This is a genomic window from Salmonella sp. NW722 (assembly GCF_051702785.1).
GTDB lineage: Bacteria > Pseudomonadota > Gammaproteobacteria > Enterobacterales > Enterobacteriaceae > Salmonella > Salmonella enterica.
Window position 1 is genome coordinate 115,344 of sequence record NZ_JAMMIN010000008.1, and the last position, 57,671, is coordinate 173,014.

At 50.9% G+C, this 57,671-nt stretch carries 43 protein-coding genes and 1 pseudogene (2 of these 44 cut by a window edge); 11 read left to right on the forward strand and 33 right to left on the reverse strand.

Annotated elements, in window-relative coordinates:
• From siiE to ssb1, 6 genes are all read right to left on the reverse strand, one after another.
• Positions 1-12,363: the 5' portion of a non-fimbrial adhesin SiiE gene (siiE, locus tag NA330_RS19065; RefSeq protein WP_198884809.1), read on the reverse strand. The gene continues 4,320 nt to the left of window position 1, outside the view; the window shows 12,363 of its 16,683 coding nt (coding positions 1-12,363); it begins with the start codon at positions 12,361-12,363; the stop codon falls past the left edge of the window.
• A gap of 16 nt (positions 12,364-12,379) precedes the next feature.
• Positions 12,380-13,657 (reverse strand): SPI-4 type I secretion system protein SiiD, encoded by a 1,278-nt coding sequence (siiD, locus tag NA330_RS19070; RefSeq protein WP_001081933.1) that lies wholly within the window; start codon positions 13,655-13,657, stop codon positions 12,380-12,382.
• Positions 13,654-14,973 (reverse strand): SPI-4 type I secretion system protein SiiC, encoded by a 1,320-nt coding sequence (siiC, locus tag NA330_RS19075; RefSeq protein WP_001670706.1) that lies wholly within the window; start codon positions 14,971-14,973, stop codon positions 13,654-13,656. Before siiC ends, siiD begins: the two co-directional genes overlap by 4 nt.
• Positions 14,963-16,351, reverse strand: a complete 1,389-nt coding sequence (locus tag NA330_RS19080; protein ID WP_023242457.1) for a MotA/TolQ/ExbB proton channel family protein — start codon at positions 16,349-16,351, stop codon at positions 14,963-14,965. The genes siiC and NA330_RS19080 overlap by 11 nt, the downstream gene beginning before the upstream one ends.
• Positions 16,348-16,980, reverse strand: a complete 633-nt coding sequence (siiA, locus tag NA330_RS19085) for an SPI-4 type I secretion system auxiliary protein SiiA (RefSeq protein ID WP_000389243.1) — start codon at positions 16,978-16,980, stop codon at positions 16,348-16,350. The genes NA330_RS19080 and siiA overlap by 4 nt, the downstream gene beginning before the upstream one ends.
• A 1,038-nt stretch (positions 16,981-18,018) precedes the next feature.
• Positions 18,019-18,549 (reverse strand): single-stranded DNA-binding protein SSB1, encoded by a 531-nt coding sequence (gene ssb1, locus NA330_RS19090; RefSeq protein ID WP_000168322.1) that lies wholly within the window; start codon positions 18,547-18,549, stop codon positions 18,019-18,021.
• Between the two features lie 247 nt (positions 18,550-18,796).
• Between ssb1 and uvrA the strand changes: the two genes are divergently transcribed.
• The 3 genes from uvrA to NA330_RS19105 all read left to right on the forward strand — a co-directional run bounded on the left by uvrA (position 18,797) and on the right by NA330_RS19105 (position 22,534).
• On the forward strand, positions 18,797-21,622 hold the full coding sequence (uvrA, locus tag NA330_RS19095; RefSeq protein ID WP_000357725.1) for an excinuclease ABC subunit UvrA: 2,826 nt from the start codon (positions 18,797-18,799) through the stop codon (positions 21,620-21,622).
• A gap of 131 nt (positions 21,623-21,753) precedes the next feature.
• Positions 21,754-22,209, forward strand: coding sequence for a hypothetical protein (locus NA330_RS19100; protein ID WP_072103195.1), 456 nt, complete (start codon positions 21,754-21,756; stop codon positions 22,207-22,209).
• Entirely contained in the window at positions 22,196-22,534 is a 339-nt protein-coding gene (locus tag NA330_RS19105; RefSeq protein WP_000146590.1) for a hypothetical protein, read from the forward strand. The genes NA330_RS19100 and NA330_RS19105 overlap by 14 nt, the downstream gene beginning before the upstream one ends.
• Here the strand turns inward: NA330_RS19105 and NA330_RS19110 are convergent, their stop codons facing one another.
• From NA330_RS19110 to dnaB, 6 genes are all read right to left on the reverse strand, one after another.
• Positions 22,535-22,891, reverse strand: coding sequence for an MmcQ/YjbR family DNA-binding protein (locus NA330_RS19110; RefSeq protein ID WP_000155665.1), 357 nt, complete (start codon positions 22,889-22,891; stop codon positions 22,535-22,537).
• 2 nt (positions 22,892-22,893) lie between these two features.
• On the reverse strand, positions 22,894-23,310 hold the full coding sequence (locus tag NA330_RS19115) for a secondary thiamine-phosphate synthase enzyme YjbQ (protein ID WP_000270392.1): 417 nt from the start codon (positions 23,308-23,310) through the stop codon (positions 22,894-22,896).
• 128 nt (positions 23,311-23,438) lie between these two features.
• Positions 23,439-24,152 carry an acid phosphatase AphA gene (gene aphA / locus NA330_RS19120; protein ID WP_000724435.1) on the reverse strand — a complete coding sequence of 238 codons (714 nt, stop codon included), beginning with the start codon at positions 24,150-24,152 and terminating at the stop codon, positions 23,439-23,441.
• Positions 24,153-24,338: 186 nt separating this feature from the next.
• A complete protein-coding gene (gene tyrB / locus NA330_RS19125) occupies positions 24,339-25,532 on the reverse strand; it encodes an aromatic amino acid transaminase (protein WP_023242459.1) in 1,194 nt (397 codons plus the stop codon).
• 185 nt (positions 25,533-25,717) lie between these two features.
• Complete coding sequence (gene alr, locus NA330_RS19130; protein WP_023242460.1) at positions 25,718-26,797, reverse strand: alanine racemase; 1,080 nt, start codon at positions 26,795-26,797, stop codon at positions 25,718-25,720.
• Positions 26,798-26,828: 31 nt separating this feature from the next.
• Positions 26,829-28,244, reverse strand: coding sequence for a replicative DNA helicase (gene dnaB / locus NA330_RS19135; RefSeq protein ID WP_000918353.1), 1,416 nt, complete (start codon positions 28,242-28,244; stop codon positions 26,829-26,831).
• A gap of 64 nt (positions 28,245-28,308) precedes the next feature.
• Here dnaB and NA330_RS19140 point away from each other — a divergent pair, with 64 nt between their 5' ends.
• Entirely contained in the window at positions 28,309-29,292 is a 984-nt protein-coding gene (locus tag NA330_RS19140; RefSeq protein WP_000235550.1) for a quinone oxidoreductase, read from the forward strand.
• Positions 29,293-29,466: 174 nt separating this feature from the next.
• On the opposite strand, the gene pspG is transcribed toward NA330_RS19140, so the two are convergent.
• From pspG to NA330_RS19155, 3 genes are all read right to left on the reverse strand, one after another.
• A complete protein-coding gene (pspG, locus tag NA330_RS19145) occupies positions 29,467-29,709 on the reverse strand; it encodes an envelope stress response protein PspG (RefSeq protein WP_000891414.1) in 243 nt (80 codons plus the stop codon).
• A gap of 167 nt (positions 29,710-29,876) precedes the next feature.
• Positions 29,877-30,875: a tRNA dihydrouridine(20/20a) synthase DusA gene (gene dusA, locus NA330_RS19150; RefSeq protein ID WP_001182233.1), complete on the reverse strand. Its 999-nt coding sequence runs from the start codon at positions 30,873-30,875 to the stop codon at positions 29,877-29,879.
• An 87-nt stretch (positions 30,876-30,962) separates the two neighbouring features.
• On the reverse strand, positions 30,963-32,273 hold the full coding sequence (locus NA330_RS19155) for a conjugal transfer protein TraF (protein ID WP_023242461.1): 1,311 nt from the start codon (positions 32,271-32,273) through the stop codon (positions 30,963-30,965).
• Between the two features lie 246 nt (positions 32,274-32,519).
• On the opposite strand from NA330_RS19155, the gene zur reads away from it, so the two are divergent.
• Positions 32,520-33,035, forward strand: a complete 516-nt coding sequence (zur, locus tag NA330_RS19160; protein WP_000416271.1) for a zinc uptake transcriptional repressor Zur — start codon at positions 32,520-32,522, stop codon at positions 33,033-33,035.
• 98 nt (positions 33,036-33,133) lie between these two features.
• Here the strand turns inward: zur and NA330_RS19165 are convergent, their stop codons facing one another.
• The 5 genes from NA330_RS19165 to NA330_RS19185 form a co-directional block, all read right to left on the reverse strand.
• Positions 33,134-33,343 carry a CsbD family protein gene (locus NA330_RS19165; protein ID WP_001030592.1) on the reverse strand — a complete coding sequence of 70 codons (210 nt, stop codon included), beginning with the start codon at positions 33,341-33,343 and terminating at the stop codon, positions 33,134-33,136.
• A 21-nt stretch (positions 33,344-33,364) separates the two neighbouring features.
• Positions 33,365-33,478, reverse strand: a complete 114-nt coding sequence (locus tag NA330_RS19170) for a hypothetical protein (protein ID WP_001575282.1) — start codon at positions 33,476-33,478, stop codon at positions 33,365-33,367.
• Positions 33,475-34,800 carry an MATE family efflux transporter DinF gene (gene dinF, locus NA330_RS19175; protein WP_001128113.1) on the reverse strand — a complete coding sequence of 442 codons (1,326 nt, stop codon included), beginning with the start codon at positions 34,798-34,800 and terminating at the stop codon, positions 33,475-33,477. The genes NA330_RS19170 and dinF overlap by 4 nt, the downstream gene beginning before the upstream one ends.
• A gap of 178 nt (positions 34,801-34,978) precedes the next feature.
• Complete coding sequence (gene lexA, locus NA330_RS19180) at positions 34,979-35,587, reverse strand: transcriptional repressor LexA (protein WP_000646079.1); 609 nt, start codon at positions 35,585-35,587, stop codon at positions 34,979-34,981.
• 108 nt (positions 35,588-35,695) lie between these two features.
• On the reverse strand, positions 35,696-36,064 hold the full coding sequence (locus tag NA330_RS19185) for a diacylglycerol kinase (protein WP_000002902.1): 369 nt from the start codon (positions 36,062-36,064) through the stop codon (positions 35,696-35,698).
• A gap of 170 nt (positions 36,065-36,234) precedes the next feature.
• On the opposite strand from NA330_RS19185, the gene plsB reads away from it, so the two are divergent.
• On the forward strand, positions 36,235-38,655 hold the full coding sequence (gene plsB, locus NA330_RS19190; RefSeq protein ID WP_000017360.1) for a glycerol-3-phosphate 1-O-acyltransferase PlsB: 2,421 nt from the start codon (positions 36,235-36,237) through the stop codon (positions 38,653-38,655).
• A 98-nt stretch (positions 38,656-38,753) separates the two neighbouring features.
• On the opposite strand, the gene ubiA is transcribed toward plsB, so the two are convergent.
• The 5 genes from ubiA to malK all read right to left on the reverse strand — a co-directional run bounded on the left by ubiA (position 38,754) and on the right by malK (position 43,955).
• The gene (gene ubiA / locus NA330_RS19195) at positions 38,754-39,626 is read right to left on the reverse strand and encodes a 4-hydroxybenzoate octaprenyltransferase (protein WP_000455249.1); all 873 of its coding nucleotides are present in this window, start codon (positions 39,624-39,626) and stop codon (positions 38,754-38,756) included.
• Positions 39,627-39,639: 13 nt separating this feature from the next.
• Positions 39,640-40,137 carry a chorismate lyase gene (ubiC, locus tag NA330_RS19200; protein WP_000019219.1) on the reverse strand — a complete coding sequence of 166 codons (498 nt, stop codon included), beginning with the start codon at positions 40,135-40,137 and terminating at the stop codon, positions 39,640-39,642.
• A 180-nt stretch (positions 40,138-40,317) separates the two neighbouring features.
• Complete coding sequence (gene malM, locus NA330_RS19205; protein ID WP_000782497.1) at positions 40,318-41,235, reverse strand: maltose operon protein MalM; 918 nt, start codon at positions 41,233-41,235, stop codon at positions 40,318-40,320.
• A 163-nt stretch (positions 41,236-41,398) separates the two neighbouring features.
• Positions 41,399-42,757, reverse strand: a complete 1,359-nt coding sequence (locus NA330_RS19210) for a maltoporin (RefSeq protein WP_000973644.1) — start codon at positions 42,755-42,757, stop codon at positions 41,399-41,401.
• A gap of 88 nt (positions 42,758-42,845) precedes the next feature.
• Positions 42,846-43,955, reverse strand: coding sequence for a maltose/maltodextrin ABC transporter ATP-binding protein MalK (gene malK, locus NA330_RS19215; protein WP_000179176.1), 1,110 nt, complete (start codon positions 43,953-43,955; stop codon positions 42,846-42,848).
• Positions 43,956-44,316: 361 nt separating this feature from the next.
• On the opposite strand from malK, the gene malE reads away from it, so the two are divergent.
• Positions 44,317-45,507: a maltose/maltodextrin ABC transporter substrate-binding protein MalE gene (malE, locus tag NA330_RS19220; protein ID WP_000695415.1), complete on the forward strand. Its 1,191-nt coding sequence runs from the start codon at positions 44,317-44,319 to the stop codon at positions 45,505-45,507.
• Here malE and NA330_RS19225 read toward each other — a convergent pair.
• Positions 45,456-45,596 (reverse strand): annotated as a pseudogene (locus NA330_RS19225) (hypothetical protein); the annotation flags it as partial. The gene malE and the pseudogene NA330_RS19225 overlap by 52 nt on opposite strands.
• Before the next feature lie 42 nt (positions 45,597-45,638).
• Between NA330_RS19225 and malF the strand changes: the two are divergent.
• Complete coding sequence (gene malF / locus NA330_RS19230; protein WP_000382565.1) at positions 45,639-47,183, forward strand: maltose ABC transporter permease MalF; 1,545 nt, start codon at positions 45,639-45,641, stop codon at positions 47,181-47,183.
• Positions 47,184-47,197: 14 nt separating this feature from the next.
• Positions 47,198-48,088 carry a maltose ABC transporter permease MalG gene (malG, locus tag NA330_RS19235; RefSeq protein ID WP_001252081.1) on the forward strand — a complete coding sequence of 297 codons (891 nt, stop codon included), beginning with the start codon at positions 47,198-47,200 and terminating at the stop codon, positions 48,086-48,088.
• A 165-nt stretch (positions 48,089-48,253) separates the two neighbouring features.
• Here the strand turns inward: malG and psiE are convergent, their stop codons facing one another.
• The 6 genes from psiE to pgi all read right to left on the reverse strand — a co-directional run bounded on the left by psiE (position 48,254) and on the right by pgi (position 54,675).
• A complete protein-coding gene (gene psiE, locus NA330_RS19240) occupies positions 48,254-48,664 on the reverse strand; it encodes a phosphate-starvation-inducible protein PsiE (RefSeq protein ID WP_000982752.1) in 411 nt (136 codons plus the stop codon).
• A gap of 142 nt (positions 48,665-48,806) precedes the next feature.
• Positions 48,807-50,903 carry a YjbH domain-containing protein gene (locus NA330_RS19245; protein WP_023242462.1) on the reverse strand — a complete coding sequence of 699 codons (2,097 nt, stop codon included), beginning with the start codon at positions 50,901-50,903 and terminating at the stop codon, positions 48,807-48,809.
• A complete protein-coding gene (locus NA330_RS19250) occupies positions 50,903-51,640 on the reverse strand; it encodes a capsule biosynthesis GfcC family protein (protein WP_023242463.1) in 738 nt (245 codons plus the stop codon). Before NA330_RS19250 ends, NA330_RS19245 begins: the two co-directional genes overlap by 1 nt.
• Positions 51,637-52,275, reverse strand: coding sequence for a YjbF family lipoprotein (locus tag NA330_RS19255; RefSeq protein ID WP_001651226.1), 639 nt, complete (start codon positions 52,273-52,275; stop codon positions 51,637-51,639). Before NA330_RS19255 ends, NA330_RS19250 begins: the two co-directional genes overlap by 4 nt.
• A 63-nt stretch (positions 52,276-52,338) precedes the next feature.
• Positions 52,339-52,581, reverse strand: a complete 243-nt coding sequence (yjbE, locus tag NA330_RS19260; RefSeq protein ID WP_001541297.1) for an exopolysaccharide production protein YjbE — start codon at positions 52,579-52,581, stop codon at positions 52,339-52,341.
• 444 nt (positions 52,582-53,025) lie between these two features.
• Positions 53,026-54,675, reverse strand: coding sequence for a glucose-6-phosphate isomerase (pgi, locus tag NA330_RS19265; RefSeq protein ID WP_000790027.1), 1,650 nt, complete (start codon positions 54,673-54,675; stop codon positions 53,026-53,028).
• Positions 54,676-55,019: 344 nt separating this feature from the next.
• Between pgi and lysC the strand changes: the two genes are divergently transcribed.
• Positions 55,020-56,369 carry a lysine-sensitive aspartokinase 3 gene (gene lysC, locus NA330_RS19270; RefSeq protein WP_000136394.1) on the forward strand — a complete coding sequence of 450 codons (1,350 nt, stop codon included), beginning with the start codon at positions 55,020-55,022 and terminating at the stop codon, positions 56,367-56,369.
• Between the two features lie 130 nt (positions 56,370-56,499).
• Here the strand turns inward: lysC and NA330_RS19275 are convergent, their stop codons facing one another.
• Complete coding sequence (locus NA330_RS19275; RefSeq protein ID WP_000615248.1) at positions 56,500-56,847, reverse strand: Mor transcription activator family protein; 348 nt, start codon at positions 56,845-56,847, stop codon at positions 56,500-56,502.
• Between the two features lie 576 nt (positions 56,848-57,423).
• On the opposite strand from NA330_RS19275, the gene NA330_RS19280 reads away from it, so the two are divergent.
• On the forward strand, positions 57,424-57,671 hold the 5' portion of the coding sequence (locus tag NA330_RS19280) for a putative holin (RefSeq protein WP_001226439.1). The gene runs 40 nt beyond the window's last position; only the first 248 of its 288 coding nucleotides appear in the window; its start codon is at positions 57,424-57,426; its stop codon lies off the right edge, out of view.

The following is a 57,671-nucleotide window of genomic DNA, read 5'->3' on the forward strand; positions in this document are numbered from 1 at the left end:
TGGATCCGAAAGGCGAATGGTAGGATCGATCGTAACCGTATCGATAGTGAATCTTTCCTGCGTTTGCGCAGTATTTCCCGCGACATCTGTTGCGACGACGTTGATGGTATACATGCCATCCGGCAGTATATTCGGCGTCACACTCCAGTTGCCATCGGCGCCAACCGTAATCGTGTGTTTTAGAACCTCCCGACCTGACTTATCGTCAACAATGGTAATCACCAGTTTCGCATTAGGCTCCGCAGTACCTTCGAATTTGGGATTTTGCTTATTCGTAAGGTTATCGCTATTGGAGCTGCCGGTATCAGATGCTGGCTCCATTCTGACACTGACGCTTGTCGTGGTATCAATGGTAAAGGGCAGCTTAGTTTCAGAAGTATTTCCGGCAATATCTCTGAAGACAACAACGGCTTCGTATACGCCATCGTTTAACGCAACGGGAACCTGAAATTCCCAGAGGTTATTGCCATTTGCCGTAACCGGATAAGAAACGCCGTTAATTCTGATTACCACAGTATCAATATCGGCGGGTACATTGCCAATAACGAAACGTGGTTTAGTGACACTCGTAATATTATCAACAGCGCTTTCGCCAGTATCATCCGCATCCAGCAAATCAATACTGGGATCAGAAACAATAGTGTCTATTGTGAATGATACCTCTTTGCTAATTTTATTACCTGCGATATCTTCAGCCACTATTTCTATTTTGTAATTTCCATCCACTAACGGTGTATCAGGGGTAAACAGCCATTTATTACCTGCTCCCTGAGTCAGTGTGCTGGATTTCCCGTTTAAAATTACCGTCACGCTCTGCAGCGGTTCTCTGGCTGAAATTTCAAAACGTGGAGAGGTAGTATTCGTAATACCATCCGTAGAATCCTTTCCGGCGTCGTTCAGCATCACGACGCTCAGGCCATCAACCTGCGTATCCACGGTGAAGCCCAGCGTGGAATTTGCCGTATTCCCTGCCCGATCCGTCGCCTGGACATGCAGAGTATAATGACCATCAGACAATGCGCTACCTGCAGTAAATTGCCACTGCCCGGCCGCATTTTTACTGATGGGCGTCCAGTTTACGCCATCGAAAGAAACCAGCACCGATGTCACATCATCAGGCGTTGCAATTTCAAAAGAGGGACGGGTAGCATTGGTGACATTATCGTGATCGTTGACGCCGCTATCTGTTGTTAACGTAACACTGTCAATCTGAACCTGCGTGTCGATTTCAATCTTCAGTTCGGCCGATGTTTTGGTATTACCAGCAATATCCGTTACGGTAACAGAGATCGTATGCTGACCGTCAGACAGTGGTTGATCCGGCGTAAAGGTTAAATTCCCCCCTGTGTTTTCAATGGTGTAATCCCGACCATCAATATGAACCACAATGTGTGATACATCATTATCGACATTACCGATAATAAACACCGGTTTGTTAATCCTGGTAAGATTATCATTAGTATCATCACCAGTATCATGGGTGGGATCGAGTACAATTGTCGGCTCTCGCAGAGTCGTATCAATCGTAAACTGCAGCGTTTCTTGCGCAACGTTGCCGGCGATATCAGTCACATCAACCAAGAGAGTGTGTTGCCCATCAGGTAATGCCGAACCGACATTAAATATCCAGCGGCCATCCCCTCCTTTTGTGAGTTCAATCCAATTAGCGGCGTTATCGATTTTAACGCGCACATGGGTAATATCATCAGCGGTAACAATACTAAACTGCGGCTTGTCGACTTTGGTAATGTTATCTACATCGCTATCACCGCTATCTGTAACCAACGTGACGCTTTCAATTTCAGCCGTCGTATCTATCACAACAGGTAATGGTTTCGATGTCGCGGTATTTCCGGCCTTATCTTCAACCGTAACGGTAATATTATAAGAACCATCCGGAATGGCATTGCCTGGTGTAAATTGCCAACCAGCCCCAACCTTAGTCGCGTTATAATCATGACCATCAATCGTCACCACGACTTTGATAACATCGGGGTCAACATTACCAATCGTAAAGGTGGGTCGTGAAATATTAGTGATATTATCGGCGGTATTCGCTCCGGTATCTTGTCCTGCGTCTAAAGCAATAGTCGGAACCTGTATATTAGTATCGATATTAAATACTAAATCTTTATTCGCAATATTACCGGCCTCATCAGTGGCCTCTACGCGAAGGGTATGAGTACCGTCACCCAACGTGTTCGGACTTTCAAAAATCCACTGTCCGTCGGCATTTTTGCGTATCACATTCCAGTTAGCGCCACCATCCAGGGTTACGCGTACCTGGATGACATCACCGGGAACGTCAATTCTGAATGACGGTTTGGCAACATTCGTTAATTGATCATTCTGCACGCCAGTATCATTAAGCAATACGATATTGTTAATGGTTGTCGTGGTATCAATACGCACCTCTAACGGCGCAGACTCTTTTACATTCCCCGCCAGATCTTCCACCACAACGGCTAACTGATATGAGCCATCAGCCCAGCTCGCAGAAGGCGTAAAGCGCCATTGACCATTGGTGAATACCGCCGCTTCCTCGTGCGTTTTACCGTTGTAAGTTACTTTGACCATCACGCGCGTAACGTCAGAATCAACCTGGCGTATGTCGAACACAGGCCGATCGTGATTGGTGAGGCGATCGCCAACAGTACCGCTATCTTCGCCAGCTGCCAGTTCAATCACCGGCGTAGTCAACGTACCGTCTATCGTCACCTTTAAAGGCGCGGATGTTTGCTGGTTGCCTGCCACATCTGTTACCGTCACGGTGAATGTGTAGCTACCGTCCGCCAAAGCAGCATCCGGTCGATAGCGCCAGCCGTCGGCTGATTCGGTGAGTACCACCGTTTTAAACGTGCCGTTATGCTCAATACTCAATTCCACGTGTCGAACATCTTTATCGATACTCCCCAACACAAATACTGGTTGAGTGACGCTGGTCAGATTATCGTTCTTATTCTGTCCGGTATCCTGATCGGGCGCTAGCTCAATGGTTGGCGTTAACAACGTGATGTCGATAGTGAAATTGAGCGTCTCTGTCATCTTATTACCCGCACCGTCAGTCACTTCCACGGTCAGGGTATGCTGTCCCTCTGGCATATCCGTCGGCCAGGTGTAATCCCAAATGCCAGCCGTCGAACTCTTGATTGCAGTAACCCAGGTCGTGCCGCCGTCAATACTCAGAAGAACCTTTTCCACATCATCCGGTACCGAGATCTGGAACTGCGGACGCACATGTTTTGTCACATTATCGCCAGGGACGCCGCTATCGTTGACTAATTCAATATGATCAATGGCTATTTGCGTATCCACTGTCACCGTCAGCGGCGTAGACGGACGCGTATTTCCCGCCCGATCCTCCACTGTCACCGTCAGCGTATAATCACCGTCGCCCCACGGCGCTGGCGGTGTAAAGCTCCAGCCTCCAGCCCCCTGTGTCGCGGTAAACGAGGTTGTCGTTCCATTATGCGTGACGCTGACTGTAACGTTGATAACATCCGAATCGATATTCTGCAGAATAAAGGTCGGTCGGGTGCGATTGGTCATATCATCGCCAGGCGTACCGGTATCATCCGTGCTATCCAGCGCAATGGTCGGCGTCGACAACCGGGTGTCGATGAAAAATTCAAGCGTTTGCGTCGCCGTATTGCCCGCTCTGTCGGTGACCATGACGGTAAGGGTGTGTTTTCCATCGCCCATATCCGTTGGCCAGGTATAGCCCCAGACGCCTTCGATACCCTGCGCCGCGCTCACCCAGTTTGCGCCCCCATCAATGCTCAGTTGCACAGAATTCACATCCGCCGGCACCGTGATCTCAAACTGCGGACGGGTGCTGTTAGTTAGATTGTCATCAGGCACGCCATGATCATTGACCAATGTAATATCGGTAATGCTGGTTTGCGTATCTACCGTCACTATCAGCGGCGTGGACTGGCGGACATTCCCCGCGTTATCCTGGACTTCTACCGTTAGCGTATAGCTACCGTCCGCCCAGTCAGCATCTGGCGTAAAGCGCCACTGACCGCCGACCTGGGTCAGTTTCACTTCCTGGCTATTGCTGCCCTGCGTGATCCGCAAAATGACCGAGTGCGCATCGGCGTCAATATTGCCAATGGTAAAGCCTGGTGTTTTGACGCTCGTAATATGATCGCCAATGGCGCCTGTATCGTCCCTGCTATCCATAGTGATGGTAGGCGTTGACAGCCGGGTATCAATGGTAAAATCGAGCGTCTGCGTCGTCTTATTTCCCGCCTTATCGGTCGCTTCTACCGTCAGGGTATGTAGCCCGTCGGTCACATCTTTCGGCCAGGTGTAATCCCAGATCCCTGCCGTGCCCTGTGTTGCACGAACCCACGTATTACCGCCGTCGATACTCAGACGTACCTCGTTGACATCCCCTGGCACCGTGACGCGGAAGTGTGGACGAACGTCATTGGTCAGGTTGTCGCCGGGAATACCGTTATCATTAACCAGTTCAATAACATCAATGGTGATTTGGGTATCAACCGTGACCGTCAGCGGCGCTGAGTATTTTACGTTCCCCGCATCATCCTCCACCCTCACCGTCAGCGTATAGTCGCCATCTGCCCATGTGCCGGTCGGTGTCACGCTCCAGATGCCGGTCGCGCCTTTGGTGGCCGTCAGCACCTCTTTCGTGCCGCCATGCTGTACCTCAACCGTGACATACCGTGCGTCCGCGTCAATATTGCCCAGTATAAACGTCGGCTTATTCACATTGGTCAGGTTATCGCCTTTTGTTCCGCTGTCGTCCGTGCTGTCCAGAGCGATAGTCGGCTCTGACAGTAGGGTGTCGATGTTGAACTCCAGGTTCTGTGTTGCCTTGTTTCCCGCCGCGTCGGTCGCTTCCACCGTCAGAGTGTGAGAACCGTTAGCCACATCGGTCAGCCAAGTGTAATCCCAGACGCCCGACGTCGAGCTCTGTGTGGCGTTAAACCACGTTTTGCCGCCGTCAATGCTCAGGCGCACCACGTTGACATCCGTCGGTACCGTCACCTGGAACTGCGGGCGCACGTTGTTGGTCTGGTTGTCATTGGGGATACCACTGTCGTTAACCAGTTCAATATTGTCGATGCCGATTTGGGTATCGACAGTTACCTTCAGCGATGCAGAATGGCTGGTGTTCCCCGCTTTATCTTCGACTGACACACTCAGGGTATAATCGCCCGCCCCCCATGATGTCGGCGGCGTAAAGGTCCATCCGCCTGCGTCTTTAGTCGCGTCAAATGTGGTGACGCCGCCGCCATGCTCCACGCTGACCGTAACGCGAACGGCATCATCATCAATATGTTGCAGGTTAAATGTCGGCTGGGTGCGATTGGTCATGTTATCGCCCTGGACACCGGTATCGTCCGCACTATCCAGTACGATAACCGGCGTCGACAGCGTGGTATCAATAGTGAAGTCGAGCGTCCTGGTCACCGTATTGCCTGCGTTATCAGTCGCTTTCACCGTTAACGTGTAGTCATCATCTGCCAATGTCTTTGGCCAGGTATAATTCCAGACGCCCGACTTCGAGCTTTGCATCGCCTTAACCCAGGTTACACCGCCGTCAATGCTCAGACTGACTTCGTTGACATCCCCTGGCACCGTGATGCGGAAATGTGGATTGGCGTCGTTAGTTAGATTGTCGCCCTTAGTACCGCTGTCATTAACCAGTTCAATATCATCAATGGTGATTTGGGTATCGACCGTAATCGTCAGCGGCGCTGAGTATTTTACGTTACCCGCATCATCCTCCACCCTCACCGTCAGCGTATGACTGCCATCCGCCCACATACCGGTCGGTGTCACGCTCCAGATGCCGGTCGCGCCTTTGGTGGCCGTCAGCACCTCTTTCGTGCCGCCATGCTGTACCTCAACCGTGACATACCGTGCGTCCGCGTCAATATTGCCCAGTATAAACGTCGGCTTATTCACATTGGTCAGGTTATCGCCTTTTGTTCCGCTGTCGTCCGTGCTGTCCAGAGCGATAGTCGGCTCTGACAGTAGGGTGTCGATGTTGAACTCCAGGTTCTGTGTTGCCTTGTTTCCCGCCGCGTCGGTCGCTTCCACCGTCAGAGTGTGAGAACCGTTAGCCACATCGGTCAGCCAAGTGTAATCCCAGACGCCCGACGTCGAGCTCTGTGTGGCGTTAAACCACGTTTTGCCGCCGTCAATGCTCAGGCGCACCACGTTGACATCCGTCGGTACCGTCACCTGGAACTGCGGACGCACGTTATTAGTCAGATTATCGTTGGGAATACCGCTGTCATTGACCAGTTCAATATGGTCAATGGCGATTTGCGTATCGATGGTGACCGTCAACGGCGCTGAGTGGCGAATATTACCCGCCTCATCTTTCACCGTTACCGTCAGCGTATAGTCGCCATCAGTCCACGCGCTGCCGGGTACAAAACGCCACTGCCCGCCGATCTGCGTCAGCTCCACCTCCTCGCTGTGACCATCGCGCATCACCTGCACGACGACCTGAGTCACGTCAGAATCAATACCGCCGAGAATAAAACCCGGCGTTTTAACGTTAGTCTTATTATCGTTGGCGGTGCCGCTATCATCTGCGCTGTCCAGCGTGATGGTCGGTGTCGACAATGTGGTATCAATGGTAAAATTGAGCGTTTCCGTCGCAGTGTTGCCTGCAACATCGGTTGCTTTCACTGTCAGGGTATACGTATTTTCGACCAGTTCTGTCGGCCATATATACTCCCAAACGCCGTCAGACGTCAGCGTTGCGTTAACCCAGTTGATGCCGCCATCAAGACTCAGTTGCACAGAGTTCACGTCCGTCGGTACCGTAATATGAAACTGTGGACGTGCTTCATTGGTCAGGTTATCCCCAACAATACCCGTGTCATTAAGAAGTTCAATGCGATCAATAGACGTTTGCGTATCGATAGTCACCGTCAGCGGCGCAGAATAATTTGTATTACCCGCCTTATCTTCTACCTTTACCGTCAGCGTATAGTCGCCATCGGTCCAGGCTGCGCCCGGCGTAAAGCGCCACACACCGCCGTTCTTAATCAACTCTATCTGTTGGTTCTTACCATCATGCGCCACCGTCACCACCACTTTGGTCACGTCGGCGTCGATATTACCGAGGGTAAAGCCTGGCATCTTAACGTTGGTGATGTTATCGCCAGCGGCGCTATCATCCGCACTGTCCAGGGTAATCGTCGGTTCTGACAGCAGGGTATCGATGATGAAGTCCAGTTTCTGCGTCGTTTTGTTTCCCGCCTTGTCGGACGCTTCCACCATCAGGGTGTGAGGGCCGTTAGCCACATTCGTCAGCCAGGTGTAATCCCAGACGCCCGACGTCCCGCTCTGCGTGGCGTCAAACCACGTTTTGCCGCCATCAATGCTCAGTCTTACACCGTTAACATCCGCCGGTACTGTCACCTGAAAGTGCGGGCGCGCTTCATTGGTCAGATTATCGTCGGGGATACCGCTGTCGTTAACCAGTTCAATACGGTCAATGGCGATGTGCGTGTCCACTGTCACCGTCAACGGCGCGGACTGCTTCACATTTCCGGCCCTATCTTCTACCTTCACCGTCAGGATATAGTCGCCGTCCGCCCAGTCGCTGGTCGGCGCAAAGCGCCACTGTCCGCCGGTCTGAACCAGTGGCACCTCCTGTTTAATGCCATTGTGCATTACCTCCACTGTTACCCGGCTGACATCGGTATCAATATTGTTGAGGGTAAAGCCCGGCGTTTTAACATTAGTGATATTATCGCCCGCGATGCCGCTGTCATCTGCGCTGTCCAGCGAGAGGGTCGGCACAGACAGAGTGGTATCGATGGTGAAATCGAGCGTCTGTGTTGTCTTATTTCCCGCCTCATCGGTCGCTTCTACCGTCAGGGTATAGCCTCCGTCGGCCACATCATCCGGCCAGATATAATCCCAAACCCCGGCTGCCTTCAGCGCCGCTGTTACCCACGTCTTGCCGCCGTCAATGCTCAGGCGTACCTCGTTAACATCCGTCGGTACCGTCACCTGGAAGTGCGGACGCACATTATTAGTCAGATTATCGTCGGGAATACCGCTGTCATTGACCAGTTCAATGTTATTAATGGCGATTTGCGTGTCCACCGTCACCGTCAGCGATGCAGAATGGCTGGTGTTCCCCGCTTTATCTTCGACTGACACACTCAGGGTATAATCCCCATCCGCCCATAATGCCGGCGGCGTAAAGGTCCATCCGCCTGTGCCTTTCGTGGCGTCAAATGTGGTGGTGACGCCGCCATGCTCCACGCTGACCGTAACGCGAACGGCATCATCATCAATATGCTGCAGGGCAAATGTCGGCTGGGTGCGATTCGTCATGTTATCGCCCTGGACACCGGTATCGTCCGCGCTATTCAGTACGATGACCGGCACTGACAGCGTGGTATCCACCGCGAAATCGATGGTCTTCGTCACGGTATTGCCTGCTTTATCAGTCGCCTCCACCGTTAGCGTGTATTGACCATCTGCCAGGTCTGTCGGCCAGATATACTCCCAGCTTCCTGCCACGCCCGGAGTTGCCTGAACCCACGAATTACCACCGTCAATGCTCAGACGGACTTCATTGACATCCGTAGGTACCGTCACACGAAAGTGGGGACGGTCGTCGTTGGTCATATTATCGCCTTTCACGCCGCTATCGTTGACCAGTTCCACCCCATCAATGGCGATTTGGGTATCGATAACGACCGTCAGCGGCGCTGAATAGTTGGTATTTCCTGCCTTATCTTCTACTTTCACCGTTAACGTGTAGCTGCCATCCGCCCACGTATTCCCTGGTGTAAATAACCAACTACCATTGAGGTGAGAAAGTTCGATCTCTTCGCTCACGCCATTGTGCATCACCTGTACGACGACCCGATGCGCATCGGCATCAACACCGGAAATAGCAAAACCTGGCTTATTGATGTTGGTCAGGTTATCGCCTGTCACCCCCGTATCATCCTTAGAAAGCAGGGAAATCACCGGCGTTGATACTGTGGTATCGATAGTAAAATCGAATACCGCGCTGTTCGCTTTATTACCCGCAATGTCCTCAACCTTGACATAAACCTGATGCAAGCCTTCCGTTAAATCTGAAGTAAAGGTATAGGCCCATGAACCATCAGGTTGTTGCGTGGCAACACCGATCTGCGTATCAGACGCGGCATCCCATACCTGAACACTGATAATGTCCGGATCAATATCTTTTAGGTGCAAGGTAGGTTTAACGATATTCGTTAAATTATCATCTGCAATTCCCGAATCTGAATCCGGGCTCAATGAAACTATCGGTATTGAAATAGCAGTATCGACGCTAATTAAGAAAGGATCCGAATGAGCAATGTTGCCAGCGATATCTTCAACTGAAGCGGTTATTCTATGATCGCCATCAACCAAACCTTGATCGGCTTTCAGGGTATACTCCCATCTGCCATCTTTATTTGTTCTGACCTCAGCGATCAGTGCGCCATCAACATAGAGTTTAACCGTTGAATAGGGTGCAGCGGTCCCTGTCAGTGCAGGATTCTTTTCATTAATAATATGGTCTGTATTATCAACCCCCGTATCGTTGACCAACTCTATTGTTGGTTTTTGCGTTTGCGTTACGATTTGGAAATTATACGCTGATGAGGAGGCAGTATTACCGGCAATATCTTCTACCTTTACCGTTACGTCATGCGAGCCATCGGATAACGCTGTGGTAAATTGAAAATTCCATACACCATCATCGCCAGCAATAGCCTCGCCACTTAACACACCGTCAACATAGATGGAAACCTTAGCATTAGCTTCAGCCATCCCGGTAAACAACGGCGTATTAATTTTAGTAATCATATCGCCTTTAACGCCAGAGTCAGCGCTATCATGCAACATAACAGTAGGGATCGGCGTAAAGCTATCAATGGTAAGCTGATAATCTACAGATGACGTTCTTCCTAAAGGATCGATGGATTCAACCGTAATCTTATAAACATTGTCAGACAGATTTCGGGAAATATCAAAATTCCAGTTACCGTCTGCATCCGCAGTCGTCACGCCTATCGTTTTACCATCGATAAGGATATTTACGGTAGCAAACCTATCCGCTGTTCCCAGTAATGTCAGAGCATTATGTTTATTGGTAATCCAGTCGCCTTTTGCACCGGAATCATCACTGGCATCGAGTTCCGCTTTTGGAGGTACAACTTCAGTTTGAATAGTAAAAGAATATTTAACAGTAGAGGATTTATTGCCAGCGGCATCCTGAGAAATGATTTCAATATCATAGGCGCCCTGAAGAAATTTATTACTAAACTGATAATTCCAGGTCCCGTTTGAATCAACCTCAATGCTGTCATATAATTTACCATCTCGCATCAATAAGATGGTAGACTTTGGCTCTGCCGTACCGACTAAAGCCGGTAAATCATTCCCTGATAAAATTATACCATTCGGCAAAACAACATAATCTTCCAAAGAAACTGTCGGAGGTACAGGGGCAACAGTATCAATAACGTAACTAAAGGAAAAATCCTTTTTGTTGCCAGCGACATCTTCAACAGTGAACGTAAGATTGTTAATCCCTTCCACTGAGTCTGAAGTGAAATTGAACGTCCATTCACCCTGGTCATTCGCTTTAAAAACAACCTCTTCGCCGGTCTCACTATTTATGACACTGATAATAGCATTTGGCTCAGTTTTACCTGTAAAGGTTGGGCGAGTATTGTTAGTAACGTTATCTCCGACAATACCGCTATCATCAGTCGTTTCAATCTCAGCGCTGAAATAGCTGATACGTGTATCAATAGTAAAAGGCAGATTTGCCGTCGCAGAGGTATGCCCGGCAATATCAGTAGCTGTTGCTGTTATATTGTATTCGCCATCCTTGAGCGGCGTAGTAAGCGTATAGCTCCATGTCCCATCTTTAGCAACAATGACCTCACCAAGATGTTTAAGCCCAAGATAAATAGAGACTGTAGAACCGGGTTCCGCCACACCAATAAATGTTGGCAGGGTGCTATTAGTAATGTTGTCATTTTTAATGCCGGAATCACTACTATCATCCAGCTCAATCGTCGGCTTTTCCGGAGGAATGGTGTCGGTTATGATACTATCCGTCGTTTCGTTTTTATTACCTGCTTTATCTACAGCAACGACTTTTATACTATTTTCGCCCTCAGATAATTCATTATCCTTAAATTCATAACTCCAGTTTCCATCTTTATCGACATCAACGCTGGCAACCAGTTTATTATCTACATAAATGTCAACCTTAGCATTCTCTTCCGCCGTACCAACAATTGAAGGCGTCAAGGTCGGCGTTAAGCCCTTATGACCGGACACACTACTTTCAGGCGAAAGTTCAAATGTTGGCTTATCGGTAACGGAATCGATAGTAATGACAAGTTTGGCGCTACCGCTTCCATCAGCAGTCTTGGCCTCTGCCTCCAGATTGTATGTTCCATCAGTCAATGTTTCAGGCGCAGTGAAGGTGAAGTTACCCAAACTATCCGCTACAGCCTGACCGACAGCAATACCATTAATTTTAATAATGACCGTGGCATTGGGGGCAGTGCTACCTACAAACTGAGGTTTGGTAAAATTAGTTATACTATCATCTTTGCTACCGCTGTTACTTTCGGCCGCAAGCGCTAATGTGACTTTAAGCGGCTCTTTAACAGACTCGGCATCGAGCTTATTTTCCTCATTTTTACTGCTATTACTTTTGCCAGTGCTGGTATTTTTATTAATAGGTTGAGGAAGAACTTTTTCAGCATCGTTCTGTTTAGAAGCCTGCGTTGCTTTAGCCTGTGTATTTTGCTGGGAAGCATCGCTTTGCTGAGCCAGATTGTCTTTTGCTACATTGTCAGCCAAAAATTCCTGCAGCATTTCTTCCATTTGCTTTGACGAGTTCTGTACTTCAAACGCTTCATTGAGCGCTTTTTCTGCAGCCTCCTTAGCTTTCTCTGCTTCTTCCTTCGCCTTATCAGCTTCTTTCTTTGCGTTTTCAGCATCGTCAAGCTGCTTTTTTAATTCCTCTTCTTCCTTCTTATTTCGTCGTTTGCCATTACCTTTCTTTTCTACCTGAGCAGAATCAACCAATGAGCTGTCAATTCTCTCTAGTTGAATATCTTTTAAATCTACGCTGCCCAGAATTTTAGCGCCAGTAATAGTCTTATCTTTAAATTTAACAGCGAGGTTATTGCCTTTGATACTTGAATAAAGAGCGCCATTGACAATGATCACTGAACCACGCGGCGTGGTAATGTTCATGTCTGGCCCGGAAAGAGAAACTTTTGCGCCTTTGGCATTACCCAAAGAAGATAAATCAATTACAGAATTTTGATCGGCAAAAAACTTTTGTATGCTTTTATTTCCCATAATATTATATTCACTCTCAAGGTGTATCTAATCGTTTAGTATTAACTGGTTCTGAAAAGGCTTTGTCCACGCCTTTCATCAAAGGAGATAACAGGTATTCCATAATGCTGTGTTTTCCGGTAATTACACTGGCGTCAACAGTCATACCTGGTTTTAACCACCGTAAATCATCTTCATTAACATCGAATGCAATAATTACTTTATAATAACGCTGAATTGTTCCTCCGGTATTTTCCTCATAGGAATCAGGACTAATATTATCGATAGTCGCATTATACGATTTTATCTTTGGTTGGATAATTGACTGCACATCCAGTTTAACGGCTTCATCTACATATATTTGGTCACGGTATTTGGGTAATATTTTCACATCGGCCAGCATAGTCCTTACTTTTGGTTTTATTTCAAAAAGTAAGTCCGCCGCCTGAATCACACCACCATGAGTAGTGGCACTTTTATTGATTTTATAAATTACACCGTCAACCGGTGAATAGATATCCTCCTCATTTATCTGCTTCTCTATTACTTTTAATGTAGAGTTAACAACCTCAAGCTCCTGAAGATTTTTAGATATTATTTTAGATAAAGATAAGCGCAATTCATTATTAAGCGCCTCAATATCATTAACAACCAGCTCAATATCATCTTTTTTTAAAGTGATGCTACTTTCAATATCATTAATTTCAGACTTAACTTTTATATACGCCTGTTTCTTGTTAAGAAAATTGGTATATGGGCTAATTCCTTTTTTTACCAGTGGAGAAAGAATATTTATTTCTTCGGCAAGCAATGCAAGTTCTTTTTCTTTCGAACTCAGCTTCTCTTGTAATCCGCTAATCTCAGAATCAAGAGAGGTTTTTTTTAAGTCTTTAGCTCTTATCTGACTATGCACTAATTCAATATTCGCTTTTACCTCTTTATTGCTTAAAGAACGGGTGCCATCCAGGGTAATCAATCCACTCTCATTTTCTTTATCAAGAATGAAAGATATTTCGTTAACATCTTTATCCAGATACCCTTTTTGAGTTCTATACCTTTGATATTCTTTTTGCAGATCAAGGTTAACGACCTTTGCAAGGAGTTCTCCTTTTTTTACAGTATCACCCTCGGCCACATAAATATCTTGTATCGTCCCTCCTTTAGAAAGAGATATTAACTGAGCATTATCTTTAGTGGTGATAACGCCCTGACCATGAACCACTGAATTAATTTCTATAAAGTAGGTAAGGATAATAATTAAGATCGTCAAAGAAATAATTATCATCATGAGATGATCGCTTTGTCTTCTATTCATTTCATTACATTTAACTCACTTTCAGTATTTCCTTTTAAATAATCCATTAAATGAAAAATCAATGAGAGTTGCTGTAACTTTAAAATATACAGGCTATATTTGCTGTCGATCATGCTTACATATGCCTGAAATGCTTCATTACGGCTTGAAATTAAATCAAGCAAACTTTTTTGCCCTAACTGAAACTCCTGCTCATATAATTCAGTAAGCTGTAACGCGTTTGTATGTGAACGTTCCGCCACTGAGTAAGTCTCTTTTGCAGCGGCGTATCTTGAAAGTTGTGAATCAATGTTATAACGCGTTTTAATCAAAAAATCGTCAATTTGCAGCTTAGCCTGCGAGTAACTTGCCACCATTTTTCTTTCCTGGGCTGAATTTCTGAACCCATTAAAAATGTTGAAACTGACATTGATACCTGTTTTAAATTCATCTTCATAATCACTTTTTTTGGCACTACCGCTTGGATTATTCTGTACATAGCTGGACACGAGATCTACAGTCGGAAAATAGGATGATTTTGCGGCATTAATATCTTCGGTCGCGGCTTTTCGGGTATTGACAAGCATCTTATAGTCATCGTTGTATTTCATCACCATGTCCATAAGTTTTTCAGGACTTTCGACAAAGATATATTTTTTGAAGAGGTTGAATTTTTCATCGCTTTGAATCTGATCTGGTGACAAATTCAGACCAGTCATATTCTGCATTTTATACATTTCATCATCCAACATCGACTGATACATAATGCTTCTGGTATTTAATGCATCGATAGATACTTGTACTTTACGCATATCAGATTGCATAGCTACACCGGAAGATACCAGCAGCGAAAAAGTTTCCAGCATCTTTTTATAAAACTCTTTCTCCAGATTTACGCCATCAATCATTTCACGATATTTACTGATGTTGTAATAGGTTGTCACAACCTCCTGAGACACTATATTCTTTGTTTTTTCATAGTCAGTTTTACTATTATCTCTTTCATATTCAGATTTCCTGATATTAGCCCCCCTCACTCCAAAATCCGTTATTCGGTATGATAAGGACACCTTATTTTCAACGTTTCTCTCGGTACCTGACGACTCCTTCCTGTTATTATTAAGGCCAGATGTTAGATCCAGGGTAGGATAAAGTGCTGCCCGTGAAAGATCTAAGTCACTGTTTTTCTTTTCAGTCTCATAATATGAAACAGCAACAGAGGGCTGATGCGTTAATGCGGCATTAACTAAATCTCTTAGAGGAATGACCGGAAGCTCGCTGGCGTATGTACTTTGTGTAATAAAAGCAGTCGTCAGAAAAAACATCTTAATCTTCATTTTTTTCCTCCTTGTTTAACAAACGTTGCTTTACTATTTCCTGATGCATAGATGTTATTTTTTCCATTAATGGCATATAGGTATCACGGTAGCTAACCATTTCAGCACTAATCTCTTTAGTATTGGTAATAATCTTTTTATCAGTAGCCGATAGATCGGATAGCGCTAAATGAACATTGTTCATATCCTCATCCATTTCTTTTCTCAGCCCATCGAGAGTATGAGAAATATCGGCACTGCCAGCGGCAATATCGTTTATGGTCTTACCATGTGAAAGAGATTCCTGATAACATTTATCAACTGATGTCATTATTGAATCATTCTTTTTATCTATAATATTTTGTATTGTACTCATTGCCTCCAGTCGTGCATTATTATCAGCAAGCAGGATATTACCTTCAGATAAACGAGAGGTAATTGTTATTACACCGTCAGATAATTTTTTGAGATTTTCGTTACTGCTTACCAGATAACCATCAATCAGCGTAGAAAGTTGTTCCAGTTTTGCTGAGTTATCCAATAGTCGGTTTTGCAAAGTGACAAAGCTATCTGATAGCATCTCTCGTTTCTTTTCTTCATCCTGCGTCCGTAAATTTTCAACTGACAGATAGTTATCAAAAAACGCTTTAAACAACTCTTTAAATTCTACAAGCGTCTCTGATTCAACCCGCAGGCTTCGTTGTTTATTATTGGATCTGTTACTTATGATTTTTAATTTTTTGATCTCTGTAGAAACAAGGGAATAGGAGCTGCGAACAAAAACACTTTGTGAGGTCAGGAGTATGGCGCAAACAACACCATAGATAGAAGATACAAATGCGGTATTCATCCCTTTCAATGGTTCAGAAAGCGACGCTACCATTGTCACGATCATATTGAGTGTATTACTTGCATTATCACCGCCAACATCTGATGGCGAGCTCAATAAGTTCCCGATTGAACCAATCGTAATAGACAGACCCGCAAACGTCCCCAACAGGCCAACAAGCGTCGACACATTGCTACAGCTCATAATAAATGACAATCGTTGATTACGGGCGGTAGACACATTGTCATCTAATTCCATCAGCAAATTGAAATCACACTGTTTGGGTTCCCCGGCAAACAAAACCTGATTAAGGTTAGAAAGAATGCTATTTTTTCTACTGGCGTCCTGAGCTATTAATATGTCTTTTGCTGAAATATTTTTAAGAATAGTGAATAATGCACACAAAGAACCTGTAATATAAATGGCAATAATGACTCCATTGTAAATTGCAGAAACCATGAAGTTATCAAAAACATACTCTCTTATACCGGGAAAAGATAAAGCGAAAAAAGGGAGTATGGCAAGGAAAAAACAGACAAACAAATAGCGGTAATGATTTATATATTTCACTCTGACACCTTTTTATTAATAGTCGTGATAATAGCTTTACTCGTTGTACTTGATGCTGCGGAGTTAACACTCATGTCAATAACTACATCAGGATATATCTTCTTAATCTCTTTCATTAAAATAATTCCCCGTTCATATCCCAGTCGTAAAGAGTCAGAGAAAGAGATGTCTGCCTGAGGAATAACCATTTCTATCAATAAATTACTATTGGTTTTGTCTTCTAACCACGCCTCTATTTTATGAGTGTCCTCTTCTGAAAAGCTTCTCAGCCTGCCATGATACGTAATAACAAGCTCATTTTTTGTAGACGTTATATCAGTTTTCTGACCATCGGCGATATCGTATACTCCAACCTCCTTACCTGACATTGTAGTCATTCCGTCCGACATATCTTGGGTATTCACTTCCTTATTAATTATTTCATTAGCATTTGAATTGTCATTGGCTCCGCTATTTTGAGCAGTAGATTTAGTCTTACTCTCTATATTTGCTTTATAAACTTTAATTGAGTTGTCATACATAATAATCATATTATTAAGTGCAAACACCAACATAAGAAATATAAAAATGCACAATACCGTAGAGAATGTATCAACAAAACTAGGCCACGGATTACTTTCGTCTTCCATGTTGTCTCCTGATATTACATTGTGAATAAAATGTTTTTGTGGATTAGAAAGGATAATGGATGCTCAACTTATTCAGAAAGTGAACGCTACCGCCCTTGGCTTCCTGCTACCAATACGCTTTATAGAGTTCAGTTTTCTTACATCTCGTAATCAGAAAAATAAAAACAACGACGCCATTTTTATGCGCCCACAACAAAGATGAGTGCTTTAATTAAAACACTCTTCATTTTTTAATTAGGTAGACATCAATTATTGCACTAACTATATCTTCCCCAATAATAGGTATCGCATAAGCTCTCAACTCATAAATAAAAAATAGTCATCAGCAAATTAAAACCACCCGCCGATAAATAGATTTGTTAGCTAATCATTGAAACTCTAAATCATTTTAAGGACATATTTCTTTTTAATACGCGTTATAACCATACGTATTTAATAAATTTGCCTCCAGAGGATAAAATTAATTTTCACAATTAAAACATAGGGTCATAGGGACTTCAATATAACTTAAATCATTAAAAATATAATAAGTGGGGAGTAAAAAATCAGAATTGCGTAAAAACACACACAAATAAAACCATTTTTTATATAAAGCCAGCTATAAGTAACAACTTTATCTTCAGCAATTAAAAATAAAGCAAGATGCACATATCATATTTGAGATCATCACAAGCTAAAGCAAACATTTAATTAACTATTGATAATACCGACCATTCTCTAACGTTATTTTATAATATCTTTTTGTTGTCAAAAAATGGCTATAAATTATATATTTTGCAGATGAGTTTTCTCTTTCATATTTAAGACAATCCGGGTTATTGCAGTACATTTATGAACTTCGGCTGGATAATGATGTGCCGAGGCGAGTCGGCCAGAGGCGATAAGCGACATTTTTCCGTAAGATATGCGCTTCTCTTTTTTGAAAGGGATACAAAGACAATAATACCAGGTAAGAAAATGCCTGGTTTACACCAGGCATTTCAGCAGACGAGAACTATAGCGAAAATGCAAATAACGCTTTGAGTTTTTTACCAAAAATCAGAACGGAATGTCGTCGTCAAAATCCATTGGCGGTTCGTTAGACGGCGCTGGCGCGGATTGCTGTGGACGCGACTGCGCGCCGCCGCTGAACTGGTTGCCGCCCTGCGGCTGCTGAGGTTGTTGCGGCTGACCCCAACCCCCCTGCTGCTGGCCGCCTGCCGGTGCGCCGCCGCCCTGGCGACCACCCAGCATCTGCATTACGCCGCCGATCTGCGGAACGTTAATTTCAGTCGTATAGCGTTCCTGGCCACTCTGATCGGTCCACTTGCGGGTACGCAATTGACCTTCGATATACACCTGAGAACCTTTACGCAGATATTCGCCGGCCACTTCCGCCAGTTTGCCGAACATCACCACCCGGTGCCATTCAGTCTGCTCTTTCATTTCGCCGGTCTGCTTATCGCGCCAGGATTCAGAAGTAGCCAGCGTTAAGTTGGCGACAGCGCCGCCACTCGGCATATAGCGTACTTCCGGGTCCTGGCCCAGATTACCAACGAGAATCACCTTGTTTACGCCTCTGCTGGCCATAATTGAGTCTCCTGAATACGTTTCATAAATAGTGTAAACGCGTGAGTGTACCATTTCCACGTAGCATTTTAATAGCTGCGATGCAGGTTCCAGGTCACTCGCGCGAACCTCATATTGTTGCATACTTTAGCTGAAGATGCATTCCAATACTGTATATTCAAACAGGTTAAATTGTGTCATAATTAGCCGTTTCTGCCGTTTGTCCTTCAAACAAACCAGGCATCCGAGTCTCTACCGGGAAAGGTGAATGGATAAGATCGAAGTTCGGGGCGCCCGCACCCATAATCTCAAAAATATTAACCTCGTCATCCCCCGCGACAAACTGATTGTCGTGACCGGGCTTTCGGGTTCAGGCAAATCCTCACTGGCTTTCGACACTCTGTATGCCGAAGGGCAGCGTCGTTACGTTGAATCGCTCTCCGCTTACGCGCGGCAGTTTTTGTCGCTCATGGAAAAACCGGATGTCGACCATATTGAGGGGTTATCGCCCGCGATCTCAATTGAACAGAAATCGACATCGCACAACCCGCGCTCTACGGTGGGTACTATTACCGAGATCCACGACTACCTGCGCCTGCTGTTTGCCCGCGTGGGCGAGCCGCGTTGTCCGGACCATGACGTGCCGCTGGCGGCGCAAACCGTTAGCCAGATGGTCGATAACGTACTGTCACAGCCGGAAGGCAAACGTCTGATGCTGCTCGCGCCGATTATTAAAGAGCGTAAAGGCGAACACACCAAAACGCTGGAAAATCTGGCAAGCCAGGGTTACATTCGCGCCCGTATTGACGGCGAAGTCTGCGATCTCTCCGATCCGCCGAAGCTGGAGCTGCAAAAGAAACATACCATTGAGGTGGTGATCGATCGCTTCAAAGTTCGTAACGATCTTTCCCAACGCCTGGCGGAGTCGTTCGAAACGGCGCTGGAATTATCCGGCGGCACGGCGGTTGTTGCCGATATGGACGATGAGAAAGCGGAGGAGCTTCTGTTCTCCGCCAATTTTGCCTGTCCGATTTGCGGCTACAGTATGCGCGAACTGGAACCGCGTCTGTTCTCGTTCAACAACCCGGCAGGCGCCTGCCCGACCTGTGACGGGCTCGGCGTTCAGCAATATTTCGATCCGGACCGCGTGATCCAGAATCCCGACCTGTCGCTGGCAGGCGGCGCGATTCGTGGTTGGGATCGTCGCAATTTTTACTACTTTCAAATGCTCAAGTCGCTGGCGGAACACTATAAGTTCGACGTAGATGCGCCGTGGGCAAGCCTTAGCGCCAACGTACATAAAGTCGTGCTGTACGGTTCCGGCAAAGAGAACATTGAATTTAAATATATGAACGATCGCGGCGATACCTCCGTGCGCCGCCATCCGTTCGAAGGCGTGCTGCATAATATGGAGCGCCGTTATAAAGAGACGGAATCCAGCGCGGTGCGCGAAGAGCTGGCGAAGTTCATCAGTAATCGCCCCTGCGCCAGCTGTGAAGGCACGCGACTGAATCGCGAAGCGCGCCATGTATTTGTGGAAAATACGCCGCTGCCTGCTATTTCCGATATGAGCATTGGCCATGCGATGGATTTTTTCACTAATCTCAAGCTTTCCGGGCAACGGGCGAAAATCGCCGAAAAAGTGCTAAAAGAGATCGGCGATCGCCTCAAGTTTCTGGTGAACGTCGGCCTGAACTATCTCACGCTCTCCCGCTCGGCAGAAACGCTTTCCGGCGGCGAAGCCCAGCGTATTCGTCTGGCGAGCCAGATAGGCGCCGGGTTAGTCGGCGTGATGTATGTGCTGGATGAGCCGTCCATCGGTCTGCACCAGCGTGATAACGAACGGCTGCTGGGTACGCTGATTCATCTGCGCAATCTTGGCAATACCGTGATTGTGGTGGAACACGATGAAGACGCCATCCGCGCCGCCGACCATGTGATTGATATTGGCCCCGGCGCGGGCGTTCACGGCGGCGAGGTGGTGGCGGAAGGCCCGCTGGAAGCCATTATGGCGGTACCGGAATCGCTGACCGGCCAGTACATGAGCGGTAAACGCAAAATTGAAGTGCCGAAACAACGTGTGCCGGCAAATCCAGAAAAAGTGCTCAAACTCACCGGCGCGCGCGGCAACAACCTGAAAGATGTGACCCTTACGCTACCGGTAGGGCTGTTTACCTGTATCACCGGCGTCTCGGGTTCCGGTAAATCGACGCTGATTAACGACACGCTGTTCCCCATCGCCCAGCGTCAGTTAAACGGGGCGACTATCGCCGAACCGGCGCCGTATCGGGATATTCAGGGGCTGGAACATTTCGATAAAGTGATCGATATCGACCAGAGCCCGATCGGGCGCACCCCGCGTTCCAACCCGGCGACCTATACGGGTGTCTTTACCCCGGTTCGCGAGCTTTTTGCTGGCGTGCCGGAGTCTCGCTCGCGCGGCTATACGCCAGGGCGATTCAGCTTCAACGTGCGCGGCGGTCGCTGCGAAGCGTGCCAGGGCGATGGCGTCATTAAAGTCGAAATGCACTTTCTGCCGGATATTTACGTGCCGTGCGACCAGTGCAAAGGCAAGCGCTATAACCGGGAAACGCTGGAGATTAAGTACAAAGGCAAGACCATCCACGAAGTGCTGGATATGACCATTGAAGAAGCGCGTGAGTTCTTTGATGCGGTTCCGGCGCTGGCACGTAAGCTGCAGACGCTGATGGACGTGGGACTGACCTATATCCGTCTTGGTCAGTCGGCGACGACGCTTTCCGGCGGCGAGGCCCAGCGCGTGAAGCTGGCGCGCGAACTGTCGAAGCGCGGTACCGGGCAGACGCTGTATATTCTCGACGAGCCGACCACCGGCCTACACTTTGCCGATATTCAGCAGCTGCTTGACGTTCTGCATCAGTTGCGCGATCAGGGCAACACCATCGTGGTGATCGAACACAACCTGGACGTCATTAAAACGGCGGACTGGATTGTCGACCTCGGCCCGGAAGGCGGCAGCGGCGGCGGCGAAATTCTCGTCTCCGGTACGCCGGAAACCGTGGCGGAGTGCGAGGCGTCGCATACCGCCCGCTTCCTTAAACCTATGCTCAAATAACCTTCACGCCGCTTTCCGATTCGCCGGGAAGCGGCATCATTTTTCCTCATCCCACCTCATTGTATCCGTGTTGAGCATTTGTGATTTGCGTGCCGCCTCGCTCTGACATGTGATAGCGCAAACGGTCTGTTATGGAAAACACCATGAAGTTGCCCTACGCAATCACACTACTGCTGTGCCTGTTTTTATCCGCCTGTACGCTGCCTGACCGCTTTAGCGCCGTGGCTTTTCAACAACTGACGCTATTACAAGCGCGCTCAACCCGCTTCCTGCAGGACGCGGCGCGAATACCGTGGCAAAAAGAGACACTGCTCAAGGATGACCGCGATATCCGCCAGACATTTTTTCAGGCTGAGCGGGTCGCCTGTCAAGGTGGGGATAAACACCGACTCGATAATCTGGCGCTGCTGAAAAATCACTATTTGCGTCTTTATGCGCGGGTTATGCAACGTAAGCAACCACTTACTTACATCCAGGCTGAGAGATACCAACGGCAAAATAATCAGGTCTGGAAATTAGCCATACAGGGTGAGTGTCTGCATTGGGGCGCCCGCTGCACTCAGGGAGAAGAAAATGGCGTCTATTAACGAAATACATAACCTGATGACCACCGCCCGAGCCGAACACCCTGTAGTCTCTTCGGCGATTGCCGAGTTTATCCAGACGTATAAGCAGGCAAGAGAAGACAGCGACGACGGTATCCGCGAGTCCGCCGCGTTTATCGCCCGCGCGCTTCAGGAACATGCTCGCGGCTGGCTGGACGACGACGATATGATTATTCTGCTGGAAGGACAGCGGGACCTCGCCAGGCTACGCGCCAATAATGCGCAAATCGCCCTCGGCAGCCGTATCCGGTCTACGGTCATCCGCCTCATTGATATCGCCCTGGCGTTGTTGGTCGGCGCGCTATAATCAGGACTGCGGCAACTGCTTGCGTTTATCTTCCGGCAGCGCATTTACCGCCTGTTGATAAGAGGCATCGACCAGATAATAGAGTTGTGAATCCGGCAGCGATCCGTCCAGATAGACCGTGCTCCAGTGCGCTTTATTAAGGTGCCGACTCGGTCGTACATCGCTGTGCTGCTGACGTAACAACTCTGCCAGTTCCGGGCTGGTTTTGAGAGAGGCTGCCGGGCGTCCTTCAACTTCTTTTACCATCGCGAAAAGTACATCTTCCACTTTAATTTGCGTCGCTTTCCAGTCGCTGTGGACGCTCTGCTCTGCGCCAGGTTTTGCCATGCAGTATTGCAGTAATTCCGAAATGGTCATTATCATTCCCCTTGTAGTGTCGCGATGATTTTACGTGGACCGCCGTGAATACGGTGCTCTCCCAACCAGATACCTTGCCATGTTCCTAACTGTAAACGCCCCTGGCGTACAGGCAGCAGCAACGAGACGCCCAATACTGACGACTTAATATGCGAAGGCATGTCATCCGCCCCTTCGTAATCATGTTCATACGCCGCATTATCGGGAACGGTTTTCAGGAAATGGCGCTCCATATCAGCGCGCACGGTGGGATCGCAGTTTTCGTTTAACGTCAGCGAGGCCGAGGTGTGTAGCAACAACAGATGCAGCAAACCCGTTTCGACAGGCGGTAAGCCAGACAATTTATCGATAATTTCATCTGTTATCAGATGAAACCCGCGCGGCTTCTCGCTCAGTGTAATGGTGCGCTGATACCACATAGGCTGCTCCTTCCTAAAAACAAACGTCTCCTGAATAGTGTGCAGCAAGTCTGGAAAAGGTAAAAGCCAGCGGGGCAAGTTTGTGCAAAAATCATGCAAAAAAGGAGAGCCTGACGCTCTCCTGATTTTTAGTACTCCGAGTTGACAATGACTTCCTCGCCAAACGCTCCTGCCTGCGGCAGCGGTTTGTAGGTGGAGTTAGCCGCGCGCAGGATGCGAATACCGCGGATACCACAATCACGAGCCGCGGTAATATCGTTATCCGAATCGCCGTAGAAGATACGCATGTTCTTCTCCTGCAGCCACTGTACTTTCGTATTTTGTTCCGGTTTATCGCCGGCGAAAATCACCGGATTCATATTCGCCGCCGGAATATGGAAGTTATCCGCCAGCGTTTTCGACACGGTTTCCGTTTTCGTCTGACTACGACCAGTGACAAAGTAAATACTGTCGCCACGGCGAACATGCATATCAATGAGCTGTCGGGCCACTTCTTTTGGAATACTGAACTCATCCCAGCCGTTGTTCATTTTTTCCCAAAAGGCCGGATTTTTCAGATAATCGTCGCTGTCCGGGGAGTAGGTTTTCTTTCCGCGCCAGAATCCGGGGCTGGAAAATAACACGGTGTCGTCAATATCAAAGCCGACCGCCATCGGCGGGCGTCCGGTGAGGCTGTTTTCAATCTGGGCGACAGAGACCCAATGGACAGGCGCTTGTTCCGCGAGTTTTGCAACGTTAGTGCCCGGATTGAGCGTCGAAGGGGAAGATACTAACGCATTCGCGGAATGGTTTAGCGTAAACAACAAACAGACGGCACTTAGCGCCAGGGTTATTTTTTTCATGCTTTTCCCTTAAAATTCAAAATATTATAATTATTAAGATGAGCCTTTGCTCAAAAAACTATCTGACCATAACGCCAGTAACGGTCAAAAGGAAGGATTATCTGCGGTTTTGTTACGAAAAAAGAGGATGATCACAACAGCTATTGTCAGGCCGGAGGGCACTGTTATCGCCGTCCGGCCTGAATATTACATGACAGCGGCAAATGCCTTCGCCACGCGGTGTACATTTGAAGCATTAAGCCCGGCGACACACATGCGGCCACTGGCAATCAGGTAAACGCCAAACTCATCGCGCAACCGCTCGACCTGCTCCTCGCTTAACCCGGTATAGCTGAACATACCGCGCTGCTGTAACAAGTAATCAAAGTTGCGGTCAGGCATCTCCGCCTTCAGCTCCTTCACCAGCGTCTGGCGCATCGATATAATGCGGTTACGCATCGCGTCGACTTCCGCCAGCCAGCCCGCTTTTAACGCCTCATCGCCCAGGACCGTAGCGACCACCTGAGCGCCGAAACACGGCGGACTGGAGTAAATTCGGCGCACCGTCGCTTTTAGCTGTCCCAGAACCCGCGCGGCAATTTCAGCGTCTTCACACACCACGGACAGGCCGCCGACGCGCTCGCCGTACAGCGAGAAAATCTTCGAAAAAGAATTACTGACTAACGCAGGTAACCCGGCGCTGGCAATGGCGCGAATAGCGTAAGCATCCTCGTCCATGCCTGCGCCAAACCCCTGATAGGCAATATCAAGGAACGGAATCAGATCGCGCGCTTTCACTATTTCAATCACCGCATCCCATTGCGAAGGCGTTAAATCCGCCCCGGTCGGGTTGTGACAACAGGGGTGCAGCAGCACGATACTGCGCGCAGGTAACGTATTCAGCGTGGCCAGCAGATCGTTAAAACGGATGCCGTTAGTCGCGTCGTCATACCAGGGGTAAGTACTCACTTCGAATCCTGCCCCGGCAAATATCGCAATATGGTTTTCCCAGGTGGGGTCGCTCACCCATACGCCTGCGTCGGGGAAATAACGCTTCAGGAAATCCGCGCCTACTTTCAGCGCGCCGGAGCCGCCTAATGTCTGGATAGTGGCCACGCGCTGTTGCTGAAGAACCGGGTGATCGGCGCGAAAGAGCAAAGGCGCGATAGTATGGCGATAAGTATTGAGTCCTTCCATCGGCAGGTACAGCGAAGCGCCATGCGGCTGCGCGTTAAGCCGGGCTTCGGCTTCGGCCACCGTTTTGAGCTGTGGGATAATCCCGTCTTCGTTGTAATACAGGCCAATGCTCAGATTTACTTTGTCGTGACGGGAGTCGTCTTTAAAACGCTCCATCAGTGAAAGAATCGGATCGCCGGCATAGGCGTCAACTTTTTGAAACACGCGATGGTTCTCCAGGTTTACAGAGGGCAGGAAATAACACAATAAACCGGAAGGACGAGAAGATCGAGAGGATGTTGTGGTGGATGCGCATATTACCGGATAGCGGCGTGAACGTCTTATCCGGCCTACAGCCAATGCGCGATACAAGCCGGATAAGCGCAGGCGCCACCCGGCCCGCCGCGTATTTAATCAATATACTTCATCGCCACCCTTGAGGTCAGGCGTGTGATAAGTTCGTAAGCACTTACTTTTGTCATTTCAGCGATACGTTCAACCGGCAGACCTTCACCCCATAAGACCACCGGATCGCCCGCGTTATCCTGCGCGTTTGGCCCCAAATCCACGCAAATCATATCCATCGCCACCCGCCCGACAATCGGGACTTCACGGCCATTGACCAGTACTGGCGTACCGGAAGGCGCCGCTCGTGGGTAGCCATCGCCATAACCCATCGCCACCACGCCCAGGCGCGTATCGCGCTCACTCACCCATGTCCCGCCGTAGCCCACCGGTTCTCCCGCTTTGTGGTCACGCACCGCGATCAAACTGGAGGTTAAGGACATCACCGGCTGAAAACCAAAATCCGGCCCCCAGGGTTTGTGCTCCAGCGGCGATACGCCATACAAAATGATGCCCGGACGCGCCCAGTCAAAGTGAGACTGCGGCCACAGCAGAATACCGCCAGACGCGGCAATAGAGCGCTGACCGGGTTTACCCTGACAGAAGGCATTAAAAATGTCGAGCTGATGTTCGGTAGCGCCGCATTCCGGCTCATCCGCACGGGCAAAATGGCTGACGATATTCACCGGCTGGCGTACATTTTTACAGTGCGTCAGACGCTGGTAGAACGCCTCCGCCTCTTCGGGGCGCACGCCGAGACGATGCATACCGGTATCCAGTTTCATCCAGACCGTTACCGGCTCCGTCAGCTCCACCGCCTCCAGGGCGGCAAGCTGCTCTTGATTATGTACGGCGGTATGCAGACATTGCGCGGAAATGGTCGGCAAATCGGCGGCGTCGAAAAAACCCTCCAGCAGCAGGATAGGCTGCGTGATCCCGCCCGCTCGCAGACGTAGAGCCTCTTCAAGACGCGCCACGCCAAAAGCGTCAGCATCAGGGAGCGTTCGCGCGGTCTCCAGAAGACCGTGTCCATAAGCGTTCGCTTTCACCACCGCAACCAGCTTACTGGCAGACGCCAGTTCACGCAGACGTTGCAGGTTGTGTCGCAGAGCGCGGCGGTTAATGACGACTGTTGCCGCTTGCATTTGAATTCCTTGTTAAAAGAATGACGGAGAGTTACTCATCATCGTATTGCGGTCCCGCATAGTTATCGAAGCGCGACCACTGACCATTGAACGTCAGACGAACCGTACCGATAGGACCGTTACGTTGCTTACCAATAATAATTTCAGCAATGCCTTTTAAGTCGCTGTTCTCGTGATAAACCTCATCACGGTAGATAAACATAATTAAGTCGGCATCCTGTTCAATAGAGCCGGATTCACGCAGGTCGGAGTTCACCGGACGTTTATCCGCGCGTTGTTCCAGGGAGCGGTTAAGCTGCGATAGCGCCACGACCGGCACCTGGAGTTCCTTCGCCAGCGCTTTCAGCGAGCGAGAAATTTCGGCGATTTCCAGAGTACGGTTATCAGAAAGCGACGGCACGCGCATCAATTGCAGGTAGTCGATCATGATCAGACTTAACCCGCCATGTTCGCGGAAAATACGCCGCGCGCGCGAACGGACTTCTGTCGGCGTAAGACCTGAGGAGTCGTCAATATACATATTGCGTTTCTCCAGCAGAATGCCCATCGTGCCGGAGATTCGCGCCCAGTCTTCATCATCGAGTTGACCGGTACGAATACGTGTCTGATCGACGCGGGACAGCGAGGCCAGCATACGCATCATGATCTGTTCGCCGGGCATCTCCAGACTAAAGATCAGTACCGGTTTATCCTGCAACATCGCCGCATTTTCGCAGAGGTTCATCGCAAAAGTGGTTTTACCCATGGAGGGGCGCGCCGCGACGATAATCAAATCCGAACGCTGTAACCCTGCCGTCTTTTTATTGAGATCCTGATAGCCGGTATCCACGCCTGTAACGCCATCGTGCGGTTGCTGGAACAACTGCTCAATACGCGCCACGGTAGCGTCGAGAATCTGGTCGATGCTTTTCGGACCTTCGTCTTTGTTGGCCCGGTTTTCCGCGATCTGGAAGACGCGCGACTCCGCCAGATCCAGCAGTTCGTCGCTATTGCGCCCCTGTGGATCGTAACCGGCGTCCGCAATTTCATGCGCCACCGCGATCATATCGCGGACCACGGCGCGTTCGCGCACAATGTCCGCATAAGCACTGATGTTCGCCGCGCTTGGCGTGTTTTTAGACAGCTCCGCCAGATAGGCGAAACCGCCGACGCTGTCCAGTTGGCCCTGCCGCTCCAGCGATTCCGCGAGCGTAATCAGGTCGATAGGACTGCCGCTTTCCTGCAAGCGCCCCATCTCCGTAAAGATATGGCGATGCGGGCGGGTATAGAAATCTTCCGCCACCACGCGCTCGGCCACATCGTCCCAGCGCTCGTTATCCAGCATTAAACCGCCCAACACCGACTGTTCCGCTTCAATCGAGTGCGGCGGCACTTTTATCCCGGCAACCTGCGGATCGCGGTCGCGGGCATCAGTCTGTGGTTTGTTGAAGGGTTTATTTCCTGCCATAGTGAATGGAGTTACCGAGATAGTGATTGGGTCGAAAGATTACCACATTTCTTTTGGAGGAAGCATGGCAACGCGTATTGAATTTCACAAGCATGGTGGTCCGGAAGTGCTTCAGACCGTGGAGTTTACGCCAGCGGAACCGGCGGAACACGAAATCCAGGTTGAGAACAAAGCCATTGGTATCAACTTCATCGACACCTATATCCGTAGCGGACTCTATCCGCCCCCGTCGTTGCCTGCGGGCCTGGGAACCGAAGCTGCGGGTGTGGTCAGTAAAGTCGGCAACGGCGTGGAGCACATTCGCGTGGGCGATCGCGTCGTCTACGCGCAGTCAACGCTCGGCGCTTACAGTTCCGTCCATAACGTCCCCGCAGATAAAGCCGCGATTTTACCTGACGCCATTTCCTTCGAACAGGCGGCAGCCTCTTTTCTCAAGGGGTTGACCGTTTTTTACCTGTTGCGCAAAACCTATGAAGTGAAACCCGACGAACCCTTCCTGTTTCATGCCGCTGCGGGCGGCGTCGGTCTGATCGCCTGCCAATGGGCAAAAGCGCTGGGCGCGAAGCTTATCGGTACCGTCGGTAGCGCGCAAAAAGCGCAGCGGGCGCTGGACGCCGGCGCCTGGCAGGTGATTAATTACCGTGAGGAGAGCATTGTCGAACGGGTAAAAGAGATCACCGGCGGCAAAAAAGTCCGCGTGGTCTATGACTCCGTGGGGAAAGATACCTGGGAAGCCTCACTGGACTGCCTGCAACGACGGGGACTGATGGTCAGTTTCGGCAATGCGTCCGGCCCCGTCACCGGCGTGAATTTAGGTATTCTGAATCAGAAAGGTTCCCTGTATGCCACGCGACCTTCACTACAGGGGTATATTACGACGCGTGAAGAACTGACCGAAGCCAGCAATGAATTGTTCTCATTGATTGCCAGCGGCGTGATTAAAGTTGATGTGGCTGAAAATCAACGCTATGCGTTAAAAGATGCCCGTCGCGCGCATGAGGTGCTGGAAAGCCGGGCCACACAGGGCTCAAGCCTGCTGATTCCGTAATAGCTCTGCAAAGAAATTGGGCTTCCACCCGGGAAGCCCTTTCTTTTTTTGTTCGGCTGTATGTAGGGTACAGCGCGATGAATTTGTTACCTGCGCAATCATGACAGATTTAATAATCGATTCCTATTTGCCTGTGAGGGCAAAGTTCCAGGTTGTGACGAACCGCTCAATACCTTAGTAAAACCGACGGTTATTGCGCTGATACTGTGGGATTTTTGGCGTTTTTACTGCTTTGATCACCCACACCACAGCCACCGCCAGCAGTAGCCACGGTAACAGCTTGATCATCAGGGCGAACATTCCGCCCAGGAACATGACGGCAGTCGCTACAACCAGCGCGGCCAGAATGCCCAGCAGGGAGACGCCCGTCACCATTAACATCAGAAAAAAGCCAAGCACAAAAAGTAGTTCCAGCATAGTCGCTCCCCATAAAGATGGCATTGCCCGGCGGCACGGCGCTTACCGGGTTTGGTCAGGTAAGCTATTACAAAAATCATGCCAATATTTATGTTTTTGATATATAAAGAAAACGCCCTGCAAGACTGCACAGAGCGTGGTGAGATTGACTAATTTTTGGCGAACTTTTAACGCTTGTCTGCCACCAGTTTTAGCGCCTGCTCCAGTACAGCAACATCCGCGCCAGCTTTATGGGCGTTTTCGCTCAGATAGCGACGCCACTGCCGCGCGCCGGGGATGCCCTGGAACAACCCCAGCATATGGCGAGTGATATGCCCCAGATACGCTCCCTGGCTCAATTCACGCTCAATATAGGGATACATCGCGCGAACCACCGCAACCGGGTCGGCATCGGTGGTATCGGCACCAAAGATCTCCCGATCCACCGCGGCCAGTATACCCGGATTCTGATAAGCCTCGCGGCCAACCATGACGCCATCCATATGGCGCAGGTGCTCCTTCGCCTCTTCCAGCGATTTGATGCCGCCGTTAATGGACATGGTCAGGTGCGGAAAATCCCGCTTTAGCTGATAGACGCGCGGGTAATCCAGCGGCGGGATCTCACGATTTTCTTTCGGGCTTAAGCCAGAAAGCCAGGCTTTGCGCGCATGGATAATAAACATCTCGCATTCGCCCTGACCGGAAACCGTATTGATGAAATCACACAGAAACGCATAGCTGTCCTGATCGTCAATACCAATGCGGGTTTTTACCGTCACCGGAATCGAGACGACATCACGCATGGCTTTAACACAATCGGCGACCAGTTGCGCATTGCCCATCAAACAGGCGCCAAACATACCATTTTGCACGCGATCGGAAGGGCACCCCACGTTGAGGTTAATTTCATCGTAGCCACGCGCTTCCGCCAGCTTTGCACAATGCGCAAGCTGAGCCGGATCGCTTCCACCAAGCTGTAGAGCGACCGGATGCTCTTCTTCGCTGTAAGCCAGATAGTCCCCCTTACCGTGAATAATCGCGCCCGTGGTCACCATTTCGGTGTAGAGCAGCGTCTGGCGAGACAGCAAACGCAGGAAATAGCGGCAATGTCTGTCCGTCCAGTCGAGCATAGGCGCGATGGAGAAGCGATAAGCAGGTAAAGCGGAGGACTGGGTTTCAGGCTGCATGGCGAATAAATAAGCATCCGGTTAAAAAAGGGGCGTTACTATAGCATAACGCTAAACCGGAGGCGTAGCGCCTCCGGTGAAAGCACCTCAGAATGTCATTGTAAGCTGCGCGCCAGCCCCCCAGGTTTCATCTTCGCCGTACAGTCCCATTAAATCGAGATGCACACGGTTAAAGGGCGCAAAGCCAAGACCGCCGGTAACCACATTGCTATCGTTATTTTTCACATCCGCACGATACCCTGCGCGCACCGCCAGCCATGACAACGGTCGAACTTCAGCGCCGACACCCACGTACTGTGAATTGTCTTCGCTCTTAAAGCCTTTCGTTTCCGTCAGATCGCCATCGGCGCTTACGGTCAGCAAATCGTTATGCCATGCGATGCCCGCGGTAACCAGGGGGCGGATTTGGTATGTATCTTTGTAGTTGGTGGTTTCTCCCGTCATACCATTAGTGATGTAAATATCTTTCGTATCGATATCGCGAGATACCAGATTTTGCCCGCTCAGCCCCAACGTCCAGTTTTCACCGATATCGGCAGCAAGCCCCGCATCAATGTTAAAACCCGTATCGTCATTGCGATAACGGCTGCTATTCCAGTCGCTACTGTCGTAGTTATAAATTGAGGTGGTGTAGTTATAGAGCCAGGTTTTTTGCAGTTTTGGCGTAACGCCAATGGAAACAGGCACCTCACCCACCACAAACTGCTTCGCCAGCGCAATACCGTAGTCAGATACAATCGCTACCCGCCCCGACGCGGTAGAGTTTAAATGCTTTGTAATTTCGTCAGACCCCAGCAAAGCAGCGCGTCCTGCTTCACGAAGCGCGACACGTTCATCATGCTGGATATCGCGCAGATACTGAATATCGTTCTGATCAATGGACGAACTCACGCGCCCATGCGCATAACCTTTGGCGATAAACGCCACGGAAAGCGTTTGCCCTGGAATACTTACCGCCAACCCAGCGCCGGCATTGGCGCGGGCGGTTTTTCCGTTGAGATATTCCAGCTCATCGGCCAGGTCGCGCGCGGCGCCCTGAAATTGACTCAGCACGCCTCGCGGATGGAGCAGAATTTGCCCCAGCGTAAGGTTATCGACGACCTCATCGTAGTAATCCACTTTATCGCTGATATCGTCAATTTCATCCTGGAGATTGTCTTTATCCGTAATCTGGACGCCGACCGCAGGAAGGACAACAGTGATATTGTCTTCCGGTTTGGCTTTTGCCAGTAACGCCGGATTTAACAGTACTCCGCTGCCATAATTCGCGGACGCAACGCCCGTCCCGCCCATTGCGTCATTACGCGCTTCCGTCCAGGTATTGGCGGCGCTCGCCTGCTTTGCCATAAAAAGCGAGACCGCGATAGCAATCAGTGAAAGTTTGACGTTTTTGTTCACAGTTAGCCCATCTTATTATCAGGTGAAGTAATCCCTCCGCCACGCTTTACCGGACAGAGGCGAACTATTGCTGTGAAATAGTGATGTTAAATCCTGTTGTTATAATATCGACCCTCATTATGTATAGATGAGAATACTGGCGCGGAAAAGCTTAGCAGGCGATATATTGTCGCGGGGTAATTTCAGAGTTTTAAGCAGCTCGTGGTAAAGTAACGGATTAGACTTTCATGCCATTCGAGGTGCTACATGGAAAAGACCACAACGCAAGAGTTACTGGCGCAAGCTGAAAAACTCTGCGCGCAGCGCAACGTGCGCCTGACGCCTCAGCGCCTCGAAGTGCTGCGCCTGATGAGTCTGCAACAGGGTGCCATCAGCGCATACGATTTGCTCGATTTGCTGCGCGAAACGGAACCACAGGCCAAACCGCCCACCATTTACCGCGCGCTGGATTTTTTGCTCGAACAGGGTTTTGTCCATAAAGTGGAATCCACCAATAGTTATGTGGTTTGCCACCTGTTCGACCAGCCGACGCACAGCTCGGCCATGTTTATCTGCGATCGTTGTGGCGTGGTGAAGGAAGAGTGTGCCGAGGGCGTGGAAGACATCATGCATACGCTGGCGGCTAAAATGGGCTTTGCGCTACGACATAACGTTATTGAGGCGCACGGTCTGTGCCCTGCGTGTGTAGAAGTGGAAGCGTGTCGCCATCCGGGCGATTGTGGTCACGATCACTCGGTGCTGGTGAAGAAAAAACCGCGTTAGCCTGAACGGAAAACGGGCGGCAGTAGAGAGGGGCACGCCCGCATTCATAAGCAAACCGTGGGAAGCACATCCATGTACTCCTGGTAGGGGAAAACATATTACCAGCGATAGTTGTTACGGGTTTCCCAGTCAACAACCTCTTTTTCCGCCTGATCTTTCTGGTAACCGTAACGCTCCTGGATTTTACCTACCAGTTGGTCGCGTTTACCTTCGATAACGGTCATATCGTCATCGGTCAGTTTGCCCCATTGTTCTTTCATTTTACCTTTAAACTGTTTCCAGTTACCGCCGGCTTCGTCTTTATTCATCATCTTGTCCTCATCATTCGGTTAGGAATAGCAGGTGTTATTCGCCCAAATGCACTGCAATTTCTGCTGGACGTGATAATAATTGTAGGCAGGAATTCGGCCTTCGGTTTTATATTCAGAATTTTTAACCGTCACGATCTGGCAAACCATGTACCCTCGCGCCAGTGACGACGCCAGATAAGGCTCAACGACAGACCGCGAAGCGCCAGGAACACGGTTAATGCCAGCCATAAACCATGATTTCCTAATACCGGCAGGGCGAAGAGCGTCAGCGCAAATCCTCCCGCGGCGACTGCCATGCTATTGCGCATTTCGGCGGCGCGCGTCGCGCCAATAAACATACCGTCGAGCAGATAGCACCATACGCCCACCAGCGGTAATACCACCTGCCAGATAAGATACCGATCCGCCAGTAGCTGTATTTGCGGCAATGAGGTCAGTAACGCGACAATATGTTCGCCTGCCAGGGCATAGACTGTGGAAAACAACAAGGCCACAATTCCTGACTGACGACACGCCGCTCGCCAGACGTCCAGTAGCTTGCTACCGTCACGCGCGCCGTAAGCCTGACCGGAGTGCGCCTCCACCGCATAAGCAAAACCGTCCAGCGCATAGGCCGTAAAGGTGAGTAAGGTCATCAGGACTGCATTTACCGCGATAATATCGCTGCCCAGCCGCGCGCCTGACACCGTGATTGCGCCAAAACAAAGCTGAAGGAGCAATGAGCGCAGCATAATATCGCGATTGAGCGCCAAAAGGCGGCGCACGTTGCCGCGCCAGGCCTGTTTTAGCATATCCAGCGACACACCGCGGAGATGGAGAACTTTACGTACCATCATGAGGCCGATCAGTAACGTGGCATATTCTGCGATGACCGTCGCCAGGGCGGCGCCCTGCACGTTCATATGAAGCCCCATCACCAGCCACAGGTCGAGCGCGATGTTGAGGATATTGCCCACGACCAACAAGATAACCGGCGCCCGCGCATACTGAACGCCTAACAGCCACCCGAGCAGCACCAGATTCGCCAGTGACGCGGGAGCGCTTAGCCAACGAATTTCAAGGAAGCGTCTCGCCTGCACCAGGACAGCGTCGTTCCCGCCGACAATATGTAAAGCCAGCTCGATAAGCGGCGTGCGAAATAGCACAATCATCACGCCAGCGCCCAGCGCCAGCAATAACGGTTGAATGAGCGCCCGGGCTAACGCCTGCGGATTTTTGGCGCCAAATGCCTGCGCCGTTAGGCCGGTGGTGCTCATACGTAGAAATAGCAGCAGCATGAAAAGAAAGCTGGTGGCAGTCGCGCCCACCGCCACGCCGCCCAGGAAAACCGGGCTGTCCAGATGACCAATCACCGCCGTATCGACCAGCCCCAGTAAGGGGACGGTGATGTTAGAAAAAATCATCGGCAGCGCGAGACGCCAGAGAGCTTTATCAGAGGAGGTAAAAAGCGGCATGGAGAAAAGCCTGACAAGGAGTTAAACGAAACGAGCGCATTGCCGGATGGCGACGTAACGCCTTATCCGGCCTACAAATTAATCATCTCAGGAACTGCATTCCCGTAGGCCTGATAAGCGCAGCGCCATCAGGCTGCACGATTGCCGGATGACGGCTTACAAGGAGATTAAAAAGAGATTACAACCATTCCCCGTTGCGAATGACGCCTACCGCCAGCCCTTCAATCGTAAAGCTTTGTTCGCGCAGATCCACCACTATCGGTGTAAACTCGCTGTTTTCCGGCAGCAGCTCCACTTTATTGCCCTGCTTTTTCAGGCGTTTTACTGTCACTTCATCGTCAATGCGAGCGACAACCACCTGGCCATTACGGACGTCCTGCGTTTTATGTACCGCCAGCAAATCCCCATCCATAATACCGATGTCTTTCATCGACATACCGCTCACGCGCAGCAGGAAATCGGCGCTGGGTTTGAACAGTGAAGGATCGACCTGGTAATGGCCTTCAATATGCTGCTGCGCCAGAAGCGGTTCACCCGCCGCGACACGCCCGACAAGCGGTAATCCGTCCTCTTCTTCCTGTAACAGACGGATACCTCGCGATGCACCGGAAACGATTTCAAGCACCCCTTTGCGCGCCAGCGCTTTAAGATGTTCTTCCGCCGCGTTTGGGGAACGGAACCCCAAACGCTGCGCGATTTCCGCACGCGTCGGTGGCATACCTGTCTGGCTGATGTGATCCCGGATGAGATCAAACACCTCTTGTTGCCTGGCCGTTAACGCTTTCATTCCGCCCCCTGGGTGTATATACAGTCATGCTGTGAGTATATACAGTTAAAGGTGATTTTGGAACCACAAACGGCGCAAAAAACAAGAGATTTATAAAATTTGGAACCTTTATCGAAAATGTGACCATAACAGGATGCCCCAGGTCATCAGGGCAACGAAAATAGACAGCAGCACCGCAGCCGATCCCATATCTTTCGCACGGCCGGAAAGCTCATGGTATTCAGAACCGATGCGGTCCACGACCGCTTCAATAGCGCTGTTGAGGATTTCAACAATCATGATAAGTAAAACGGAACCTATCAATAACACACGGGTAATCGCATCCACATCCAGCCAGCAGGCGATGATGACGCCCAGCAATACCGCGAGGCTTTCCTGGCGAAACGCTGCTTCGTGAGTCCATGCGGCGCGAAATCCTTTCCAGGAATATCCTGCCGCTTTGATAATTCTGGTGAATCCAGTGGTATTATTGGCCATCAAAAGAACCTTTTTACATTATTAACGTCAATGACATTATACGGTTGCCCTGCACGATTCGGACTGCCGTAACGCAGCGCGAAGTATGACGGGATACAACAGAAATTCGCTAAACTTTCTGATATCCTTGCACCGCATTTGCATTATTAACCAGAGGCTTTACATCGTTTATGTCCGGCTGGCCACGAATTTACTACAAATTACTGAATTTACCATTAAGCATACTGGTAAAAAGCAAGTCTATTCCGGCGGAACCCGCCCAGGAATTGGGGCTCGATACTTCTCGCCCCATTATGTATGTCTTGCCATACAACTCAAAAGCGGACTTACTGACGCTGCGGGCTCAATGTCTGGCGCACGATCTCCCGGATCCGCTGGAGCCGCTGGAGATCGACGGCGCGCTGTTGCCACGCTATGTATTTATTCACGGCGGACCGCGTGTCTTTACCTATTACACGCCAAAAGAAGAGTCGGTGAAACTTTTTCACGATTATCTCGATCTGCATCGGAGTAATCCGGCTTTGGACGTGCAGATGGTGCCCGTTTCCGTGATGTTTGGCCGCGCGCCGGGTCGTGAAAAGGGAGAAGATAACCCGCCTTTACGTATGCTGAACGGCGTACAGAAATTCTTTGCCATCTCCTGGCTGGGTCGCGATAGCTTTGTCCGATTCTCGCCGTCCGTCTCATTGCGTCGTATGGCTGATGAACACGGCACCGATAAAATCATCGCGCAGAAGCTGGCTCGCGTGGCGCGTATGCACTTTGCCCGCCAGCGCCTGGCGGCGGTTGGCCCACGCCTGCCAGCCCGTCAGGATCTGTTTAACAAACTGCTGGCCTCGAAAGCGATCGCCCGCGCGGTAGAAGACGAAGCGCGTAGTAAGAAAATCTCTCATGAAAAAGCGCAGCAAAACGCCATTGCGCTGATGGAAGAGATCGCGGCGAACTTCTCTTACGAGATGATTCGTTTGACCGACAGGATTTTGGGGTTTACCTGGAACCGACTGTACCAGGGGATTAACGTGCATAACGCCGAGCGCGTACGCCAACTGGCGCACGACGGGCATGAAATCGTCTATGTGCCCTGTCATCGCAGCCATATGGACTACTTGCTCCTTTCTTATGTGCTGTATCACCAGGGACTGGTTCCGCCGCACATTGCCGCCGGTATTAACCTTAATTTCTGGCCCGCTGGCCCGATTTTCCGTCGTCTGGGCGCGTTCTTTATTCGTCGCACCTTTAAGGGGAATAAACTCTATTCCACCGTCTTTCGCGAATACCTGGGCGAGCTGTTCAGCCGCGGCTACTCCGTAGAGTATTTTGTCGAAGGAGGACGTTCGCGTACCGGACGTTTGTTAGACCCGAAAACCGGCACCCTGTCGATGACTATCCAGGCGATGCTGCGCGGCGGTACCCGTCCAATTACGTTAGTGCCTATTTACATCGGCTATGAGCACGTCATGGAAGTGGGCACCTATGCGAAAGAGCTGCGCGGCGCGACAAAAGAGAAAGAGAGCCTGCCGCAAATGCTGAAAGGCTTGAGCAAGCTGCGCAATCTGGGTCAGGGCTACGTTAACTTTGGCGAACCGATGCCGCTCATGACGTACCTGAACCAGCATGTGCCGGAGTGGCGCGAATCTATCGACCCTATAGAGGCCATACGCCCAGCCTGGCTGACGCCGACGGTAAATAGTATCGCCGCCGATCTGATGGTGCGTATTAACAACGCTGGCGCGGCAAACGCGATGAACCTGTGTTGTACCGCGCTGTTGGCGTCGCGTCAGCGCTCGCTCACCCGCGAGCAGCTCACCGAACAGCTTGATTGCTATCTCGATCTGATGCGCAATGTCCCTTATTCCACAGACTCAACCGTTCCTGCCGCCAGCGCTGGCGAGCTCATCGCTCACGCGCTGCAGATGAATAAGTTTGAGGTCGAGAAAGACACTATTGGCGATATCATCATTCTGCCGCGCGAGCAGGCGGTGTTGATGACCTACTATCGTAACAATATCGCGCATATGTTGATTATGCCTTCGCTGATGGCGGCGATTATCACCCAGCATCGTCGCATTTCGCGTGATGCGTTGCAGCAGCATGTTGAAGCGCTCTATCCGATGTTAAAAGCGGAGCTGTTCCTGCGCTGGGAGCGCGAGGAGTTAGCCTCGGTCATCGACGCGCTGGCCAGTGAAATGCAGCGTCAGGGGCTAATTACCCTGCAGGATGATGAACTGCATATCAACCCGACGCATTCCCGTACGCTGCAGCTGCTGGCGGCAGGCGCGCGTGAAACGCTACAGCGTTATGCCATTACGTTCTGGCTGTTGAGCGCCAATCCGTCCATCAACCGCAGTACGCTGGAGAAAGAAAGCCGTACCGTGGCGCAACGTCTGTCTGTCCTGCACGGTATTAACGCGCCGGAGTTTTTCGACAAAGCGGTGTTCAGTTCACTCGTGTTGACGCTACGGGATGAGGGTTATATCAGTGATACGGGCGATGCCGAACCGGCAGAAACGATGAAGATATATCAGATGCTTGCCGATCTGATTACCTCTGATGTCCGTCTGACGATTGAAAGCGCGACGCAGGGCGAGTAAGCCAGTGCCTGAAATGCCCGATGGCGTAAGCTCATCGGGCGACTGATATGACGTATTGAAAATTTTGGCTTTGTAGGTCGGGTTCGCCCGGCATGACATCAGAAGTGCCAGTAACTCATCGCCAGCCCTAAAAATAGCACCAGGCCAACGTAGTTATTGTTCATAAAGGCTTTAAAGCAGGCTTCACGCTCACGGTTCGCAATCAGTTTTTGCTGGTAGACAAACAGCGCGCCCGCCACCAGCACAGCCCAGTAATATCCCCATCCCAGACCATTCAACCAACCGATCAGCGCCATTAACGCCATGACGCCAAGCTGCAGAATCCCGATAATTAATGTGTCATAACGACCAAACAGGATCGCCGTCGATTTAATGCCTATCTTGATATCATCATCTCTGTCGACCATCGCATATTGCGTATCGTAAGCCACCGCCCAGAGAATATTGGCGAGGAACATCAGCCAGCAGCTCAACGGCAGGGATTCGCTCACCGCGGCGAACGCCATGGGGATTGACCAGCCGAAAGCGGCCCCCAGCACGACCTGCGGCAGGTGAGTGTAGCGTTTCATAAAGGGATAAACCCAGGCCAACGCCAGCGCCGCCACGGAAAGCAGAATCGTCATAGCGTTCAGCGTCAGCACCAACAGAAACGCCAGCAGCACCAGTACCACAAACAGGTTGCGCGCTTCTTTCTCTGTCACGGCGCCGCTGGGTAAAGGCCGGTTGACCGTACGTTTTACATGTCCGTCAAATTTACGATCGGCATAATCATTTACCACGCAGCCCGCCGCGCGCATTAACCATACGCCAGCGACAAAAACCGCCAAAATCCACAGCTGAGGCATACCCGGCGTCGCCACCCATAGCGCCCAAAGCGTCGGCCAGAGCAGCAGCAACGCGCCAATAGGCTTATCTGTACGCATCAAACGGTGAAACGCCAGCAGCTTACTCTGCGTCAGACTCCACTCCATCTTTATCTTCCTCTCAGTACAGCGGCGATGCAGGTAAAAAAAGCTCGGTAAGCAACAGCGGTTTTCCGCTCAACCGCAGTCGAGAGCGGCGCCCCCACAGCGTTGCATCGCGTCCAATTTCAATAAAATCGCGGGTCAGTGTCGATGATGTAAATAGATAACGTCCAAGCGGGGTTTTACCCAGATGTTGTAAGACCTGTTCAGGTCCGCACAGCGTGGATTCCGGTACCACGGTACGTCCGGCAAGCCAGGGCTCGCCGTCAGCGCAAAGCAGTATCTCACGTAACCAGTAGCGGGACTCGGATGGCAGTAAACCTGATGCTTCCTCGACCTCACTTTGGCCGACAAACGCTTCCCGAATCAGCGTCACGCTTACCCGCTTTCCCTGCTGCTCAAAACGTTTAGTCATAGAATCTTCCAGCAACAGCCAGTCCAGCAAATGGGGTTCAAGCGCAGGAATCGCATCAAAATAGCGCAGCGCACGCAGTTGCGTTAACGCAGGGTGTGACATGCCTTACTCTCCGATTCATAACCTAAAGTCATTGTATCTCAGAAAAGACATTACGGGGGGCGCAATCACAATTAAGTGATCTGTTGCGCAACAAAAAAATAACAATTCGCATGAAATGACAAAAAAAGGTGCGCCAGGAGACGCACCAGTTGCTGCAAAATCAGCACTGTGGGGAAACAATTACCCCTTGCCTTTTACACTGCTGATAAAGGTGGAACGGGCAGATGTCGATCCCAGACGTTCGGCCTCATCAAGCAGTTTCAGCGCTTTATCGACGTCGCCTTTCGCTACGGCATCCTTAATCGCTTTATTAAAGTAGCTTTCCGTATCGTTCAACATCGGTTCGCTTTTCTTCGGCGCGACTGGCGCTGGCGCAGCGACCGGCGCGGCGGTATTGCCTACCGTTACCGGCCCGGTACCGGACGAGCCAAACAACGGCCCGACCAATACGCTGGAGCTGCTGTTGGTTTTCACCTTCAGTTTCACCACGCCGTCAGTGGTATGGCGAGCAACTGGATCGGGAATATCCGGGATAGAGTTACCGACGCCTTTGGCATAGGCTTTTGCCGGATCGAGCAGCGTAGTGGTTTGCTGAAGATCTTTTTCGGTCGTAAACACCAGAACATAGAGTTTCTGCTGTCCCAACGCAGGCGTCAGGCGCATCACGCCTTCCAGCCGGTCTGCGCTCATGACGCCCGGCTGCTGATAAGTAAAGTAACTGCTGGGGAAGAACGCCGAAGGCGTCATATTTTGGTCAAGAATCAACACGTTTGGTGCAAAAACGCTGGCTTGCTTATTGACCTCGCTGGTCAGAGTTAATGTCAGCTCGCCGATATTCGCCGGAACGCTATAAGCGGCGACCGGGCCGGTAATGCCGGCGACGTCAAGGCGCTGGCCGCCCGTCGCCAGTTGGGTAGACTGCGTTTTTGACTGATCTACAGGCGTCCAGGTTAATTGCTGTAGCGCGGCAGCAGGAATAGCGGGCGCGGCGCTGGTATTTTGCGGTACATAGTTCACTTCCGCCAGGCTGATACCCGGCACGCTGGCGAACAGCCCTGCGGTTAAACAGAGGGCGACGAGACTTTTCTTCATTTTCATTATTCTCACCTCAATAAGGCGGGTTCAGCGGTAGCCAGGCAATAGCGCGCCAACCCAAACATATCGCCGAATGGCGGCTGGCGCCTTATTCGGCTTACAAGCATCATCAGACCTGATGTTTCAGAGGGGCTTGCGCCCCTCGTTACGTCAGATGACCATCGTATTACCACCAGATTTCCATCTGGGCGCCGAAGGTCCACTCATCGCTATCGCCACGGCTGTTGGTGGAAATGCCGGAGTTAGTCGCTGCGGCATAACGGGAAATGTTATCGCCGTCTTTGATATAGCCCCATTTCTCATCCCATTTCGCGTAGGTGGCGAAAATACGGATAGCCGGACGCGACCAGATGCTGTCGCCCGCCTGCCACTGTTGCGCCAGGGTAATTTTATATTGATTGTTACGATCGCCGGTCTGCTGAGATTTCACGTTGTCGTAGCCGACTTCCAGCAGGGTGCTCATGATTGGCGTCCACTTGTACATTGGACGTACACCCACGGTCCACCACTCAGTACCCAGGTTATTATCCCAATCGATATTCTGGTACATACCGACGTACATCAAATCCCATTTATCACCAAGCGAGATGGCGCCATGATCCAAAATACGCCACATATTGCCATTATTATTGATGACCTTATTGGCGTAATTAATTTTGGTTCCATCAGGCAATTCTTCAGTGAAAGATGAAGAACCGTCGGAACCGCGCGCCTGGCCTTTACCCTGCGTAGTCATGGCATCGGTGGCATATTGCACGACAAACTTGTTATAGCCTTTCAACATGCTTTGCGTGTGTTCGGCGGTGAACATCCAGCCGTCTTTCGATGCCCCATCCGCCAGCTTATAACCATCGGTCGTATTGGCGCGGCCGTAATCAACGCCCAGCTCCAGTACGCCGTCCGGGTTCGTTTGCAGACCAGCCAGACGTACGTCAAAGACGTCGTTAGCGGTATCTTTTACTTCATCATAAATATTCTGGCTGCTGAAGGTGTAAGAGCCGCCCGCTTCAGTAGACCGGGTCGCCGCCAGCGAAAGCTTACCGAAGCCCAGATCGATATTTTCGATACCTGCGCCAGGACCTGAAATATCCCAGTAGTAGAAGTCGATCATGTGTACGTCATGACGCTGATAGAAGCGCTTACCGGCCCAGATGGTAGAGCCCGGCAGCCATTCAATCAGGTTTTTACCCTGCACGTTCGCTTCGCGGAAGGCGGGATCGGTCGATTCCCAGTCGTTCTGCTGGTTAACCGAATAGGCGACGTTGGTGTCGAAATAGAAGCTCTTATCGCCCTCTTTCCACACTTCCTGGCCCAGTTTCAATTCCGCATAGGTTTCACATTCGTTACCGAGACGGTATTTACTTTGGGCACCTGTTGCCTGGAAACATTGTTGTTCGCCGCCGCTTCCCGTCCAGCCAATACCGGAACGGGCGTAACCGTGGAAATCGACAGCCATTGCCTGAGCGGACATTACGCCCGCTGCGACAGCAACTGCCAGTGGGAGTTTGCGCAGAGTAATCATCATTCTATCTCCTGAGATCATTGCTTTTCTTTAAACGCTGCCACCTTCTAAAACTGCGAATGGTTTTGCGTTTCGTTTTTTTATGGAGGCCTTAAACACCCGGCTCTTGATGCAGACGACGACATGCGCTGCCATCCTCGCGGAACAGATGACAGCGCTCTGGCGGCAGGCCGATAGCGAATGTGGCGCCCTCTTCTACCAACACCACGTCATTCTGGCGATAAACCAGGTTTTGACGGATGGCGGGGATCTGGATATGAATTTGTGTTTCGTGCCCTAACTGCTCGACCACCTGGACTTCGCCTTCCAGGGTGACATCGGCGATATCGCTCGGCAGCAGGTGTTCCGGCCGAATGCCTAAAGACATATTGGCGCCGACCTGCACGCCGCGACTTTCGACCGGCAGCCAGATTTGCTGGCGATTCGGCAGTTCGACCTGGACTTGTTCAATCGCGGTGGCGGTCACTTTCACCGGCAGGAAGTTCATCTTCGGCGAGCCGATGAAGCCCGCGACAAAGCGGTCCGCCGGATAGTGGTACAGCTCCAGCGGCTTACCGACCTGCGCGACGCGACCGGCGTCCAGCACCACGATTTTGTCGGCCAGCGTCATCGCCTCGACCTGATCGTGGGTGACGTAAATCATCGTGCGGCCCAGACGTTTATGCAGGCGAGAAATTTCAATGCGCATCTGCACGCGTAGCGCGGCGTCCAGGTTAGAAAGCGGTTCATCCAGCAAAAACACACGCGGCTCCGCCACCAGCGTGCGGCCAATCGCTACGCGCTGACGCTGCCCGCCGGAAAGCGCTTTTGGCTTACGTTCCAGCAGATGCGCCAGTTGCAGCACTTCCGCCACCTGGTTGACGCGTTGATTCATCACCTCTTTTTTGGCGCCCGCCAGCTTGAGGCCGAAAGACATGTTTTCTGCAACGGAGAGATGGGGATAGAGCGCATAAGACTGGAATACCATGCCCACGCCGCGCTCGGCAGGCGGAATATCATTCATACGGGTTTCCCCGATAAACAGGTCGCCACTGGTGATGGTTTCAAGCCCGGCGATCATACGCAGCAAGGTCGATTTACCACAGCCTGACGGTCCGACAAACACCACGAACTCCCCGTCATGGATATCGAGGTTAATATCTTTCGATACCACCACGTCACCCCAGGCTTTCGTTACATTTCGTAGCTGTACGCTCGCCATGCCCTTCTCCCTTCGTTACAACCTGTCATTGACAGCAACATTCATGATGGCCTGACTATGCGCGATCCCTGACTGGGGTAAATCCTCCACCCCCCGGCTTTTTTATGGGGGAGGAGGCGGGAGGATGAGGACACAGCGCCTGAGACCACGGGCGCGGACAGAAAAGGAATTTCGTGATGCCGCCCGCAAAAATCGGCGTGTTTTTGTGTGCGCCAGCACGCATTACTCACATTTATGCAACACAGATCACATAAAGCCGGGGTGGGGCGTAGGGGCGGGGAGGATGGAAAGAGGTTGTCGTATAAAGAAACTAGAGACCGTTAAACCACCTCTGTGTACATCACCAAAAAGGATGGGAGATATGAAGATTAAAACTGGCGTAGGCATCCTCGCATTGTCCGCACTTACGACGATGATGATTTCCGCCCCGGCTCTCGCCAAAATTGAAGAAGGTAAACTGGTTATCTGGATCAACGGCGACAAGGGCTATAACGGTCTGGCCGAGGTCGGTAAAAAATTTGAGCAAGACACCGGCATTAAAGTGACCGTTGAGCACCCGGATAAGCTGGAAGAGAAATTCCCGCAGGTGGCAGCCACCGGCGACGGTCCTGACATTATCTTCTGGGCGCACGACCGTTTTGGCGGCTACGCGCAGTCTGGTCTGCTGGCGGAGGTCACTCCGGATAAAGCGTTTCAGGACAAACTCTATCCGTTCACCTGGGATGCGGTACGTTATAACGGCAAGCTGATCGCCTACCCCATCGCCGTTGAAGCCCTCTCCCTGATTTATAACAAAGACCTCGTCCCGAACCCGCCGAAAACCTGGGAAGAAATCCCGGCGCTGGATAAAGAGCTAAAAGCGAAAGGGAAGTCGGCGATAATGTTCAACCTGCAAGAGCCGTATTTCACCTGGCCTTTGATCGCTGCTGACGGCGGTTACGCGTTCAAATTTGAAAACGGCAAGTATGACGTGAAAGACGTTGGCGTCGACAACGCCGGCGCGAAAGCGGGCCTGACTTTCCTGATCGATATGATCAAGAACAAAAATATGAGCGCCGATACCGATTACTCCATCGCCGAAGCGGCCTTCAATAAAGGCGAAACGGCAATGACCATCAACGGTCCGTGGGCATGGTCGAACATCGACAAGAGCAAAGTCAACTACGGTGTCACCCTGCTGCCGACCTTCAAAGGTAAACCCTCGAAACCGTTCGTCGGCGTGCTGAGCGCGGGAATTAACGCTGCCAGCCCGAATAAAGAGCTGGCGAAAGAGTTCCTCGAAAACTACCTGCTGACCGATCAGGGTCTGGAGGCGGTGAACAAAGATAAACCGCTGGGCGCCGTGGCGCTGAAATCTTTCCAGGAGCAGTTAGCGAAAGACCCCCGTATCGCCGCCACCATGGATAACGCCCAGAAAGGCGAGATCATGCCGAATATTCCGCAGATGTCCGCCTTCTGGTATGCGGTACGTACGGCTGTGATCAACGCCGCCAGCGGCCGTCAAACCGTGGATGCCGCGCTGAAAGATGCACAAAGCCGTATCACTAAGTAATGCCGTGAGCCTGTGCCGGATGGCGGCATAAATGCCTTATCCGGCCTACAACACACCGTAGGCCTGATAAGCGCAGCGCCATCAGGCACATCTCCGGCCAGGAAGTTTCAACGCTGTAGAGGAAAACCCCCATGGATGTCATTAAAAAGAAACACTGGTGGCAAAGCGACCAGCTTAAATGGTCAGTAATTGGTCTGCTGGGCCTGCTGGTGGGTTACCTTGTAGTTTTAATGTACGTACAAGGGGAGTATCTGTTCGCCATCATGACGCTGATTTTAAGCTCTGCTGGCCTGTATATTTTTGCAAATCGTAAAACCTACGCCTGGCGCTACGTTTACCCTGGCCTCGCCGGCATGGGGCTGTTTGTGCTATTCCCGCTGGTGTGCACCATCGCCATCGCCTTTACTAACTACAGCAGCACCAACCAGCTCACCTTTGAACGCGCCCAGCAAGTGCTGATGGACCGTTCTTATCAGGCAGGAAAAACCTATAACTTCGGTCTTTACCCGGCCGGCGACGAGTGGCAACTGGCCCTCACCGACGGAGAAACGGGCAAACATTACCTGTCTGACGCATTTTCCTTCGGCGGCGAACAAAAATTACAGCTGAAAGAGACCGATGCCCTACCGGGCGGCGAACGCGCCAATCTGCGGATAATCACCCAGAACCGTCTGGCGCTGAACCAGATAACCGCCGTCCTGCCGGATGAAAGTAAAGTGATTATGAGCTCGCTACGTCAGTTTTCCGGTACCCGTCCGCTGTACACACTGGCTGATGACGGCCTGCTTACCAATAACCAGAGCGGCGTAAAATACCGGCCAAACAACGATAGCGGTTATTATCAGTCGATCAACGCCGACGGAAGCTGGGGTGATGAAAAACTCAGTCCTGGTTATACCGTTACTATCGGCGCGAAAAACTTTACGCGCGTCTTTACCGACGAAGGGATCCAGAAGCCTTTTTTCGCTATCTTCGTCTGGACCGTGGTCTTTTCGGTTCTCACTGTGGTGTTAACCGTGGCGGTTGGGATGGTATTGGCCTGCCTCGTACAGTGGGAAGCGCTGAAAGGTAAAGCTATCTACCGCGTCCTGCTGATTCTGCCCTACGCCGTACCGTCGTTTATTTCAATTTTGATTTTCAAAGGGTTATTCAACCAAAGCTTTGGCGAAATCAATATGATGCTGAGCGCGCTGTTTGGCATTAAACCTGCCTGGTTCAGCGACCCCAACACCGCGCGGGCAATGGTGATTATCGTGAATACCTGGCTGGGCTATCCCTACATGATGATCCTGTGCATGGGACTGCTGAAAGCGATTCCGGATGACCTGTACGAAGCCTCCGCAATGGACGGCGCCGGTCCATTTCAGAATTTCTTTAAGATCACCTTACCGCTGCTGATTAAGCCGCTAACGCCGCTGATGATCGCCAGCTTCGCCTTTAACTTTAATAACTTTGTCCTGATTCAACTGTTGACCAACGGCGGGCCAGACCGTCTCGGCACCACCACGCCTGCCGGTTATACCGATCTGCTCGTCAGCTACACCTACCGTATCGCCTTTGAAGGCGGCGGCGGTCAGGACTTCGGTCTGGCGGCGGCCATTGCCACGCTGATCTTCCTGCTGGTAGGCGCGCTGGCAATAGTGAACCTGAAAGCCACGCGTATGAAGTTTGATTAAGGGAGATAATAACAATGGCTATGGTCCAACCCAAATCTCAAAAATTACGTCTCTTCATCACGCACCTGGGGCTGCTGATTTTCATCGCGGCGATCATGTTCCCGCTGCTGATGGTCATCGCTATCTCGCTACGTGAAGGGAACTTCGCCACCGGAAGCCTGATCCCGGACAAAATCTCCTGGGAACACTGGCGGCTGGCGCTGGGTTTCAGCGTGGAACATGCGGATGGTCGGGTAACGCCGCCTCCCTTCCCAGTCCTGCTGTGGCTGTGGAACTCGGTGAAAATCGCCGGTATTACCGCCATCGGCATCGTGGCGCTCTCCACCACCTGCGCCTACGCTTTCGCACGAATGCGTTTTCCAGGTAAAGCAACACTGCTCAAAGGGATGCTGATTTTCCAGATGTTTCCGGCGGTTTTGTCTCTGGTGGCGCTGTATGCGTTATTTGACCGCCTGGGACAATACATTCCATTTATCGGTCTGAATACGCATGGCGGCGTGATCTTCGCCTATCTTGGCGGCATTGCGCTGCATGTCTGGACGATTAAAGGCTACTTCGAAACTATCGACAGCTCGCTGGAAGAGGCCGCCGCGCTGGATGGCGCAACCCCGTGGCAGGCATTTCGCCTGGTGCTGCTGCCGCTTTCCGTACCGATTCTGGCGGTGGTGTTTATTCTGTCGTTCATCGCGGCGATTACCGAAGTTCCGGTCGCCTCGTTGTTACTGCGTGATGTGGACAGCTATACGCTGGCCGTGGGTATGCAGCAATATCTCAACCCGCAAAACTATTTGTGGGGCGACTTTGCCGCCGCCGCCGTTCTTTCCGCTATTCCTATCACCCTGGTGTTCCTGTTGGCGCAACGTTGGCTGGTCAACGGCCTGACGGCAGGGGGTGTGAAAGGTTAAGTTTTATCGAAGTACCTGCCCGGCAACGGGCAATGCCACTGCCCTCAACTTATGTTATCCCCACTTATGGTCGTATTTTGGCGCTCTTCGGAGCGCTTTTTTTATGCGTTATAGACAGCGGCTAATTTATTGCCACGCCATACGTCCGTTACGGTGTGGCGACGCCTATTCTCGCCGTAGTCGGTTCGAATTACATAACCACAACGTGATAACCAACAGGAGGATCGCCGCCGAATAGAGTAATACATCCATTGGCGTTTTATGATCGACAATGATCAGACGCACAATCGCCGTGATCCCAATGTACACGAAATAGCGCAGCGGAAAGTGAAGGCCAGACTTAAAGTACTTCACAATCAGCGCAATAAATTCGAAATAAAGAAAGTAGATCACCAGCCCTTCCACCAGTTCATATTTGCTGGCTTGCTCAGGCACGAATAAGGCATCCGCCAGGTGCACCGTCTCTTTACCGAGAAAAACGACCAGGATCAGACCGAGGGTAAGCAGCCCCAAATTTAGTACGTTTTGTAAAATCGTGGCGATAAACTCAAGACGTGAGCGCGATAATGGCATCATAACAGCCCCCTCTTTCTCTGCGGCGAGGTTTCTGTATAACGCACAAATGTGACGGGCATCTATATTTTTTATTTATGTTTATATTTTGTTCAATAAGATAATTTGCCGGATAGCGCCGTGAACGCCTTATCCGGCCTGAGTATTAACGGAAATTTACGCTCCTGTCACTGGTTATATCATACAGGCCAAACTTACGCCCAAGCTGTTGACCGCCGTCACGCGTCAGCGGCGTCCAGCCAATTGCCGCACGACTTCGGGTTGGGCCGGACGAGAAGAGATCCAGCGGCACGGAAACATATACGCCTTTGGTAAAATCCCCTTCCCCATATTCATCCGGCGACGCATCGGTAATCGTCGCGTAACCGCCGACAACGACGCCACTATCGAAGCGTTTGGCGATCTCCAGCGTACCGCCTTTATCGCCCGCCAGATACTGACCAACGCTGGCTTTCACCAGTACATCCTGGGCGAACGACGGCGTCCAGTATGCGGTCAAATGTCCGGTCTTCACGCTGTAATCGGTAAACGTCATCATATCCTGCGCGCTACGCCAGTCACGCTGTTTCACGTAGTTGGCATCCAGACCAAACGCCCAATTGCTGTCTACCGGGCGATACAGGACTTCCGCCCCGGCACCGCCAAACATGGTCTCCAGATAACCGCCATAGACCTGCCCATAGAAACCATTGCCAAAATACTGGAAGTAGTTGGCCTGTAGGTTATTCACATAAACATCGTTCTGCACATACTCACGGACATGCGTACGCACCCGCGGCAGATGCGAGTCCTTCGGCGGATTGGTGTAGTTAAATTTGTCGTAGTTGTTGGCGATATTGGCAAACACGCTGCCCGTGGTGAGCAGATGATCTGTGACCCACAGATCCGCAGTTCCCATTACGCCCAACTGATACATATAGAAGTTTTCCGGGCCGCCTACCGACTGATTCAGCACGGGATCAAGATGAAAATCAACGCGCGACTTGTCGATATACCAACCCTGTTCAGTACTCTCTGGCACGATCGGCTCCACGCGTTTTTGCGCCAGCGGGGTTTCATGTCCCAGCGGTTCGCCTTCCAGATGGCGTTTCAGGCTGGCGACATCGGTTTCAGTGGTGACCTGCGGCAGATTAAGGCGGTTTTCCGTCACGCGGATCGTGCGGATCCCCTCCGGCAGATCGTTCATGACGATCCGGTTAGCGCGCACGATCCCTTCACGGGAGTCGCGGTACTTCATCTGTTCACCGGTAACGTATAGCGTATCGCCTTTGACCTGGATTTTCGGGTCCGCCAGACCGGCATTATATTTCAATAACGTTAATTGATTAGCCACTACCGAATGTTGCAGGATGGCATCCTGCGGCTGTGGTCGGTATTGCGGGCGTGAATTGTCATGATACGCGGGACGTAAATCGTTGAAATTGGTGCGCAGCGTAACGCCAAACATAAAGGTGTTGCCGCGCTCGTAGCTGAGGTTAACGTCGGCCCAATCGGTGACGCGGTAAATGGCGCCGACGTTAAACTTGCTCTTCTGTTCCAGTTTACCCGCAAAATCCTGCTGATAGTTATTGCCTTCATACTCCAGCTTCAGGCGTAGCGGTTGCCACGGGGTCTGGTATTCCACGCCGCCAAACAGCGAAGCCGGGCCGTGAAACATATCGCTACCGTCGACGGAACCTGCCTCTTTATAGCTGTTATCACGCGAACAGAATTTATCACTATACGAACAGAAAGGATTAGACACATTGCCGCTGGTGCCAAGATAGCCCCAGCCGAGACCTAATGAAAAATCAAATGGCCCCCAGGCCTTACTCGCTACAATATATTCCGCATCAAACAGCCCCGTCCCGCCGATATCGCGCGCGCCAACCGCCACCTGCGGCATCCAGTAACTCTCTTCCCACAACCGCAGTTTCACATCAAACGCTTTATCTTTGTAAGTCTGGTCACCGGAGAATGATTCCACGCTGCTGTACTTTTTCGTACGGACATCGGTATAGCGCAACGTGGTTTCCAGCCACGGGAAAAGCTGAACCGAAGCCGAGTAGTAGCGGTACTGATCGTTATCGCGATAGTTCAGGCTCATCTCCCCTTCACGCGCCATACGCGCTGTCGGCGTTTGCAGCAGGCCCACGCCGCCAAAGTCAGATTGTGAAGGCCCAATAGGGGCTGGATATGTTTCGGCATGGCAGGCCGCGCTAATACCCAGCGCCAGCACGCTGAGCAGATGTGTTTTTTTCATTATTCCGGTATCCGCTGCGTCAGGGTATGAAGAATGTCGGCATTCATCGCCTCCGGCGTGCCGCGCCAAAGGGAATCGGCAAAACCGACAAAAATAATGCTGCCGGGCATCGGCTCGATATGACGCTTATTCCAGTAAGCCACCGGCGCTTTTTGGCTGCGTCCATCAGGGTAAACCACCCAGGCATAGCTACGATCCGCGCCGCTGAGTAAGCGCTGACCCTCAAGATAACTGGCGACGTCCCGCCCAGGGACGAACGGCTGGCTGCCCGGCTGGTTAATCAAGCCAAAGAGCGTCACCTGCGTGGGTTGCGGCCCGACCCAGAGCGTGTAGTGACCTTGCAGCGGCGGGTTACCTCGTTCGCTCACCCGCACCACGTCAGGATCAAGATTCACGAATTGTCTGCCCGTCACCTTCACCGCCTGAATCTGTCGGCGTAGTGTGTTTATCGCCGCCGCCGCATCGCCATCTTCCTCAGCGCTGAGCGCCGCCAGTCGCCCGAGAAGTTCCTGCTGCTGTTGACGCGCCGTCACGGTCGCCTGTTCTTCGCCTATCACCGCCGCAGGCCACCAGCTCGTTGCCAGGCGCGGCTGTCCGACTAAATCGAGCAGACGCTCAGCGTCTGTCAGCGTTTTAGGCTCGCTATTACCCTGGGTAAAAACGGTAACAGTGCCGCTGGCAAAGGCGGATGACGCGACAAAGGCCAGCGCCAGCGCGCTTATCGTCCTTTTCATCATGATTTTGCCGCCTTAATCAGCGTGGTTTTCACCGGAAAGTAATTCGCGCCCAGATACTGTTCCGTCTGGCGAATTTGGCCTTCGCTATCAATCCAGTAGCGATTACGCCAGCGCGTTTGATCGGTCGTCACTTCTTCATCCAGCACCCGCACGGCGGTCTCTTCACTGCCGACGCTAACGCTATCGGTCCCTCGCCATGTAAAAACGGAACGGGCGGTGGCGTAACGCACCTGGCGATGTTCGGTCCAGCCCAGGGTGCGAGTCCAGGTCGCGCCATCGATAATCTGTCCTGGTTTCGCCAGCGGGTCGGCCGCCAGATTATTCACATCGATCAGGTTGTCGCCGCCGAGCAGAGTTTTGACCAGACGGCCATGCTGCGTCACGATCGTCGCGCCATCCTGCGTCACCCATTTCTGCTGCCCGTTTTCCGAGAAAGCGAGCACCACAAACAGTTGAGGACCGCCGTTAAGCTGCATGTACTGGCTGGCATACGGCATGTTTTGAATATCGTCATCCGTTAGCTGTACGCCTGGCGTACCGAACAAACTGTCCCACAGTGAATCGCCCAGGCCTTTAGTGGTGGCCGAACACGCCTGTAATAGCAGGCAAATCAGGATAAGTGCGAGTCGCTTCACGACGCTTCTCCAGAGGGGCAAAATAACCACACCGGAGTGTGGTTATGGTTAAACGTACCGATACTACTGGGTACTGGTGGTCGTGGTGGTCGTGGTTCCGGTATTGGAACCATCGCCGCCGCCGGTTGCCGCTAACGCGACGCCCACCGCCGAACTTACGGTGCTAACGCTGGTGGCGGAGGAACTTCCCGCCGATACCGACGTCGCTGCCGACCCTGCCGCTTCACCCACCTGAACGGGGGCTGCCGAGACAGATGTCGCCGCAAGCGCGGTTATGGCAAAAATGCCATACAGTACTTTTTTCATCATAATTTCCCTTCATTGAATGAATGGAGATTTACCCAAAAGAATTTCGGGCGCTACCGAGTATACACAACCAAAGCAGGCGGATTATGTCCGGGAGAAATAACAGCGAGGTTTTAGGATAATTAAACTTTAAAGAAGTAACGCCTACATTATTTAATTAAAAAACAAATAAAATCAATAAGTTAAAATTAAACTAAAAAACATCAGCATCCGTATAATCTGAAAATAACGCAGAGTGATTTTCTGGTTATTGCTTATTTTAGGATTAAGCTCAATATAAAATTGTGGGGATAAAGACGGACAAGCGGAATTATCTTATAAAAAAAGGCCGATGTGAATATCGGCCTTTTTATTATCTTATTCTCTTTTTGCCGGATGGCGGCGAAACGCCTTATCCGGCCCACAGACGCTATGCATTACGTAGACCGGATAAGCGCAGCGCCATCAGGCGCGCCAGGCTTTATAACGGTTAATCAGACCGTTGGTAGAGCTATCATGGGACGAAATAGCTTTATCATCGCCCAGCTCCGGCAGAATACGGTTAGCCAACTGTTTACCCAACTCAACGCCCCACTGGTCGAAAGTAAAGATGTTCAGGATGGCGCCCTGCGTAAAGATTTTATGCTCATACAGCGCAATCAGCGCGCCCAGGCTGAACGGTGTAATTTCACGCAGCAGGATAGAGTTGGTCGGGCGGTTGCCTTCAAACACTTTGAATGGCACAACGTGTTCAAGCTGCGCCGGATCTTTACCCTGATCGCGATATTCCTGCTCAACCACCTCGCGGGATTTACCAAACGCCAGCGCTTCGGTCTGCGCGAAGAAGTTAGACAGCAGCTTCTGATGATGATCGGATAGCGGGTTATGGGTGATAGCCGGGGCGATAAAATCACACGGCACCATTTTAGTACCCTGGTGAATCAATTGATAAAACGCGTGCTGACCGTTGGTGCCTGGTTCGCCCCAGATAATTGGGCCTGTCTGGTAATCCACGGCGTTGCCGTTACGGTCAACGTATTTACCGTTGGATTCCATGTTGCCCTGCTGGAAGTAGGCGGCGAAACGGTGCATATACTGGTCGTACGGCAGAATGGCTTCGGTTTCCGCGCCGAAGAAATTGTTGTACCAGATGCCAATCAACGCCAGCAGAATGGGTAGGTTTTTCTCCGCCGGAGTGGTGGAGAAATGCTTGTCCATCGCGTGCGCGCCGGAAAGCAGCTCGACAAAGTTGTCGAAACCGACGGACAGAATAATGGACAGCCCGATGGCAGACCACAGCGAGTAACGACCACCGACCCAGTCCCAGAACTCGAACATATTGGCCGTGTCGATACCAAATTCGCCGACCGCTTTGGCGTTGGTGGAGAGCGCAGCAAAGTGTTTCGCCACGTGTTTTTCATCGCCTGCAGTTTTCAGGAACCAGTCGCGCGCGCTGTGGGCGTTGGTCATGGTTTCCTGCGTGGTGAAAGTTTTCGACGCGACCAGGAACAGCGTGGTTTCAGGGTTCACTTTCTTCAGCACTTCAGCGATGTGCGTGCCATCGACGTTAGAGACGAAGTGCATGTTCAGATGGTTTTTATACGGACGCAGCGCTTCGGTCACCATGAACGGGCCGAGGTCGGAACCGCCGATACCGATGTTCACCACGTCGGTGATGGCCTTACCGGTGTAGCCTTTCCACTGACCGGAGATAATCGCTTGCGAGAAAGTTTTCATCTTCTCAAGCACGGCGTTCACTTCCGGCATCACATCTTTGCCGTCCACGATGATCGGCGTATTGCTACGGTTACGCAGCGCCACGTGCAGCACGGCGCGGTCTTCGGTGCGGTTGATCTTCTCGCCGGAGAACATGGATTTAATCGCGCCGGCCAGATCGGTCTCTTTCGCCAGATCCTGTAATTTTGCCAGCGTCTCTTCGGTGATGCGGTTTTTGGAGAAATCCACCAGCATCAGATCGTCAAACGTCGCGGAAAATTTAGCGAAACGGTCGCTATCGTTCGCGAAAAGCTCAGCGATCGTAACGTCTTTCATTTCATCGTAGTGTTTCTGGAGCGCCTGCCAGGCAGAAGTCTGCGTTGGATTGATGTTTTTCATTAGCAATACTCTTCTGATTTGAGAATTGTGACTGGGATCGATTGTAACGCCAGTCACAGAAAAGTGTGATTGTTTTAGTGCCGTTGCCCCAGGCACTGTCGAATGAGGATAAAAAGTATATACCCTAAATAATTCGAGGTGCAGAAAGGCGGCAAATGGGTATCGGGGTTATAAGCGCTGTTACTGAGCCTAAACTCAGCATAAAAAATCCGCATAATCCCAACGTTGACAGTCCAGGCCACAACTTTTATTTATAAATACGTTACTTGCATTTGCGCCTGCACCGGTTTCTGTTCTGCCCTTGTGCCATGGTCGCGTTTTTCATTTCCTGACACGAGGTTGATATGACAGAGATCGTTGTTTCCAAATTTGGCGGTACCAGCGTCGCTGATTTTGACGCCATGAACCGTAGCGCGGATATCGTACTTTCCGACGCCAATGTTCGTTTAGTCGTGCTTTCCGCGTCTGCCGGCATCACTAATCTGCTGGTGGCGCTGGCCGAAGGGATGGAGCCTGGCGAACGTTTCGCTACGCTCGACGCCATCCGTAAAATCCAGTTCGATATCCTTGATCGTCTGCGTCATCCGAATGTCATTCGCGAAGAGATTGAACGCCTGCTGGAAAACATCACTATTCTGGCGGAGGCGGCATCGCTGGCGACATCGGCAGCCCTGACCGATGAACTGGTCAGCCACGGCGAGCTGATGTCTACCCTGCTATTTGTTGAGATCCTGCGTGAACGCGACGTACAGGCCCACTGGTTCGACGTGCGCAAAGTGATGCGTACCAGCGATCGCTTTGGTCGTGCGGAACCGGACGTCGCAGCGCTTGCGGAACTGGCCGCGCAGCAGTTGCTCCCGCGCCTGAGCGAAACGTTGGTCATTACTCAGGGCTTTATCGGCAGTGAAAGCAAAGGCCGCACCACGACGTTAGGCCGCGGCGGCAGCGACTATACGGCAGCGTTGCTGGCTGAAGCGCTCCATGCCGCGCGGGTTGATATCTGGACAGATGTGCCCGGTATTTACACCACCGACCCGCGCGTAGTGCCCGTCGCGCAGCGAATTGATGAAATCGACTTTGAAGAAGCGGCGGAGATGGCAACCTTCGGCGCAAAAGTACTGCATCCAGCCACCTTACTGCCGGCCGTGCGTAGCGATATCCCGGTCTTCGTTGGCTCCAGTAAAGATCCGCAAGCGGGCGGTACGCTGGTGTGCAATAAAACCCAAAACCCGCCGCTGTTCCGCGCGCTGGCGCTGCGCCGCAATCAAACGCTATTGACGCTGCACAGCCTGAATATGCTGCACTCACGAGGTTTCCTGGCAGAGGTGTTCGGCATTCTGGCGCGGCATAATATTTCGGTAGATCTGATTACCACTTCGGAGGTGAGCGTCGCGCTGACGCTGGATACTACCGGCTCCACCTCCACGGGCGATACGTTACTGACCCAATCCTTATTGATGGAGCTTTCCGCGTTGTGTCGGGTCGAAGTCGAAGAAGGACTGGCGCTGGTCGCGCTGATTGGCAACAACCTGTCAAAAGCCTGCGGTGTTGGTAAAGAAGTGTTTGGCGTCCTGGAACCGTTCAACATTCGCATGATTTGTTACGGCGCCTCCAGCCACAATCTGTGCTTCCTCGTGCCGGGAGACGATGCCGAGAAAGTGGTGCAAAAGCTACATCAGAACTTATTTGAATAATTGCCCTGACACGGCAGCGGGTGAGCGCTATCAGGCAATACGCTGCCGGATGGCGACGCAAGCGCCTTATCCGGCCTGTCGCAGCTCCCGGCGTATAGCGCTTGTCGCTATACGCCATACCCGATATCGCTTACAGCATACGCCGCTGGTGCTGTTTTTCCGTGTGGACCCGCTTAACGATTTTATAGATCCACTGCAGTGTCAAATTGTACTTTTTGGCCAGCTCCGCATAATTACGCCCATCGCACTCGCTGTAAATCTGATAATCCCGTTCCGAGGCCCGGCCAGAGATACCTTTGGGGAAATAAATGCTTTGCCCGCCCCAGTTGCGCATCATTCTGTCAGCAATTGCCTGACCGGCATTTTCGGCTGACGCGCTATCAATATTCATGCTTTCAATAAGTACCTGCGACGCATGAAACGCCAGATCGTTAATAATCTCCGGAAGCCGAACCATTTCTTTTGATTTCTGAATCATATTTTATCTCCATATCCAGCACCATGCTCCCCGTGACGGCACCAAAAAGGGAAGCGTAAAGAACGGTGCAATAACTACCTATCAATATATTCAAAATATATATAAATATTTACTATCAACGGCATTTAATTATAAATTAAAAGAATGCATATATTGCTTTCAATTTATAATATGTATTTATTTTATAGGTGAAGTAAGCCTTCACTGATGCCATCATTTTACACAATACTGTATGTATATACAGTTAATTTTTTGCATTTTTTTCTGCGTTCGATCAAAAAGATCGCTTTCCTCACGATCGCGTGAATTTTTAAAGTGACTTTAAAAATCAATAAGATAATTTTAATCAAAGATTATTATGACACAGCAATACCGCCATCATTGCCTGCCACAGACACATACTGACTCTCCGCAGGCAGCCTCTACCCCCTGCCCCGAAAGCTTTATTTATTCGTTTATTTGTTGGCATTTGACACCATGCGCTAAACATTTTTTAAAGTTATTTATTAAAGCCCTTTTCGTTCTTCCACTATGGGGAAAAGCGATACTTCTCTCTCAATTATCAGGAGATAGAGTATGCGAAAAATTATTGTTCCCCGACTTTCCGGCTGGCTGATTGCCTCTGTCGTACTGTTTGCGCTTATCGGCTGGACATCATCAGCGCAAATTCCGGTCGTCATCTATAAACTCAGCCTGGTTTCGTTATCAGCGGTGCTGGGTTACTGGCTCGACCGTAGTCTTTTCCCCTGGGCGCGTCCCGACTCCTTTTGCCCCTGGGAAGAATCGCTGTGCTGCGCCGCTGCGATGATTCGTCGCGCGATCAT

What these genes read in the sequence shown, in the direction of transcription:
- siiD (WP_001081933.1), bottom strand. Translation starts at nt 13,657, where the DNA reads ATGAATAGAAGACAAAGCGATCATCTCATGATGATAATTATTTCTTTG.
- siiC (WP_001670706.1), bottom strand. Translation starts at nt 14,973, where the DNA reads ATGAAGATTAAGATGTTTTTTCTGACGACTGCTTTTATTACACAAAGT.
- siiA (WP_000389243.1), bottom strand. Translation starts at nt 16,980, where the DNA reads ATGGAAGACGAAAGTAATCCGTGGCCTAGTTTTGTTGATACATTCTCT.
- ssb1 (WP_000168322.1), bottom strand. Translation starts at nt 18,549, where the DNA reads ATGGCCAGCAGAGGCGTAAACAAGGTGATTCTCGTTGGTAATCTGGGC.
- uvrA (WP_000357725.1), top strand. Translation starts at nt 18,797, where the DNA reads ATGGATAAGATCGAAGTTCGGGGCGCCCGCACCCATAATCTCAAAAAT.
- NA330_RS19100 (WP_072103195.1), top strand. Translation starts at nt 21,754, where the DNA reads ATGGAAAACACCATGAAGTTGCCCTACGCAATCACACTACTGCTGTGC.
- NA330_RS19105 (WP_000146590.1), top strand. Translation starts at nt 22,196, where the DNA reads ATGGCGTCTATTAACGAAATACATAACCTGATGACCACCGCCCGAGCC.
- NA330_RS19110 (WP_000155665.1), bottom strand. Translation starts at nt 22,891, where the DNA reads ATGACCATTTCGGAATTACTGCAATACTGCATGGCAAAACCTGGCGCA.
- NA330_RS19115 (WP_000270392.1), bottom strand. Translation starts at nt 23,310, where the DNA reads ATGTGGTATCAGCGCACCATTACACTGAGCGAGAAGCCGCGCGGGTTT.
- aphA (WP_000724435.1), bottom strand. Translation starts at nt 24,152, where the DNA reads ATGAAAAAAATAACCCTGGCGCTAAGTGCCGTCTGTTTGTTGTTTACG.
- alr (WP_023242460.1), bottom strand. Translation starts at nt 26,797, where the DNA reads ATGCAAGCGGCAACAGTCGTCATTAACCGCCGCGCTCTGCGACACAAC.
- dnaB (WP_000918353.1), bottom strand. Translation starts at nt 28,244, where the DNA reads ATGGCAGGAAATAAACCCTTCAACAAACCACAGACTGATGCCCGCGAC.
- NA330_RS19140 (WP_000235550.1), top strand. Translation starts at nt 28,309, where the DNA reads ATGGCAACGCGTATTGAATTTCACAAGCATGGTGGTCCGGAAGTGCTT.
- pspG (WP_000891414.1), bottom strand. Translation starts at nt 29,709, where the DNA reads ATGCTGGAACTACTTTTTGTGCTTGGCTTTTTTCTGATGTTAATGGTG.
- dusA (WP_001182233.1), bottom strand. Translation starts at nt 30,875, where the DNA reads ATGCAGCCTGAAACCCAGTCCTCCGCTTTACCTGCTTATCGCTTCTCC.
- zur (WP_000416271.1), top strand. Translation starts at nt 32,520, where the DNA reads ATGGAAAAGACCACAACGCAAGAGTTACTGGCGCAAGCTGAAAAACTC.
- NA330_RS19165 (WP_001030592.1), bottom strand. Translation starts at nt 33,343, where the DNA reads ATGAATAAAGACGAAGCCGGCGGTAACTGGAAACAGTTTAAAGGTAAA.
- dinF (WP_001128113.1), bottom strand. Translation starts at nt 34,800, where the DNA reads ATGCCGCTTTTTACCTCCTCTGATAAAGCTCTCTGGCGTCTCGCGCTG.
- lexA (WP_000646079.1), bottom strand. Translation starts at nt 35,587, where the DNA reads ATGAAAGCGTTAACGGCCAGGCAACAAGAGGTGTTTGATCTCATCCGG.
- NA330_RS19185 (WP_000002902.1), bottom strand. Translation starts at nt 36,064, where the DNA reads ATGGCCAATAATACCACTGGATTCACCAGAATTATCAAAGCGGCAGGA.
- plsB (WP_000017360.1), top strand. Translation starts at nt 36,235, where the DNA reads ATGTCCGGCTGGCCACGAATTTACTACAAATTACTGAATTTACCATTA.
- ubiA (WP_000455249.1), bottom strand. Translation starts at nt 39,626, where the DNA reads ATGGAGTGGAGTCTGACGCAGAGTAAGCTGCTGGCGTTTCACCGTTTG.
- ubiC (WP_000019219.1), bottom strand. Translation starts at nt 40,137, where the DNA reads ATGTCACACCCTGCGTTAACGCAACTGCGTGCGCTGCGCTATTTTGAT.
- malM (WP_000782497.1), bottom strand. Translation starts at nt 41,235, where the DNA reads ATGAAAATGAAGAAAAGTCTCGTCGCCCTCTGTTTAACCGCAGGGCTG.
- NA330_RS19210 (WP_000973644.1), bottom strand. Translation starts at nt 42,757, where the DNA reads ATGATGATTACTCTGCGCAAACTCCCACTGGCAGTTGCTGTCGCAGCG.
- malK (WP_000179176.1), bottom strand. Translation starts at nt 43,955, where the DNA reads ATGGCGAGCGTACAGCTACGAAATGTAACGAAAGCCTGGGGTGACGTG.
- malE (WP_000695415.1), top strand. Translation starts at nt 44,317, where the DNA reads ATGAAGATTAAAACTGGCGTAGGCATCCTCGCATTGTCCGCACTTACG.
- malF (WP_000382565.1), top strand. Translation starts at nt 45,639, where the DNA reads ATGGATGTCATTAAAAAGAAACACTGGTGGCAAAGCGACCAGCTTAAA.
- malG (WP_001252081.1), top strand. Translation starts at nt 47,198, where the DNA reads ATGGCTATGGTCCAACCCAAATCTCAAAAATTACGTCTCTTCATCACG.
- psiE (WP_000982752.1), bottom strand. Translation starts at nt 48,664, where the DNA reads ATGATGCCATTATCGCGCTCACGTCTTGAGTTTATCGCCACGATTTTA.
- NA330_RS19245 (WP_023242462.1), bottom strand. Translation starts at nt 50,903, where the DNA reads ATGAAAAAAACACATCTGCTCAGCGTGCTGGCGCTGGGTATTAGCGCG.
- NA330_RS19250 (WP_023242463.1), bottom strand. Translation starts at nt 51,640, where the DNA reads ATGATGAAAAGGACGATAAGCGCGCTGGCGCTGGCCTTTGTCGCGTCA.
- yjbE (WP_001541297.1), bottom strand. Translation starts at nt 52,581, where the DNA reads ATGAAAAAAGTACTGTATGGCATTTTTGCCATAACCGCGCTTGCGGCG.
- pgi (WP_000790027.1), bottom strand. Translation starts at nt 54,675, where the DNA reads ATGAAAAACATCAATCCAACGCAGACTTCTGCCTGGCAGGCGCTCCAG.
- lysC (WP_000136394.1), top strand. Translation starts at nt 55,020, where the DNA reads ATGACAGAGATCGTTGTTTCCAAATTTGGCGGTACCAGCGTCGCTGAT.
- NA330_RS19275 (WP_000615248.1), bottom strand. Translation starts at nt 56,847, where the DNA reads ATGATTCAGAAATCAAAAGAAATGGTTCGGCTTCCGGAGATTATTAAC.